Origin of the sequence: Streptomyces sp. NPDC005181 (genome assembly GCF_040608395.1) — a bacterium.
Classification (GTDB): domain Bacteria; phylum Actinomycetota; class Actinomycetes; order Streptomycetales; family Streptomycetaceae; genus Streptomyces.
Genome location: NZ_JBEXID010000056.1, coordinates 1 through 44,685, shown reverse-complemented (window position 1 = coordinate 44,685; position 44,685 = coordinate 1). Strand labels below are relative to the sequence as shown.

Below are 44,685 nucleotides of genomic sequence, written 5' to 3'. Positions count from 1 at the left end.
ATCGGCCGTGCCGCGCTCGCCGCACGCGCCGCCGAAGGGGCCGAGGCACGCCCCCGCGTCGCGCTCGCCGCAGCGGCGGGGCCGGTGCCGCGCCGGGTCGCGGCACTGCTCGGCCGGGCGACCCCCCGACCACGCGTCGGCCGGGCAGCCACCGTTGCGCTGCTGGCCTGCCTGGCCCTGTCCGGAGCGGCCGCGCTCGACGCGACCCACGATCTGCACAGCAGCATCGAGGTGGCGCAGGGCGAGAACCCGCAGCGCTGACACTCCACGGCGCGGGCACCTTTGCGGCGAGCGCCGACCGCGCGTGGCCGGGGCAACTCCTCGCCGGCAACCGGTGGTCCGGGACCCGGCCTGCCGTTGCGCTACACCGTCAGCGGACCGCGGCGTGGTTAGACTGGGCGCCATGGGTTCGTACTACTTCTTCCGCTGATCTCGGGCACGGACGCCGCCGCGCGACGCTGAGCGTCGCCGTGTGACCCGTACGGTCACCACTGCGTGCTGCGCATCCCTTCCTTCCGCCCGTCGGACGCCCCCCGCCCCGCAGCGCCCTTCCGTGCGCCGTCGAGGGCACGTCACCTCAGGGAAGCCCACCCATGTCTGTCCAGCACGATCGCGCCCAACTGACCATGAAAGACGTCTCCAAGGCGTACGGAGACCGAACCGTCCTCGACCAGGTGTCGCTCACCGTCCGCCCCGGCGACCGCGTCGGCGTGATCGGTGAGAACGGCTCCGGGAAGTCCACACTGCTCCGGCTGATGGCCGGGGCCGAGACGCCGGACACCGGCGAGGTCACCGTCCGGTTCCACGCAGGCATCGGCCACCTCTCCCAGACCCTCGCGCTCGGCGCCGCCCACTCCGTGCAGGACGCCGTCGACACGGCCCTCGCCGAACTGCGTGAACTGGAACGGCGGATCCGCACCGCGGAAGCCGCGCTGGCCGCATCCGGGACTCCTGCCGAGTCCGAACTCTCCGCATACGGCGATCTGTTGACGGCGTATGAGGAACGCGACGGCTACCGGTCCGATGCCCGGGTCGACGCCGCGCTGCACGGGCTCGGGATCGGCCACCTCACCCGTGACCGCCCCCTCGGCACGCTGTCGGGCGGCGAACAGTCCAGGCTGGCACTCGCCTGCGTGCTGGCCTCCGCCCCGGAACTGCTGCTGCTCGACGAGCCCACCAACCACCTCGACCTCCATGCCACCGACTGGCTGGAGGACCACCTGCGCGCCCACCGCGGAACCCTCGTCGTCATCACCCACGACCGGGCTTTCCTGGAGCGCACCACCACCGTGATCCTGGAGGTCGACCGGGATCTGCGCAGCGTCGCCCGCTACGGGGACGGCTGGGACGGCTACCGCACCGCGAAGGCCGCCGCCCGCCGCCGCTGGGCCCAGGACCACCAGGCATGGCTGGACGAGCTGACCCGTACCGAGGAACTCGTCGACGCGGCGGGCCGACGGCTGGCCGGCACCGGAAAGGACCCCCACGAGGGCTGGGGCAAGCACCGCCGCTCCCACGAGGCCAAGCTGTCCGGACAGGTCAGAGCGGCCAGAACCCGACTGGACGAGCTGCGGCGGTCACCCGTGCCCGCCCCGCCCCAACCGCTGCGCTTCATCGCCGAACTGGCCGTGGCGGCGGACGGCGAACCGGACCAGGAACCGCTCGCCGAACTCGACTCCATCGTCGTCGGTGACCGGCTCGACCTGCCTGCCTGGCAGGTGGCTCCAGGACAGCGACTGCTGGTCACCGGCCCCAACGGCGCCGGGAAGACCACGCTGCTGCGGGTCCTGGCCGGAGACCTCCGCCCCGACCGCGGCACGGTCCGCCGCCGGGCCAGGATCGGCTACCTCCCGCAGGAACTTCCCGCCAGGCCGACCCGCCGCACGCTCCTCGCGACCTTCGCCGCCGGGCGTCCCGGCCACCCCGACACCTGGGCGGAACACCTCCTCGCCCTGGGCCTGTTCCGGCAGGAGGACCTGACGGTGCCCGTCGCCGCCCTCTCCGTCGGGCAGCAACGACGGCTCGCCATCGCCCGGCTGGTCACCCGCCCGGCCGATCTGCTGGTGCTGGACGAGCCGACGAACCACATCGCGCTCGGCCTGGTGGAGGAGCTGGAGGCTGCACTGGCGCAGTACAGGGGAGCGGTGGTCGTGGTCTCGCACGACCGCAGCTTCCGCAGCCGGTTCACCGGCGACAGACTCGAGCTCCGCGCCGGTCGACCGGTCGCCGGGACCCGCACGTAGAGTTCGAGCCGCACGACCGATGCGGGACGAGCCACCCGGAGCAGCTGCTGTGAGAGTGATCATTTTTGGCGCCACCGGGATGGTGGGCCAAGGCGTACTGAGGGCCTGCCTGCTCGACGACCGGGTCGAGAGCGTCCTGATCGTCGGCCGGACGACGGCCGGCGTGCGGCACCCCAAGGTCCGTGAGGTCGTCCACCGCGACTTCACGGACTTCTCGGCGATCGACGCCGAACTCACCGGCCTCGACGCGTGCTTCTTCTGCCTCGGCGTCACCTCGGCCGGTCTGAGCGAGGAGGAGTACTTCCGTATCACGTACACGTACACCCTGGCCGCGGCCCGGGCGGTCGCCGCCCACAACCCGGGACTGACTTTCACATACGTCTCCGGGGAGGGCACGGACAGCACCGAGAAGGGCCGCACCGCGTGGGCGCGGGTCAAGGGGCGCACCGAGAACGACCTCCTGGCGCTGGACTTCCACGCGTACATGTTCCGGCCGGGCTACATCCAGCCGCTGCACGGCGCGACGTCGAAGACCTCCTGGTACCGCTGGATGTACCGGGGTGTCTCCTGGCTCTATCCGGTGCTCCGGCGGATCATGCCGAACCATGTGACGACCACCGACGCCATGGGGCGCGCCATGATCGCCGTCGTCGGCCGGCAGGGCTCCGGCGAACACATCCTGCACAGCCAGGAGATCAACCGCGCGGCCGGCGCATAGCCTCTCTTCGTTCGTCCCGGACGTGTTCCGCCAGCCGTTCGACGAAGACCCGCTGGCCCGCGACGAGGCGCTCCGCCGCCTCATCCGGCGTGCACCAGGCGAACCGGTCGATCTCCGGGAACTCCTTCTGCACGCCGGACCCCCGGGGCCACTCCATGGTGAACGTCCCGGGCTCGGCACACGCCGGATCGACATCGGCCTCCATCGCCCACACGACCACCGACTTGCCACCGGTCTGACGGGACTCACCGAGCGGCACCCACACACCGTCAGGTGCCGGATGGCCGAACTCCTCCTCGAACTCCCGGCGGGCAGCGGCCTCGGGTTCCTCATCGGGGCCGTACTCGCCCTTGGGGACCGACCAGGCCGCCGCCTCGCGCCTCGCCCAGAACGGGCCGCCCATGTGCCCGATGAACACCTCGAACCCGGCGCCCCCGTCCGTGGACCGGAACAGCAGAAGACCCGCACTGCGCTTCTGAGACGACATACCGTCAAGTCTCCCCAATGATCACGCGTGTCATCGAGTCGCCGCACCCTGTTTCCCCTGAGGTTCCCGAGGCCCCCTGGTGCGTGGCAGTACGTGCGGCCATGCTGGCCGCCGACAGCGCTTACTGCCCGCCCAACCATCGCCATTCCAGGAGGATCTGTGGGACCTGGCATAGTCGGCAGAGCAACGCGACCCCTCGTTCTGCTTGCGACGGTGTCTGCGATGACGGTGGGAGCCATCGCCCCCGCCGTCGCCGATTCGACCCCCGACCCCCGTCCCCGTAACTCCGCCGAGGTCCTCAGACCGGTCGCACCGCCGGCCGCGAGCAATGCCGCCGGAGCGCCCCGATCCGTCGTGGACGGCGACGGCATCGAGACCGCCCGTACATCCCGCCCGATCGCACCCGGCATCCGCCTCAGCTCCTACGACCGGCTCGAGTCGGACAAGTGGCTGCGGGTCGACTCCCTCTCCGTCGATCTCGACGGCAGCGGCGCACAGGCCGACTACCTCTCCACCGGCAAGGTGTCCGACCGGCGTACGGTCTCCGAGCTGGCCGCCGGACACGATGCCGGTCCCGGCCGCCGGACCGTCGCCGCGATCAACGCCGACTTCTTCGACATCAACCAGACCGGTGCGCCCGAGGGCGTCGGCATCAAGGACGGCGCGACCGTCCAGTCCCCGGCCCCGGGAGTCAACCGGGCGGTCGGCATCGGCCCCGACAGTGCGGGCCGCATCCTGAACCTGTACTTCGAGGGCACGCTCACCCTGCCGTCCGGGCAGCAGCCGCTCGCCGCGTACAACGCCGCCAATGTGCCGGCCGGGGGAGTGGGCGCGTACACCTCGGCCTGGGGTACCGCCGACCGCGCACTGACGGTGGACAACGCAACTCCCGTCGCCGAAGCGGTCGTACGGGACGGGAAGGTCGTATCCGTGTCCTCCGTCCCCGGCTCGGGCGCCGTCCCCGACGACACCACGCTCCTCGTCGGCCGCGAGGCCGGAGCCACCGCGATCAAAGCACTCCAGTCCGGCGCCCCCGTATCGCTGACCTACCGGGCACGCACCGACGGCGGCCCCGTACCGCGCACCGCGGTCGGCGGCCGGGAACTCCTCGTCGTCGACGGCGTCGCCCAGAACCACGACGGCGAGGGCAACAACACCGCCGCGCCCCGCACCGCCGTCGGCTTCTCCCAGGACGGCCGCACGATGCAGATCCTCACCATCGACGGCCGCCAGGCCGACAGCGGTGGCGTCACCCTCACCGAACTCGGCCTGATGATGCGGCGCGCCGGCTCGTACAGCGCACTGAACCTGGACGGCGGCGGCTCCTCCACCCTCGTCGCCCGCCGGCCCGGCAGCGACGCGCTCCAGGTGGAGAACAGCCCCTCCGACGGCACCGAACGCACCGTACCCAACGGTCTCGCACTCACCGCCCCCGACGGCAGCGGCCGCCTCGACGGGTTCTGGGTAGACACCCGCACACCGGCCGGCTCCGCACCGGGCGTCGACCCGGTCAAGGGCGGCCACCCCGAGCGGGTCTTCCCCGGGCTCACCCGGCGCCTGACCGCGACCGGATACGACGAGACATACGGCCCCGCCACCGGCACCCCGCGCTGGCGCACCATCCGTGGCGACACCGGAACGGTCGACGGCAACGGCCTCTTCACCGCGCGCCGCAGCGGCACCACGGACGTCCGCGCCGAACAAGGAACCGCCCACGGCAGTACCACACTGACCGTTCTCGACAAGCTGGCCCGGATCGAACCGACCACCCGGCGGGTGGGCCTCGCGGACGCCGAAGCCATCGGTACCTTCGGCATCGTCGGACTCGACGCGCACGGCACCAGCGCCCCCGTCGAACCGCGCGACGTCACCCTCGACTACGATCACGCCGTCTTCGACGTACGCGACGACAGCCAGGGCAACTTCACCGTCACCTCACGCACCGGCAGCGGCGCCGGACAGATCAAGGCGACCGTCGCGGGCACCACCACCGCCCTCGCGGTCAGCGTCGGCCTCACCGAGCAGGCCGTCTCCGACTTCGACGACGCCGGATCCTGGAAGTTCAGCCAGGCCCGGGCGAGCGGTTCGCTCTCCGCCACCCCCGACGGCCACTCCGGCACCGGCCTGAAGCTCAGCTACGACTTCACCCAGTCGACCGCGACGCGTGCCGCCTACGCCGCGCCGCCCCAGCCGGTCGCCGTGCCCGGCCAGCCCCAGTCGTTCAAGCTCTGGATCAAGGGCGACGGCAAGGGAGCCTGGCCCACACTGCACCTCAAGGACGCTGCGGGCTCCGACCAGTTGCTCCGCGGACCGTACGTCACCTGGACCGGCTGGCGACAGGTCACCTTCGCCGTGCCGACGGGCGCGGCCATGCCGCTCAGCGTGTACCGCTTCTACCTCGCTGAGACGGCGGCCGCCCAGCAGTACACCGGTGAGATCGTCATCGACGATCTCACCGCCCAGGTGCCGCCCACCGTCGACCTGCCCGAACAAGCGGCCCCCGTCGACCCGTTGATCGATCCGGCAGCGGTCACCGAACACCGGGACTGGCAGTTCGCGGTGATGTCCGACGCCCAGTTCGTCGCCCGCGACCCGGACAGCGCGATCGTCACCCAGGCCCGGCGCACCCTGCGCGAGATCAAGGCAGCGCACCCCGGCTTCCTGGTCATCAACGGTGACCTCGTCGACGAGGGATCACCCGCGGACCTCGCCTTCGCCCGCCGGATCCTGACCGAAGAACTCGGCGACTCGCTGCCCTGGTACTACGTGCCCGGCAACCATGAGGTGATGGGTGGGAAGATCGACAACTTCATCACCGAATTCGGGCCCGCCCAGCGGACGTTCGACCACAAGGGCACCCGCGTCATCACGCTCGACACCTCCGGCCTCACCCTGCGCGGCGGCGGCTTCTCCCAGATCAAGGAGGTGCGCGCCCAGCTCGACGCGGCAGCCGAGGACCGCGACGTCGACTCGGTGATGCTGATCGAGCACGTGCCGCCGCGCGACCCGACCGTACAGAAGGGCAGTCAGCTCGGGGACCGCAAGGAGGCGGCTCTGGTCGAACAATGGCTCGCCGACTTCCGCCGTACGACGGGCAAGGGAGCCGCGTTCATCGGCAGCCATGTCGGGGTCTTCCACGCCTCGCACGTCGACGGGGTGCCCTATTTGATCAACGGCAATTCCGGCAAGGCACCGGCCGGCCCGGCGAACGAGGGCGGTTTCACCGGCTGGTCCCTCGTCGGCGCGGACCACGTCTCGCGCGGCGAACAGGCCGCCGCCCGGCAGAATCCGTGGCAGGGCGCGCCCGACTGGGTCTCCGTACAGACCAGGGCGCATGTCGACGCGCTGGCCCTCGACGCCCCGTCCGTCCTCGCTGCCGGAAACACCGCGAAGGTCGCGGCGACCGTCACCCAGGGCGCCCGCAGCGTTCCGGTCGCGTTCCCGCTGGCTGCCGACTGGACCGGGTCCCCGAACGTCCGGATCGGCGACCGGGACGGGGCCCGCCACCGGCACGTGGCGGTCTTCGACCCGGTCACCGGCACACTCACGGCGCTCCGGCCGGGCACGGTCACGCTCGCGGTGACGGTCAACGGGACGACGCAGCGGACGCAGATCCAGATCGCCGCAGCAGGCTCCGCTTCGGCAGCCTGACCAACGGCGTCGGTCCGCAACCCACGTGTGGACACAGCGGTCCCGCACCCGGCCCTCCGCAGAGAGCCGGATGCGGGACAGCTGCTTGCACCATGCTTTTATACCTTGCGGTAGGAGTACGCCTCCGACGCCGCGGCCTCCACCGCAGCCAGATCGCCGCCCGCCGACGCGGTGACCAGTGCGGCCACCGCGCCCTCGATGAACGGCGCGTCCACCAGGCGTGCCCCGTCCGGCAGTTCGTCGCCCTCGGCCAGCATCGACTTGACCGTGAGCACCGCACTGCCGAGATCGACCAGCACCGCGATCCCCACGCCGCCGTCGACGGAACGGGCGGCTTCGGCAATCAGCTCCGCACTGGTGCCGAGCCCACCCGTCTGCGTGCCACCGGCCGCGGCCACCGGCGCCGTCGCACCACCGGCCGCCAGCCCCCTGGCCAGCTCGGCGACCGCCTCGGCGACCGGCCCGCTGTGCGAGACCAGCACGATCCCGACCTGCTTCTCCCCGCTCATGCGTCGTCCCCGTTCCCGCCGCTTGCGCCGCTCGTCCCGGCAAGTGCGGCGATCAGCAGTGCCGAGGACGTCGCCCCTGGATCCTGGTGCCCGATGCTGCGCTCACCGAGATAGCTCGCCCTGCCCTTGCGGGCCTGCATCGGTACAGTGGCGGCGGCGCCCGCCTCCGCTGCGTCCCGGGCCGCTCCGGGCGACGTCCCGAGCGCCGCGACGCCCGGCAGCAGCGCGTCGAGCATGGTCTTGTCCCCGGCCTGCGCCCCGCCCAGCTGGGCGACGGCTGCGACACCCACGGCGAACGCCTCGGCCAGCTGTTCCTCCGTCACGGCGGGCGCATCGCCCAGCGCCTTCCCCGTCCGCCGCAGCAGCGTCCCGTACAACGGCCCCGAAGCACCGCCGACCGTCGAGATCAACTGCCGTCCCGCAAGTATCAGTACGGCCCCCGGCGTCTGCGGGGACTCCTTCTCCAGCACTGCGGTCACTGCGGTGAATCCGCGCTGCAGATTGCTGCCGTGATCGGCGTCCCCGATCGCCGAGTCGAGTTCGGTGAGGTGATGCGCCTCGCGATCCACCGCGGCGGCGGCTGCGGCCATCCAACGGCGGAAGAAGTCGGCGTCCAGCACAAGATCTCCTTGTCCCTGAAGCATCGTCATGGATGTACGGGCGACGTTCTCAGCGGCCCCAGCGGAGGGCGGGTGTCTCCACCGGCGCGTCCCAGAGCCGCAGCAGCTCCTCGTCGAGCTGGCACAGCGTCACCGAACATCCCGCCATGTCGAGCGAGGTCACATAGTTCCCCACGAGCGTACGAGCCACGGAGACATGCCGCTCGGACAGCACCCGCTGCACCTCGGCATTGAACCCGTACAGCTCCAGCAGGGGCGTCGCCCCCATCCCGTTGACCAGCACGAGCACCGGACTGGTCGGCTGCAGATCGTCCAGCACCGCGTGCACCACGAAGTCGGCGATCTCCCGCGACGTCATCATCGGACGTCGTTCCCGCCCCGGCTCACCGTGGATCCCGATCCCCAGCTCCAGCTCGCCGGGCGGCAGATCGAAGGTGGGGGAGCCCTTGGCGGGCGTGGTGACGGAACTGAGCGCCACCCCGAAGCTCCGCGACGCCTCGTTCACCTGCCGGGCGATGGCCTCCACCCGCTCCAGCGGTGCACCCTCGTCGGCGGCCGCCCCCGCGATCTTCTCGACGAACAGTGTGGCCCCCGTCCCGCGCCGCCCGGCCGTGAACAGACTGTCCGTCACCGCCACGTCGTCATTGACGAGCACCTTTGCGACCTGCACGCCTTCGTCCTCGGCGAGTTCGGCGGCCATCTCGAAGTTCAGCACATCACCGGTGTAGTTCTTGACGACGAACAGCACCCCGGCGCCACTGTCGACCGCGGCGGCGGCGCGCACCATCTGGTCAGGGACCGGCGAGGTGAACACTTCACCGGGACAGGCGGCGGACAGCATCCCCGGCCCGACGAACCCGGCGTGCAACGGCTCATGCCCCGACCCACCCCCGGAGACGAGCGCCACCTTTCCGGCCACGGGAGCATCGCGCCGCATGACGACACGGTTGTCGACATCCACGGTCAGTTCGGGGTGAGCGGCGGCCATACCGCGCAATGCGTCCGCAACGATGGTCTCCGGGACGTTGATCAGCATCTTCAACGGTATCTCCTACGAGGCGTAGCAGCCAGGTCCCTGAGCAGGATTCGACCTGGTCAGCGGGGATGTTCGGGGTTGTGACCCTGGGTGGTCGGTGGCGGTGTCGGGCGGGACTGATGCTGACTCAGTGCCGACCTTCGTGGCTAGCCATCAGGAGCACTCCGATCATGTCGTTGCTGACGTGATGAGGACACCAGTATTAATAGGGCATGCGTGATCAGGGAAGCGACGCGTCGATTGGGACGCGCGGATCCGTCGGCGCTCCGCTTCACCTCGTTGTCAGGAGGGCCTCGGTGCGCGGTCCCGCGTGAATGTCCGGCAACAGTTCAGCGCCCGACGGGGTCGGGGCATCCGTGCGGGCCGGTCGGGGATCTCCGTCGTGCTGTCTGTCAGGGTGTACCGCAGCGTGCCCGAGGGAGGCATCATCGGCGCGCGGCTTCGGCCGCCGAGCGGCAGCGGTTGCCCGGTCGCGGGGAGACGTGAGCATCCGCAACACCGAATCGGCTATGTGGCACGCGCGGAGCGGCCACGGGCGGTCAGGCCGCCGGTAACGGCGCGGATCTGGCGCAGCTCGACGACCACGTCCGCGAGGGACGCGGAGGCCGGAGCGGCGACGAGCGCGGGGCATCCGCCGACCGGTGGATGGCCGTCCAGCGTGTCCGCCAGTATGTCCAGGGCGCGGACGACCTCGACACCCTCCTCGGAGGAGGGGCGCTCGGCGCCGTACTCGATAGTGACGGCGCAGGCGGTGACGGCGTCCACGATCCGCTCGGAGGAGACGGCGACAGGGAACCAGCCGGCATGCCGTCCCCGCCGTGAGGGCAGCTCGGCGGCCACGATCTCTGCGGCGGCGCGGGCCTCGGCCAGGGCGCTGTAGGCGGCCCGGCGCAGTACCCAGCGGTCCTCAGGACGCTCCCCGGCCGGGACGGTCAGGACGTGCTCCAGGTACTCCCGGGTGCGGCGCAGCGCCTCGGCCATCAAGTGGCCGACCCGGGCGGTCGGGTCGGTGAGGGCAGGCAGGTGCCCGATGACGAGGACGATGCCGCAGGCGATCGTCGTGTCCAGCAGGCGAACAGGCGCCGCCTGGGTGTCGCCGCCGGCCCACACGAACGCCAGCACAGTCAGGGTGACGACACCGGTCTGCAGGGCGAAGTGGCGGCTCGCCACCGGCACGAGCGCGCCCGCGACCCCCGCGCAGACCACCGTCCACCAGACGCCGTCGCTCAGCGCCGCCGCGGGCACCGCGAAGACCAGGACGGCGAGCACCGTGCCGACGAAGCGGCTGACGATCCGCGAGAACAGCGGCCCGATGTCCGGCTTCACCGCGAACGCGGCCGTGACCGGCAGCCAGTACCAGTGGTCCGCGTGCAGGGCGAGCGCCAGGGCGGCACTGGCCGTGACGCACATCGCCACCCGCAGCCCGTACTCACGTCCGGCCGGTCCCAGCACCCGGCGGCGCAGCATCAGCGCGGTCCCGGCCGCGGGGAGCGGCGCGGCGTCCTCCGCCCGCGCCACGCCCGGGACCGTCCGAGCGAAGACCACGGTGGCCCGCAGCAATGCCCGGTCGAAGGCGGCACCGGCCGCAGTGCTCGTCCCAGGGGCGGGCAGCGCCCCGGGCGGCAGGCCCGTGCGCACTGCCGCGGCGAGTCGCCGCGGCCCCTCCCCGACCCGGGGCGCCAGGGGCTGCCCCTCCCAGAGCAGGGCGAACCCGGCGTCGCACAGTGCTGTGGCCACCGCGAAGCGTTCGGCGAGCAGTAGTTCCGCCGGGCGAACGGGTCGTCGCAGAAGCCGCAGGAACAGGCGACGCAGCCGCAGGGCCTCGTCGCCACGGTCCAGGGCCGCGGTCAGCCGACGCCGGGCGGCCTCCGCGCCGGGACTGCCGACGGCGTCCAGCGCGTCGGCCAGCGCCTCGAAGATCCGCGCCAGCGCCGCCAGCTCGCCGTGCAGGGCGCCGCCCACCGCGGGCGGCGGGCGGAGCACGAGCCTGAGCAGGAGCAGCCAGCCCGCCCCAGCGAGAAAGCAGAGCGTCTTGAACCAGGCCGCCCCCGGCAGGGGGAGCCCAACCCCGATGATCGACATGACCAGTGCCTGCATACCGGCCCGAGAGCACACCGGGCCCGCCACGCTCACCGCGCCCGACGCCGCGCCGATCGCGAACAGCACCGGCAGCACCCACCAGGTGGAGGGCACCGCAGCTGTCGCCGCCCCTGAGAGCACTCCGAGCGCCCCAGCCACGGCGGCCAGTCCGATGTGCACGACGCCTGTGCTCCGTGTTCCCGGCAAGTCGTTCAAGCTCGCGAACAGCGCTCCGAACCCGGCCAGCACGCCGATCTCGATCCGCCCCAGCGCCAGCCCGGCCGCCAGCATCGGCCCCGCTGCCAGGGCTCCCCGCAGGACGGCCGGCCATGGTACGGGCCCGCGCTGCCACTGCAGTGTGTGGGCCAGCCACGACGGCAGGACGGGACGGCGGCCGGAGCCACGGAGCGGCACGGGCGTACCTCACTCGCAGGAAGGGCGGCAGGAAACGGGAACGCAGACCCGGGCATTTCCGGCCGACGACTCGCCCTCGGCCTAACTGCCTGCGATGCCGCCCCGGCTGTCTGATCATCGCGGTGGCATGTCCCGATATCTCGTACCGACCGCGCTCCCGGCACGGGGTCGGCAACGACGATTGCCCCAGTCAGGGAGAGCTGTCCGGACTGCCGCTGGGGGTCAGCTCGCGGGACTCTGCGGTTCTTCCTCGTTGCGGATGGTCAGCTCGCCGTCGGCGACGTCGATCCGGAGGCGGCTGTGGGGCTGCAGGTTGCCGTCGAGCAGCATGCGGGAGAGCCGGTTGTCGACCTCGCGCTGGATCGTACGGCGCAGCGGGCGGGCGCCGTATTCGGGCTGGTAGCCGCGTTGGGCGAGCCATTCGACTGCGGCCAGGGTTACCTCGACGGTGACGTCCTGAGCGCGGAGCCGGCGCCGGGAGTCGTCCAGCAGCATGTTGGTGATCTGCCGTAGCTGCTGGTCGGCGAGCTGGCGGAAGATCACGATCTCGTCGATGCGGTTGAGGAACTCCGGCCGGAAGTGTTCACGCAGTGGGCGCAGCACCCGCTCGCGGCGGGCCTGCTCGTCGGCGTCCGCGTCCCCGGTACTGAAGCCCATCGCGCCGCCGCGACCGGTGATGGCCTGCGAACCGAGGTTGCTGGTCATGACGATGACGGTGTTCTTGAAATCGATGGTGCGGCCCTGGGAGTCGGTGAGCCGCCCGTCGTCGAGTACCTGCAGCAGGATGTTGAAGACGTCCGGGTGTGCCTTCTCGATCTCGTCCAGGAGCACCAGCGAGTAGGGGTTCCTGCGCACTGCTTCGGTGAACTGTCCGGCTTCCTCGTGGCCGACATAGCCGGGGGGAGCGCCGACCAGGCGGCTGACGGTGTGCCGTTCCTGGTACTCGCTCATGTCGAGGCGGATCATCCGGTCCTCGCTCCCGAAGAGCGCCTCCGCGAGCGCGCGGGCGAGTTCGGTCTTGCCGACGCCGGTGGGGCCGAGGAAGAGGAAGCTCCCGATCGGGCGGCCGGGGTCGGCCAGACCCGCCCGCGAGCGCAGGACGGCGTCGGCGACGGCGGTCACCGCTTCGTCCTGGCCGATGACGCGCTTGTGCAGATGTTCCTCCAGGCTCAGCAGCCGGTCCCGCTCCTCCTGGGTCAGGCTGCTGACGGGAATCCCGGTCTGGCGGGACACGATGCCGGCGATGTCCTCGACGGTGACCTCGACAACGTGGTTGCGCGGCTGCTGCGCGTGGCTTCCCTCGCCGATCCGCCGGTCGAGGTCGGCGAGTCGGTCGCGCAGCTCGGTCGCCCGCTCGTACTGCTCGGCGGCGACGGCCTGGTCCTTGTCCCGCGTGAGTTGCTCCACTTCGCGTTCCAGAGCACGGATGTCGGTGCCGCGGGTGGAGGAGCGCAGCCGGACCCGTGCGCCGGCCTGGTCCATGAGGTCGATCGCCTTGTCGGGCAGGAAGCGGTCGGTGAGATAGCGGTCGGACAGCTCGACGGCGGCGAGCAGAGCCTCGTCGGTGTAGCGGACCTGGTGATGGGCTTCGTAGCGGTCCTGGAGACCACGCAGGATCTCGACGGCGTCCGCCGGGCTGGGCTCGGGGACCAGAACCGGCTGGAACCGGCGGGCGAGTGCGGCGTCCTTCTCGATGTAGCGGCGGTACTCCTCGAGCGTGCTCGCCCCCACGACATGGAGTTCACCGCGGGCGAGGGCGGGCTTGAGCATATTGCTCGCATCCATTGGGCCGCCCTCGGAGCCGCCGCCCGCCCCGACGACGGTATGCACTTCGTCGATGAAGACGATCAGCTCGCCCGAGTGGGCGCGGATTTCGTCGATGAGGCCGGTGAGCCGTTCCTCGAAGTCCCCACGGAAGCGGGTACCGGCAACGACTCCTGAGAGGTCGAGCTGGACGACACGCCGACCGAGCAGGATGTCCGGCACGTCGCCGTCCGCGATGCGCTGGGCCAGTCCCTCGACGATGGCGGTCTTTCCCACTCCGGCTTCGCCGATCATGACGGGATTGTTCTTGCTTCGGCGGGCGAGGACCTCAATGGTCTGTTCGATCTCCTGGTCACGGCCGATGACCGGGTCAATGCGGCCCTCCCCGGCCAGGTCGGTGAGGTCGCGGCCGAACTTGTCCAGGTTGGGTGTGTTTCGTTCGCCGGCGCCGGGACGCTGGCCGGCGCTGCCGGGCATGGGTGCGAGACCGTCCCGGGCGCCGGCGGGCGGCGAGAAGTGCGCGTCGTACAGCATCTGCCCTGCTGCGGAGTCGCGGTTGGCGGCGAGTGCCACCAGCACGTGTTCCGGGCCGATATAGGAGGCGCCGGTGGAGCGTGCGATCTCATGGGCGTCGAGCAGAGCGCGCTTGACCGCCGGCGTGACGGCGATGTAGTTGCGTGGCGGCCCTTCCCCGGCCTGCCGGTCGATCTCGGCGGCGAGCGCGTCGGGATCGGCACCCGCCCGCGCGATCATGCGACGAGTCGGCTCGGTGGAGAGTGCGGCCCGCAGGAGGTGTTCCGTGTCGAGGTCCGTGCTCCCGTGCCGGGCGGCGTAGGACGCTGCGACGGTGACGAGCTGCCGCGCGGGGCCGCTCAACAGGCGGCTGAAGTCGATGCGCCGCGAGTCGGGTGGCTCCCCACCCTGTCCGCTGCCGAGAAAGTGCGAGAGGAAGTCTCCGAGGGGGTCCGGACCGTGGTCCTCTGGACCCTTCTGTCCGTCGGTCATGGGTATCCGTCCCCGTGGTCCGGGCGGACCGGGCCACGCTGTCTCAGTGCACGTGCAGCCGTGTTGGACGCGGTCCCGCAAGTCCGGCGTGACCACAGATCGCCGCAACCCCACTTGGCCTAATTTAGACGATATGTGCGCTATGTGTCGGTCAATCGAGCGGGGAGCGAAGGGACCCGCAGGGCTGCCTAATAGCGCACATGTTCGAATGCGAGGTACGCTCGATCCATGGCATCGATCCAGCTCCAGGGGTCCCTGTTCGACCAGGGCGACGAGGTGTGTCTGCGTCCACTGGACGGGCTCCGTAGAACCGGGCTCGGCGACGGCGCCTGGATCGACTTCCTGCCGGGCTGGCTGAGTGGCGCCGACGCGCTGTTCGAACAGCTGGCCACGGACGTTCCCTGGATGGCCGAGCGACGGCAGATGTACGAGCGGATCGTGGACGTCCCGCGCCTGCTCGCCTTCTACCGCGCCGGCGAACCGCTGCCGCACCCCGTCCTCGACGAGGCGCGGCATGCACTCTCCACGCACTATGCAGCCGAGCTCGGTGAACCCTTCACGACAGCCGGCCTGTGCCACTATCGCGACGGGCGCGACAGCGTGGCCTGGCACGGCGACCGCATCGGCCGGGGCGCCCGCGAGGACACGATGGTCGCCATCCTGTCCGTGGGAGCGTCCCGCGACCTGCTGCTGCGCCCTCGATCCGGCGGTGATGTCGTCAGGCGACCGCTCGGGCACGGCGACCTGATCGTGATGGGCGGTTCCTGCCAGCGGACCTGGGAGCACGCCATCCCCAAGACCGCGAGAGCCGCGGGAGGACGCATCAGCATCCAGTTCCGGCCGCACGGGGTGCAGTGACTCGTGCCGATGGCACGCAGGGGTCGGTGCCGGCGCGCGCGGCCGCCTGCTCTGCCGCTCGCCCAGCAGGCACCTGCCGGCAAGAAGCCAGACTTCCGCCCCCTCGGCCACGGGGCGCGCGACCCGCTACGTCACACTGGTGGTCCCGTCACCGAACGAGCGAGGCGACCGATGGCTCTGCAGTTCAGCGCCACCAACCCCGAACACCCCGCGTTCCTTCTCGCACTGCCCTGGCACCTGCCGCTCGAAGAATGGCCGGAGAAGCATCTGGTGACGCTGCCGCGCGGCATTTCCCGTCACGTCGTGCGCTATGCACGAGCGGGGGCCGACGTGGTGGCCGTCAAGGAGCTCGCCGAACGGCCGGCGGTACGAGAGTACGAGCTGTTGCGCACGCTGGCCCGGCTCGGGATACCCGCGGTGGACCCTCTCGCGGTGGTTACCGGGCGCACCGGCACCGACGGGGGACCGCTGGAGCCCGTGCTGATCACCCGTCATCTCAACGGGTCCCTGCCCTACCGCTCGATGTTCGAGACCACCATGCGCCCGACCACGGTGCACCGGCTCATGGACGCACTCGCCGTACTGCTGGTCCGGCTGCACCTGGCGGGGTTCGCGTGGGGCGACTGCTCTCTGTCCAACACACTCTTCCGCCGGGACGCCGGCGCCTATGCCGCCTACCTTGTAGATGCGGAAACCGGCGAGGTGCACAACCAACTCAGCACAGGGCAGCGTGATTACGACATCGATCTGGCCCGGGTGAACATCAGCGGAGAGATGCTGGACCTGGAGGCCGCGGGTGCGCTCCATCCCTCGGTGGATCCGATCGCCTTCGGCGCTGAGATCTGTCAACGGTACGAGGAGCTGTGGAGTGAACTGACTCGTACGTCGGTCTATCCGGCCGGCAAATATCACTACATCGAACGTCGTGTGCGTCGGCTCAATGATCTCGGCTTCGACGTCGCCGAGATGCAGATCGTCAACTCTTCGAGCGGCGACACGATCACGTTCGTCCCCAAGGTTGTCGACGCAGGACATCATCAACGCCAGCTGCTGCGCCTCACCGGCCTCGACGCCGAGGAGAACCAGGCCCGACGACTCCTCAACGACCTCGAGAGCTGGATGGCGACGCAGGAGGACTACGCACCTGGCGACGCGCTCGGCGCCCGTGCGGAGGTGCTCGCCCACCGCTGGGTCCGCGAGGTGTTCAGGCCTACGGTACGTGCCGTTCCGCAAGAACCCCGGAGTTCCATGGACGCGGCCGAGCTCTATCACGAGCTGCTGGAACACCGGTGGTACATGTCCGAGCGCGCACAGCTGGACATCGGTCTGGAGGCAGCAGTGGCGGACTACATCACCAGTGTTCTTCGTCGCCCCGAGACCGAAGTGCCGTCGGCGAGCGATTCGCCGTAGTCCGCGTGCCCCCGACGGCCGGGCGAGCGGTGCATGTCTTCCGCCTTGATGCAGGTGATTGCTTCAGGTCACACCACCATCGGCGCCCACTGACAGTCCTGCTCTGTCTGCTGGGCTCGGCTGCGTACGGCCATCTTGCCTGCAACCATCCGGCCCCTGACGTCAACTGTGGTGTGGGTCACGGGATTTGAGGTGCCGCAATGGAAAGGTGCCGACCTGACGTGCGTCGAGGTTGCGTCCGAGGCGGGATGCGAACCGGTGCAGGCGGGGGAGGCCACAGTCGACTGCAGGTGCTCTTGTTCCTGCCGTCCTCGGCGTCGGCAGCCGCGCCCCGCGCGTGAGCTGCTGCGAGCGCGTTCCCTCGTGGGATGAGGGAAGCTGGCTGGTGTGAAAGGTGAGCGGTTGCGATTCGACGGCTGGATCGCCGGCGTGGGGACGTCCTCCGGAACCCGGCTGGTGGTGGGTCACTGGCCCCGTTCACCCTTCGGGCCGTTCAGTGATGTGATGATTCAGTACCCGGACGGCGAGCGGTTGCTGATGGCACCGTCCCGTGCCATCGCTGACTTCGTCGCCGCCACCTACCGCTTCGAGCGCATCGAGGTCGTTCCCGTCACGGTCCGGCCGGGCGGCTCCGAGTGGAGCATTCAGGCCGGTCCGCTGAGTCTGCACCTGAGCATCGGGTACCGGTCCCCGCTGGGATGGGTGCTGCGTGCCGTGCCCGCCCCGCTGGCCAGGAGTCGGCGCTGGGCGGCACTCTGCGACCTCGCTGCCCGGCTCATGCCGGGCGTCCGCACTCTGGGCAGTGCCGGCTCGGGGCGTCGGGAGTGGTACGGAGCCCACGACGTGCGGCCCATTCTCGGTGCGGAAGCCGTGCTCGGCGGAGCCGGACTCGGGGCGCTGGCACCGCTCGATCCACCCGTGGAATTCGGGTTCGGTTCCGCACCCCGCCGGCCGGCTCTCGTACGTGTCACGACAACGGTGGAGCTGGCAGCGGCACCGTCGTGAGCGGTCTCCGCCCACACTCCGGCACCCGCGGGCGATGGTCGGTGACTGCCGGAGCGTGTCCCTCGCACAGTTGCCGTCGTGACGACGCACTCGTCGTCACGACGGAGCGGACAGGGGCGCTTCCCGCCCAGCGGGGTCCCGCGTCGCTCACCTTCGGATGCGCTCGCCCTGATCACGTGCGCCGGTCGGCACACGCCCGTCGGGCCGGGCCACCGAGGGCAACTGGATACGCGGAGGGGGCGATCAGAAGCCGAAGACCGATCCTTCGGTCAGACTCGCCTGCATCTCACAGTCGTTACCGAAGGTGGCCGACCAGGAGACGCTCCTGCCCTGCCACACACCGGTCGCGTTGACGACGACGGGGTCCCACTGACGCGTGCAGCTTCGCTGCGGCGGCATGGTCAGCTGGGTGAACTCGCCGTCGACCGCGAGCAGGTCCGCACACGCTGCAGCGGGCGAGGGGTGAGTGCCGGTGGGGCGCGGGGCGCAGCTCAGGGTGACGGCTCGCTGGACGGTGACCGAGGTGCCGCTGCTCTTGCCGACCGATAACACGAGGGCCGACGGGGCGTAGAGGCTGGTCGGCTGAGCGGGCTGGGCCTGCGCGATACCCATGGCGCCCATGCCCGTCATGGTCAGTGCAGATGCTGTGGCGATTGCGCCGACTCTGCCGAGGCTGTACCGCATGTGTGAATCTCCTTCGCTAGGGAGTGCGATTGCGGTCGGGAGTCTTGTGCATGCAGACAGTGAGTGCACATCGATCGGCTCTTTCCGGCCCGGCTCGCCGGGGACGTATCGACCGAATGGTCGTTCGGCCAGCTCGGAAGTGGTGTGTGGGCCCCGCGAGGGGTGTCCGGCATGTGGACAGAATTCGGTGGTACAACCGCGAACTACTGTCTGACCTGCAACTTTGCCGAGGTGGTTCTTGCGCGAAACTTCACGCTTCGGCCGGAAAGCAGCGCCTGAAGCCGCTCCACCGCCGTCGGTCGTCGCGGGGATGCTCGGCTATGCACCGTCCACACCGAGGCTGTCGCGGTCTGCGCTGGAGGAGCTGGAAGGAGTACACCCCGGCTACCGCAGCCAGTGATCAAACAGCCTGTCAGTGCCAGGGTCGGGTGTCCGGTGTGGGCAACGGGCGCAATGTGGACCAGCGTTCCAGCAGGCGTGCGGCCATTGCCTCGCTGAGGTCACCGAGTGCATGCAAATTGTCGTGGCCGCGGGTTAGGCCGGCGACTGCGCCAAGTCGGTGGACCAGGCGTTCCCGAGCGGAAACGTAGCCCCACTCGAAGTCCTCCGCCGGCACCCGTGCGAGGTGGTCGACCGACTCGCGGTGGGCGCGTTCGACGAGCGAGTCCCCTCGGATCAGCCAACCGGCGCAGGCGTCGGCGAGGTCACCGGGGACGTCCGCGCCGGTGAGGTTACGCCAGGTGGCACGGTAGATGTCCTCGACTTCCGCAAGCGGCGTGGCGGTGACCGACATGGCGCACCAGCAGGTCGGGAAACCGATGCGGAAGTAGGCGAGTTCGACGAGGCCGTTGCCCAGCGACGCCTGTTCGAAGTCGACGAAGCGGACGCCGGTGGCGGTGCGCAGATCGTTGCCGGGGCAGGGGTCTCCGTGGAGCAGGGCATGGTGAGGCGTGGGGTCCAGCCGGTCGCTCAGTGCAGCGAGTTCGTTCGGCACTGCCGGTGGGACGGGGACGCCAAGCGCCTGGGCGAGAGCGATGAAGGACTCGACGTCGGCGGCGGTCGGTCCGGACCAGGTGGGGAGCGTGCCTGTATCAGCCGGCCCGGTGAGTGAATGAAGCCGGGCGAGGGCCTCGGCATAGCCCGGCAGCCAGTCGTCAGCCGCTCCGAGATTGTCCAGGTACTCCAGGACCATCACTCGGGAGGCCGGGTCTGTTGCGAGTAGCGCCGGGGCGACGGTCGGTCGGGTGGCCCGTGCGGCTAGCCGCAGCGCGGCAACCTCCCGCGCGTAGCGTGCTTCCCCGTCGGGCCCGGTGCCCCCTCCGTCGGCGATCTGTTTGACGATCACCCGGCTACCACCGCGCAATTCGACCCGCCATACCCGGGAGCGCGGACTGCTGTCCAGGAGGGTGGCCTGCGTGGGGGAGCCCACTGCGGAGCGCAGCTCGTCGCTGATCGGTACCTGGGTCGGCATGATGGTCAGCGTAGGGCGTTCCGCCGCACAGAGTACAACTATGTTCAAGGGCGCCATTGTTGTGCCGTTGACGACGGAAGCCAGTAGCCGGCCCTCGCTCGGCGACGTTCCTGCTTGCCCAGGACGTTCTGAGCCGGCTGTCCTCTTGTGTGGTCAGCGATCACCTCATGGCTGGACCCGGCGGGCCTGCGGGAGCGGGTCAGCCGGTCATGGACCGCTGAGCACCGTCCATCACCGCAGGGACCCGCCGGGTCCCGGCTCTCGGCCAGCCGTTGACGCAGGCGTTACCCGCCGCCGGGTTGAGTACTCCGATGACGTTCACGGCGATGCCGCAAGCGTTGACCGGGATGCTCACCGGTACCTGCACGACATTGCCGGACAGCAGCCCGCCCGAGCCCGTCGCGGTGCCGACGGCCCCCGCGGATGCTTCTTTCTCGACGGTCAGGGTCGCGGAGTCCGGGGGGTTCAGGCCAACCGTGGTGATCCCTTCAGGACGGTTGACGTAGGTTCCCGCCTTGTCAGCGGTGACGTTCACCGTGACCGTACAGAACTTCTCGCCGGCGGCCAGGTCGCCGCCTGCCAGAGCAACGGATGAGCCCCCTGCGGCCGCGGAGGCAGTGCCGTCGCCGCAGGTCGTCGACACATTCGCGTCGGAGGCCACGCTCAGTCCGTCGGGCAGGCTGTCGGTGAAGCCGAAGTCGTTCTTCGCAGCCAGTTCACTGGTGTTCGTCACTGAGCCTTTTCCGACCTGACGGTACTGGCCGCGTGTTGGACGGATCTGCGGAACGATGATGCTCCTGGTAGACGGGTTCTCGATCAAGATCGCCCGCAGCTACCAGGAGCTTCGCGTGCTTGTCTACCCATCGTCGATCGACCTGTCCAGTCGCACTCTGCGGTGCCTGACCGGACGACTCGCCGCCCGGCGAGGGGAGATCGGGACCCGATGGCGGCGCCTCACCGCCGGTCGTCAGGCTCTCCTCGCCCTGGCCCATCTGCGATGCGGCGACACGTACGCCCGGCTCGCCGCCGGGTTCGGTATCGGCATCGCGACTGTATTCCACTACATACGCGAGGCCGTCGAGGTGCTGGCCAACCTCGCACCCACCCTGGCCGAGGTGATGCACATCGCACGGACCAAGGCGTTCGTGATCCTGGACGGCACCCTGCTACCGATCGACCGGATCGCCGCCGACACCCCTTACTACTCAGGCAAACACAAACGCCACGGCATGAACATCCAAGTCCTCACCGATCCCTTCGGGCGGCTGCTGTGGGCCTCGCCCGCACTACCCGGCTCCACCCACGACCTGACCGCCGCCCGCACCCACGGAATCGTCGAGGCACTCACCGAGGCCGGCCTCAAGTGCTGGACCGACAAGGCATATCAAGGCGCCGGCGGCTCCATCCGGGTGCCCTTCCGCGGCCGTCATCTCAAGCGGTGGAAGCGTCGGCACAACATCACGCATGCCAAGATCCGCTGCCTCGGCGAGCAGGCCATGGCCACTCTGAAGGGCTGGCGCCTCCTGCGGAAGCTCCGCTGCAGCACCAACCGCATCACCGCGATCGTCCAGGCCGTTCTCGCCCTTCATCACGCGTCAGCGTGAGGTTGGAAAAGGCTCTGTGTACCCGGGCGAGCCCGGCTACGAGTCGCACCGAGACGGCGACGGCGTCGGCCAGGAATTGGGCTGACATCGCGCCCACCCGCCCTTCGAACGGGCGGGCGCCCGCGAGGGCGTCGACGCCTCTGTGGGCTCCGCCCACCCCGCGGCTCGCTGCTGTCCCCTGCCCGATGCAGGCCGGGCGCCGACTGATGCTGGTTCGGCCGGTGGGGAGAAGCTTCGCGCCGATATTCTGCACAACATGATCAACTCATACGCGGGCCTTGACGATGTTGGGGTTGCGATAGCTGCGGCACGTGCCGGCGCGGACGTGGTGCGCAATCTGTACGGCCAGGGGCTCACCCGCATCGACAAGGGCGCCGGGGACTTCGCCACCGCCGCCGATGTGGAGGCCGAGAAGGCGATTCTCGGCGTCATCCGTACCGCCCGGCCCGATGATGCGGTGCTCGGCGAGGAGGGCGGGCAGCAGGGCGCTGCCGACGCGGTGCGCCAGTGGTTGGTGGATCCCTTGTGCGGCACTCTGAACTATGCCGTCGGCAACATGCTGGTTGCCGTCAACGTGGGGCTGCGCGACGGGGCGGCGGCGGTGGCCGACCCGTTCAGCGGCGAGGTCTTCTTCACCGACGGTGAGACCGCCCGGGTGCGGCAGAACGGGGCCGATACGCAGCTGGCGCCCACGCCTGCCACCCAACTGGTGGACGTCAACCTGGATCCGCCATTTCCGAGTGCGCCCGGGCTCCGGGCCGTGGACTTGCTGGCCCACCCCGGGTTCGTCGAGCGGTTCCGGCCGCGAGTAGTGTCCACGACGCTGGCGTTGGCCTGGGTCGCCGCCGGCAAGCGCGCCGCGTATGTCACCGATGGCGGCGACCTGTCCGGGAGCGTGCATTTCGCCGCGGGCATCGCTGTGTGCCGGGCCGCCGGCTGCGTAGTAACCGGGATCGACGGCGCCCCGATCGGGCAGGCAGGCCGCGGGCTTGTCGTGGCCGCCGACGCCGAGACCCACGGGCTGCTGATGTCGATGATCCGTAGCCGTAGCTAGAACTGCACCTGAAGCTCGCTCCATGTGTTGCTCATCGATCCCCCGGCGCCTGCCGAATAGGTAGGGAAACGAAAGCTGAACTGCCGTTTTGCCTTTGGCAGTTCGGCTGTACAGGTTCTCGACGGCGCATTACGTGGAGCGCGTGGCGGACCTGCCGCCGCAGCTCGGTGACGAGTTCCGCGTGAGTCCGCGGCGGACCGACGGGTGAGCCGTCGTGCTCCGGCAGGGCACCGCCGTCGAGCGTCGCGTCGAGGTTTCGAGCAGCTCGGTCAAGGTGCACGAGCCGCTGCGGTGTGCGCTTCACCGGCGGGCTGCTGTCGCACTGCTCCTCTGCGTCGGGGCTGGAGCGCGCGAGGCGCTCCAGCCCCTCCGGATCGTCCGGGTCAGGAAGTGGGCAGTTCGCCGCAGACCGTGCGGGCCGCGGCGACCAGGTTCTCCAGCGAGGCGCGAGTCTCGGGCCAGCCGCGGGTCTTCAGGCCGCAGTCGGGATTGACCCACAGCCGTTCGGCGGGGATCGCCTTCAGGCCGGTACGCAGCAGATCAGCCGCCTCCTCGGCGCTCGGCACGCGCGGGGAGTGGATGTCGTACACGCCGGGTCCGGCCTCGCGCGGGTAGCCGTGGTCGGCGAGTTCGCGGGCGACCTGCATGTGGGAGCGGGCGGCCTCCAGACTGATGACGTCGGCGTCGAGGTCATCGATGGCCTGGACGATGTCCCCGAACTCCGCGTAGCACATGCGCCCGTGAGTTCGCCTGCAGGTCCTCTCGACCGAAGCGGCCGTGGACATGGCGGAGGCTGAACTCCCGCAAGCACGTTCGCGCATACGATGCGGGGCGCGAGGAGAGCTCACTCCGACCGTCCCGCGCCCCGCTCTCCACAGCAGCTGCGGAGCACCACGCCCACGACTGCGGATCCCGGCCCCCTCAGCCCTGGTCGTAGGTGTGGAACCCGTGGCTGCTCTTGCAGCCCTGCCTGCACCATCCGCTGGAGCAGTGGCGGCGGGGCGTAGAGAGGTTCCTTGAACTCGTCGTACAGCGACTGGGCGATGGCGGCCACGGTGTCGAGGCCGATCAGGTGCGCCAGCAGTGGTCCCATGGGATGCGCGCAGCCCAGCTCCATGCCCGCGTCGATGTCGGCGGCCGTGGCGAATCCCGACTCAGCCATTCGGGCCGCCGACAGCAGACAGGGCACGAGCAGGGCGTTGACGACGAAGCCGGCCCGGTCCTGGGAGCGGACCACCGTCTGCCCAGCGCCGTCCCTACGCCGAGACCCAAGCCCTGCGGAAGAGAGTTGACGGCCGTTCGCGATTGGCGAGTGTTCCCCCCAGCGAATGATTCAGGGGTCAGCCCCCGCCAGGGGGCTGACCCTGGGCTGGATGCCAGTGTTTCGCCGACACCACCAGCCGGATGGACGCCCTGCGCGCGGACGGTCGGCTGATCAGCCGCCTGCCGACCGAGTCGCAGTGGTCACCGTTGGCCGACGCCCCGGCGGCGCGCACCTTCACCGCACATGCCGGATGGGTGGTCGCAGCCGCGGGGTCTGAGGACCGCTGCGCCGGCGCCCGGTCCGGCCGCGGGCCGGGAACTGACGGCCGGGCCCGGCCTGGAGCCGACCTGCGGGCCCGGTCGGCCGTGCAGCCGGGCCCGGGCGGCGGCCGACGCCGTCGGCCGGCCCCCGGTCAGTCCGTGCACTGCTGCGGTTCGGACTGCCCGGTGCCGCTCTCGGTGAGAGCCGTGCGCGCGGCCTGCAGCAGTTCTTCGGAGAGCGGGTTGCCCCGGGTGGCGCGGGCGAGGACGAGGGCCCCGACCATGGTGCAGAACTGGGCCATGCCGTCGTCGTCGCCGGTGGCCAGCCGAGCGGCGAGATTCCGTACCCCGTTGTTGTAGACGTGGCGGGCGCGGGCGGCCTGGCCGGGCTCGCGTCCCAGGTCAGCGGCGAATCCGGAGACGGGGCAGCCGTCCCCGGCGTGATCGCGGTGCCAGACCGAGAGGTAGTGCTCGATCAGCGTCCGGCGGGCGGCCTCGTGCTCCTCGAGCGCCGCCGCCGAGTGTGCCGCCGGATCGTCGAAGGCGTGGGCGACGGCCTCGTCGACCAGGTCCTCCTTGGAGGCGAACTGCTTGTAGAACCCGCCATGGGTGAGCCCGGCGGCCTTCATCAGGTCGGCGACGCTGACCGCGGTGCCTTTCTCGCGGAACATCCGGGAGGCGGTGGCTACGACGCGCTGTCGGTTCTCCTGTGCTTGTGCCTGGGACACGCGGCCCACGGAATCACTCTCCTCAGATGGATGTCGCTTGTCATCTATCCTAACCTCCGTTTAGATTTCTAAAGACATCTATTTGATGTCGATGAGATCACCCGGCAGGTCAAGCAGGGCCCTGCGCTGCCTCCCCCACCGTCTGAGGCCGACGGCCTCCGCCCCCGACAGCACTGGAGACCGCTGTGGCATCGCCACCCGCCCCCACCGAGTCCTCGACGCCAGCGGCGTCCACGCCATCCGTGCCGTCCGGACCGTCCGCCCGCCGGGCGGTGCCGGTACGGGCCTGGCTGCAACCAGCGATCGTCGGACTGATCGTGGTCTCGGCCTTCGTCGCCTGTTATGTGGGCCTCCAGCGCAACCCCCAGCCGCACGGCGTGCCGCTGGCCGTGACCGGGCAGCAGCTCGCCACCGAGGTCCGGCACACACTCGGCGACCGCGTCGACGTGCACCAGGCAGCCGAAGCCGCCTCGGCGCGCCGCGCGGTGCTCCACCGTGACGCCGTTGCAGCCCTCGGCCCCAACGGTGACGGCGGACTGCGGCTGGACGTGGCCGGAGCCAACGGCCTGTCCACCACCAACGCCGTCACCGGCCTCGCCGCCACCTATGCGAACCAGGCGGGGCAGCACCTGGAGACCGCGGACATCGTCCCGCTGGCCAAGTTCGACAGTCGTGGACTGAGTACTTTCTATGTGGCTTTCGGTGTGACCCTCGCCGGGTTCGTCCTCGCCCAGAACACCCTGGGCCTCGGCCACGTGCTGGCCCTGCGCCACCGGTTCCGGCTGATCTGGGGCTTCTCGGCGGCCTGCGGCACCATCGCGGCCGCCATCGCCGGACCCGTCATGGGAGCCCTACCGGCACCGTTCCTGCCCCTGGCGGGCGCGCTCGCGCTGCTGGCAGCCGCGGCAGCGTTCACCACCAAGCTGCTCGGCACCTGGCTGGGCCCGCTCGGCGTCCCGGTGGCCACCCTGCTGCTGCTCACCGTCGGCAACTCGACCAGCGGCGCAACCATCGGCGTCGTCCTGCTGCCCGGTCCGGCCCGCATCGTCTCGGGGCTGCTCCCGCCCGGCGCCGCCATACGGGCCGTCGCCGACCTCAGCTACTTCGGCGGTGCCCACGTCGCCGGCCCGCTGATCACCCTCGCGCTGTGGGCCGTGCTCGCGGCGCTTCTGGTGGGCCTGCGGTCCCGGCAGGTCGCCGCCCGGGGCTGAGGGCCCGCTGCCCGGGACGCGCGGGGCCGGCCCCGTGTGCCGACTTGCTGCTCGCCCTGTGGAAGCGGCGACCCGCGAGCCCGCAGTGGATCAGCGGTGACATCGCCGCGGCCAACGCCTCGCTGACAGCTCCGCTGACGCTCTGATCACACCTCAACTCAGATTTTCCATTACTCCGAAGGAGATCGACTGATGGTTACCAGCAACCTTGTTCTTATCCCCGGTGCCGGCGGCGTGGGCCGTACGGTCTTCGAGCAATTGCGCGCTCAGGATGTGCCGGTGCGTTTCATGGTCCGTCGCGAGGACGAGCGTGCGGCTGAGCTGCGGGCGCTCGGCGCGGAGGTCGTCATCGGTGACCTGACCCGGCCCGAGAAGGTAGCGGCCGCGCTGCAGGGCGTGGCGCGGATGTACTTCGCGATGCGCGTGTCGCCGGACCACCTGCTGGCGGCGACCGTGGTGGCCTCCGTTGCGAGGGAGTACGGGAAGCTGGAGGCCCTGGTCGACCTGTCGCAGATGACGGTGTCGCAGATGACCGCCACCAGCACCGAGGAGTCGCACCAGCAGCGGCTGCACTGGCTGGCGGAGCAGGTACTGAACTGGTCCGGCCTGCCCGTGGTGCACATCCGGCCGACGGCGTTCCTGGACACTCCGCTGTTCACCACGCTGGCCGCGCGGTCGATCCAGGAGAACGGCACGATCGCGCTGCCGTTCGGCACCGGACGCACCTCGCCGGTCGCCGTGGACGACGTCGCCCGGGTCGTCGCCACCGTGCTCCGCGACCCGGCTCCGCACATCGGGCAGGTCTACGAGCTGACCGGGCCGCGCTCGGTCGACATGACGGAGCGGGCCGCGGAATTCTCTCGGGCGCTGGGACGACCGGTGACCTACGTGGAAATGCCCCCGGAGAGGTGGGAGGCCCAGCTCCCGAAGCTGGAGATGCCACCGCACCTTGAACAGCACGTCGCCACCATGGCCCAGCTGCACCGGGACAACCGTTACGACCGCACGACCGACGGCGTCGAGCGCGTGACGGGCATCCCCCCGCAGTCGATCGAGGCGTTCGTGGCCGCCCGCAGGGACTTGTACCTGGGCTGAGCCGCCCCGGCCGGCGCCGAGATCCGCAGCATCCTCACCCTCCGCGACAGCGGCGAAGCCCCCTGCGGTCACGTCACCGACCTCATCAACCAGTCGACGCTGACCCGGGCCGGCTGAGCAACCTCCTCGCGGCGGCCCGGGACCCCGGCATGGGGCGCCGGCCCGGCAGCCGGTCGCGCTCGGCTTTGGAGGATGGGAGAAGAGCGAGTGGGGGTGCCCGTGCCGGCCGGCACGGACACCCCCACTCGGGGTCCCGTACGTCAGGCGGCGAGGGATTCCGTGATGGCGTCTGTGCCCTTGGTCAGGGCTTCTGTGACCTGCTCGGGGTTCAGGCCGTTGACCGAGATGATCTCCACATCGGTGATGCCGACGAAGCCCAGCGCACCGCGAATGTAGGGGGCGTGGAAGTCCATCGGCGCGAAGGCGGGGTGCTCCAGGTCGCTGCCGGAGGATCGCAGCACGACCGCCTTCTTCCCGGTGAGAAGTCCGTGCGGCCCGTCGGCGCTGTAGGCGAAGGTCCGGCCGGCCATGAACACCTGGTCGATCCATGCCTTGAAGACGGCGGGGACGTTGAAGTTGTACACCGGGACCCCGAGTACGAGGGTGTCGGCGGCCTCGACCTCACGGATGAGAACGTCGGCGGCCGCGACCGCGGCCTTGGCCTCTTCGGTGTGGTGCTCGGGCGGGGCGAACACGCCGGTGATCCAGTCCGCGCTGACCGGGACGGGGGTCTCGACGGCGAGGTCTCGGTAGGCGACGGTGCCCTGCGGGTTGCGGGCCTGCCAGGCGGCGACGTACTGGGCGGAGAGTCGGCGGGTCAGGGAGTCGCTGGTGCGGGCGCTGGAATCGATGTGGAGCAGGTGAGCCATGGGTGTTCCCATCAAAGGATCATGACTGCCGACGCGAGAGAGCGAGGCAATCGGTGGGGGGTGGGAACCTTCGCGCGGTCGGCCGGCCGCGGTGGGTCGGCCTCGGATGCTTCAGGAAGGTTCGCGACTGCGAGCGTAGTAGTTCTGGATTGAACAATCAAGAATAATCTCGAGATCGTTCTGGATGGCAAGCGGTTGTTCGTGGATGCCGCTCCGGGCGGGGCGCGAGGTCCAGGCGAGAGGCTGTGGGCGCGTGACGACGGCAACCTTGCCCTTGACGTGGAGGTCCACGCTTTGCCTCTTTCTGGATTGATTGATACAGAATTAGGGTGCGTTAATGAGTGCGGGCAGGTCGCGCTGCGGGAGGGGATTCTCGCTCAAGCCGGTCAAGCCCGAACTGGTCTAGTCCAGGGTGCGCATGGCGGCGGCGACAGCCGATTCGACGAACTCCCGCCCTGCCCGGGCCTGGCCCATCACGCGTAGACCCTGCATGAAGGTGGTGAGCAGGCGTGCCAGCTCGGCTGGGTTCTTGTCCGCCGTGAGCTCGCCGCGGGCCTTGGCTCGCTCCAGCGCCCCGGCGATGGTCGACTCGACCAGTCGCAGGGTGGCGGAGACCTGTGCGGCCGTGGCGGGGTCGGAGGCGCGCTCGGTGGCGGCGTTGACCATCATGCAGCCCCGGTCGGGGTCGCACAGGTCCGCCTCGGCCATGGCTGTGAGTGCGGCCCGCAGGGCCGGGCGCACCTTGTCGGCCGACTCCAACTGCGCCACCAGCTCGCCGGTGTTGTGCGATGTGTATCGCTCCAGGGCTTGCCCGTACAGCTTCTCCTTGGAGCCGAAGGCGGCGTACAGGCTGCCGCTGCCGATACCGAGGGCCGAAGTGAGGTCCTGCAGTGACGTCGCGGCGTAACCACGACGCCAGAACACGTCCATTGCGCGGTCGAGAGCCTGGTCGATGTCGAACTCTCGTGTGCGTGCCATGGTGAGAGCGTAAGCATTATGGATTGGACAATCAAGTATGGTTCGTCACTCCCGTCTGTGGGAGCCGCTCGGTGCTTCACGCGCGGCGGCTGGGGGCGACGGCGGCCCGGGCGGCACCCGCACCCGTCCGGTGCCGATCCCGCCCGTACGACTGCTGCACCGACAGCAGGTCGGGCGTGTCACGGGGTTGCCGTCGCCGACCCGTGAGGAAGGAAGTAAGCGGTCGGCCCCGTCCATCGGCAGCGTGGCGGCGCTTCGTGGCCGGCCCCAGCGGCGGCGCCCGCGGTCCCGTGATGTCGGGCACTCTCACATCAGAATGTTCAAACGAACATACCTGTGTTAGAAATGAGTCATGGGTGTCGCCAATCGTCTGGACCTGACCCTGCGACTGGTGCAGGGCTCCGACCGGGTTTCCGTGTCGGAGCTCTCCCATCGCCTGGGGGTCTCCGAAATGACCGTGCGCAGAGACCTGGACGCACTTGAGCGCCAGGGGCTGGTGCGCAGAGTGCACGGCGGCGCCGTCGCCACACGGTCCCGTGAAGAGGGGGCGGGATTCTCGGCGCGCGAGTCGTGGCAGGCCGCGACCAAGGACCGGCTCGGTGCGGCCGTGGCCGCGATGGTGGAGCCGGGATCACGCGTGCTGCTGGACGCGGGCACCACCACCGTGCACGTCGCGGAGCACCTTGCTGAACGGGCCCCTCTGACGGTGGCTGTCCTCAGCCTGCAGGCTGCGGTGTGCCTGGCGGACCGGCCCGGGATCGATCTGCTGGTCGTCGGCGGCCGGTCCCGTCCGGGCGAGCGGTCCCTGGTCGGCCCGCTCGCCCTGCGCACCCTTGAAGCCCTGGCCTTCGACTGCTTCGTGCTGTCCATCGGCGGTGTGCACGCCGAGTACGGGTGGTCGGAGTTCTCGCTGGACGACGCGGCCGTCAAACAGGCCGCCCTGGCGGGAGCCACCCGAACCATCGCGGTGGCGGATGCCACCAAGCTCGGGGTGCGCTCGTTCAGCCAAGTCGCCGCCTTGGGGGCGGTGGACGACTTCGTCACCGACGCCGCGGCCGAGGACCCCGTCACACATCCCAACGGCCCCCTGACCCTGACAGCCCTGCGCGATGCGGGTGTCCACACCGTCCTGACCTGAACCGGTCCACCGCGAGGAGCACATGTCATGAACGCTGTCCCACGACCTCTGATGATCCTGGTCGCCGGCCCCTACCGGGCGGGGACCGGGGACGACCCGGCCAAGCTCGACGCCCATGTACGGGCGATGAACCGGACCGCCCTGGCGCTCTTCCGCGCCGGTCACCTGCCGCTCACCGGTGAGGCTCTGGCCCTTCCCCTGGTGGAGGCCGCGGGAAGCGCCGGCCCGGGCGACCCCGTCTTCCAGGAGATCTTCCACCCCATCGCCGAACGGCTGCTGGCACGCTGCGACGCGGTACTGCGCATCGGAGGCCCCTCGGAGGGCGCGGACCGGATGGTAACGATCGCCCGGGCCCTGGGCCTGGACATCTACACCGGCATCGATGACATCCCGGCCGTCCGGTGACCGCCGGTCTGGACACCCCGGACCGGCGCGGACGCACCGGTCTGGACCAGCACGGCCGGGACCTGACCGGCAACCCGCGCGTGCGCGTCAAGGAGGTGAAGGTGCTCTCCTGCGACTGGTACGTCCTGCGCAGGACGACCTTTGACTACCAGCACAGTGACGGCCATTGGAGCCGGGAACAGCGCGAGACCTACGACCGGGGCGACGGCGCCACGATCCTCCTCTACAACACCGATCGCCGCACCGTGCTGCTGACCCGCCAGTTCCGCCTGCCCGCCTACGTCAACGGGCATCGCGACGGGATGCTGATCGAGACCGCCGCCGGGCTCCTCGACGGGGACGCCCCGGAGGAGGCCATCCGAAGGGAGGCGGCCGAGGAGACCGGACACACCATCGGCACCCCCCAGCCCGTCTTCGACGTCTACATGAGCCCAGGGTCCGTCACCGAACGCCTGCACTTCTTCGCCGCTCCCTACGAACCGGTGACCCCAGAGGCCGACGGGTACGGGATCGCCGCCGAGGGCGAGGACATCGCGACCGTGGAACTCGCCTTCGACGCGGCCCTCGCGATGGTCCGCAGAGGGGACATCGCCGACGCCAAAACCATCATGCTGCTCCAGTGGGCGGCCCTGGACGGGCCGTACCGGCACCCCGGTCCGCCCTCTCCGCCCGCCCACAGCGAGGCTCGGTGACGGGTCCGCGCAGACGGTTGCTCTCATGGTTTCCTGTACGGCCCTGGCCCGGAACGGCTCACATCGCCTCCTCCAGTGCGCGATTGAACTCCTCCGCCGAGGGGGTGACGCTCTCGCGCGGGTCCTCGACCGCCAGGATGTCGTCGATCAGTGCGGCCAGTCGGACCGGGAGCGAGGCATTCCTGTTCCGGATCGGCACCGCGGGTTCACGCAGGACCACACGAAGGGGATCGGTGCCGTCCGGGAAGTCCCGGGGGGTGCTTCGGGTGAGGGCCCAGTACAGGCATGCCGCCGAGGCCCATACGTCCACGGCGGGCTTGGCGTACTTGTAGTTCACGATCTGGGCCCGTGCCATGAAGGCCACGCTGCCGCCCAGGGCCCCGGTGCGGGTGTAGTCCGACAGCCCGGCGTGTTCGAAGGCCTTGGCGAGCCCGAAGTCCGCGATCTTCACCACGGGTGCGGGCCCGGTACCGGACAGCAGGATGTTCTGCGGCTTGACGTCCCGGTGCACGAGGCCGGACGCGGGGGCCGTGGTGCCGTCACCGAGGCGCACCGCGGGCAGAAGAGCGCTGTGGGCGTACGCGAGGCCGTCGAGGACCTGACGGGTGAGGGCGACGGCGTCGTCGGGGCACAGGGGCCCGTCCTGTTCGATCACCCGTTGGGCGAGGTTTCCCCCTTCGCAGTACTCACAGGCGAAGAAGAGGAGCATTCCGGTGGAGCCGGCGTTACGGAATCGCACAAGGTTCGGATGCCGGAGCGCCTCGGTGTTCCTGATTTCGCGCAGGAAGCCGTTCACCGCGCCCGGGTGGATGCCGGTTTCGGGCTGGAACACCTTCAAGGCGAGCGACTCGCCGGAGTCCTGCTGCCGCACGAGGTAGACGATTCCCTGGGCGCCGCGGCCGAGTTCGCGCACGATGGCGTAGCGGTCGATCTGTTCGGCGGCGTCGCCTTCGGTGTCGCCGCCGGTCGGTGCGGGGAGGCCCTCCGCGGTTGAGGACACGCGCAGCAGCAAGGTGCCGACACGAACTTCGTCCCCGTCGGCGAGTTGGTGTGCGTGAGAGCTGGGGCCGTCGATCCTGACACCGTTGACGTAGGTGCCGTTCCGGCTCCCGAGATCGCGTACCCGCAATGCGGGCGGATCGATGTCGAACGCGCAGTGGCGGCGCGACACTTGTCGTTCGCCCGCAGGAACCTCTATGCCGCAGTCGGAGGCGCGGCCGACGACAACGGTGCCCGGCTCGCCGAACGAGAATGTCTTTGACTGCGTGCCCGCGACGGTCACGTGCAGCTGTACCTCCGCCGCCATCGCTGGTCTCAGTCGACGAGGGCGACGTACAGAGGCGAACCCAGCAGCACAATGGAGTCGTCGTCCGGTTCCCGACTCGGCCCGTGCAGAAGGCGTTTGGCGACGAATTCCATCCTCTGCCTCGGTCCCTGCAATGCCTCCGCGGTCCGGCGCACCGCACTGAGCACCGCCGCATCGGGAGCATCGGGATGCCCGGAGGCGTCGCCGTCGAGGAGCGAGCGGATCCCCAGGTTTGCGCTGAGCCCGCTCAGCAACGAGGGCAGCAGGGACCGGGCGAGAGCCGGGGCGCCCTCGGCGCCGGCGGACGCCCCCAGGACGTGGTTCCTCGAACCGCCCAAACCGACGACGACGCGGCCGACGGCCGGAATTCGTCCGGGCAAGGACGTACCGGTCATGCCGTCGGACCTCGCCGACCTGCTGGAACGGTGTCTGCACCAAGATCCCGAGCTCAGGCCGCGATCGATGTCCGAGGTCGCCGCAGAGATGGCCGGGATCTATGGGCGGGCGTTGTGGCATCCCCATCGCCGCCGAGTGCCCAAGGCCTCCGATCTGCTGGCGGACGAGTACAACAACAGAGCGGTGTCCCTGCTCGACCTCGGCCGGACCGCGGAGGCCGAGGAAGCGTTCACCGCGGCACTGTCGACAGACCCCCGTCACGTGCAAGCGACGTACAACTCGGGGCTGTTGCGCTGGCGGCGCGGCGACACCACGGACGAGGAGTTCGTCACCGTACTCGACACCGTGCGCAACGACACCGGTGATCCATGGCAGGCCAGGCTGTCGCTTGCACAGGTCCACCTGGAGCGCGGTGACGTGCCGGTGGCCCGTGAGCTGCTGGACAGCGTTGCGCGCGAGCAGCCCCGGGAACCGGAGATCCGGGCTGCGCTGGAGGCCGTCGCGTCCGGACAGTTGGTCCATGCGGGCTGCGTCACGGCGGAGGCGGTCCCCTGGTACGTCTATGAGCAACGGATGGCGCGGAGTTCCCCGGGCGGCGCGCTGAAACCCGCCGGCCCTCCGGAACTCCGGATCCGCCTGACCGCCGACGCCCGTCAGGCGCTGGTGGCCTGCGACGGTGCGGTGCGGCTCTGGGACACCCGCGACGGAACGTGCTTGCTGACCCTCGACAGGGACAGGGCGGCGCACGCCATGGACATCAGTGCCGACGGACGGTACGCCGTCGCCGCGGGCACCGACGAGATCGTTCGGCTCTGGGATCTGGCGGACGGCCGCTGCGTGCGGACCTTCACCCCGCAGTATCTGAAGGGCACCACCGCCATTGCGGACACCCGCCTGGCGGTGCGTGCGGGCCGGGTCGCCGCCGCGACCGACGACGGACAGGTTCTGGTGTGGGACACCGGGAGCGGACGGGTCGTACGAACCGTCGAAGAGGTCAAGGGCGGCGCCCCGGCGTTCGAGTTGACGGCCGACGGGCGCCGTCTGCTGACCAGCGGTCACGAGGACGGAAGCGTACGTCTCTGGGACGTGGCCACGGGAGACGTCCGGCAGATCCTGCCCGGGTACGACGGCTGGCGCCCCATCAATTGCATGCGGGTGAGCGCCGACGGGCGCCATGCGGCGATCGTCGGCTACAACCACGGGATCGCGCTGTGGGATCTGGACACCGGCCGCTGCGTCAGCACACTCGCCCAGCACACAACGGGTGCCAAGTCGATGGCGCTGAGCCCCGATGGCTGGTGGGTGTTGTGCGATGCGCGAGACGACCGTCTGGAACTGTGGGACCTCGAACGCGGGCGGTGTCTGCGGACGTTTCACGGTCATGCCGGTGACGTGGTCGGTGTGCAGATCACCGACGGTGGCCGGATCGGTGTGTCTGCGGGCAAGGACGAGTCGACGAGGCGGTGGCGGCTGCCCGGCGCCTACGAGGCGCCGCCCCAGCTGAGCCGGCCGCGACCCGCCTCGGAGAGGTCAGACTGTGGGAACTCGACTGGGATCTGGCCGTTCGCGACCCGGCGGACTGGGACGCCGGCGCCGAGCCGTACCTTCGCCGGTTCCTGGACCGGCACGGCGCGCGGTGGTCCGCCGCCGACGTGGACGACTTGCTGTGTCGTCTGCAGGACGCCGGGTACGGCTGGCTGCGGCCGGACGGAGTGCGCGCACAGCTCAATCGCATGGCCGGGGGCCGGAGCTGACGGCTTGGAGAGAAGCTGCGATCAACGGGAGGCAACCATGAGCAGCCGGCGGACACCGTCAGCGGCCGAAGGAGAACTGGATCCGCTGCTGCGAAGGGTGATCGACCTGACCGGGGACCCGAAGATCGACACACGGGAGGTCCAGTACCGGCGCGCCGCCGAAGCCGGGAACGTCGACGACATGGTGCGGCTGGGCGCCCGTCTGCTCGACAAGGAGCAGTCCCCCGAAGCAGCGCAGTGGTTCCGCCGCGCGGGCGAGCGGGGCAATGCCCTGGGAATGCACAACTTGGGTCTGGTACTGAGCAAAGAAGGCCATGAGGACGAGGCTGCGCAGTGGTACCGGCGCGCCGCAGAAAAAGGCGACGTTCCGTCCATGGTCGCCCTGGGAGGTCTGCTGCTCAGCGGGAACGCTCCGTGGCATGAAGCCGAGCACTGGTTCCGCCGCGCAGCCGACGCCGGCGACGTGAAGGCCACATTCTTCCTCGGTGACTTCGCGATGGAGGACGGCCGTATCCAAGAGGCCGAGCCGTTGCTTCGCGCCGCCGCTGACCAGGATCGCGCAGACGCGATGTACTTGCTGGCTCACATCATGGCGAGCACCGGCCGCACCCCGGAGGCCGAACGCTGGTATCACCGCGCGGCGGACAAGGGTGTGCCGAAAGCGATGAACAATCTCGGCAGCATTCTCATGAGGAGCGGTCGCCTGCAGGACGCGGAGAAGTGGTTCCGCCGGTCCGTCGAGCACGGAACAGTCGAGGCGATCTACAACCTCGGCGACCTTCTGGAGCAGACCGGCCGCGCGCACGAGGCCGTGTCGTGGTTCCGCCGCGCCGCGGCCCAGGGATACAGCGACGCGAGAGCCCGCCTTGCCCGTCTGGAAGGGCGAGGCAACCGCTGAAGTAGATTCCAGGCTCTGGTGAAGGCCTGTCGGCAGGAGCGGTCTCGCCTTCTTGCGTGGACGGAGGGCGGCTTCTGTACCCTGCGGCCAGGACTCCCGCTTTCGCCGTTTCCTGGAAGATGCCGGCTTCTCTATGCCGTGCCGTCCCGAAGCGCCGGCAGGTCCACGGCCCGCACAACGACGCGGGTCACCATGCCCGGCGATACACCCGGCTTCGCCGAAACCGTGTCAGCGGCCCCGCTGGGTCAGCGCCAGTCAGGAGCGCCCGGGGCGGGTGACGCGAGAGTTTCGATCTTCGTCCGAATCTCCCGCATGACGGAGACGATGCGGGCCTCTCGTTCCTCGGTGAGCCGGGCCACTGGGATCGAGCAGCTGATGGCGTCGATGGCGGGTGTGTCGTACCGGAGGGTGAAGCCGAAGCCCGCGATGCCGGTCACCGTCTCCTCGCGGTCGATGGAGTAGCCGCGCTCGCGCACGCCTGCGAGGTCGGCGAGCAGCGTGTCGCGGCCGGTATGTGTGTTCTCCGTGAACGCAGTCAACGGCCCCTCAGGGAGCGGGAGTTCGTCGTCGGAGCGCTCGGCGAGAAGCGCCTTTCCGAGGGCGCCCGCATGGGCCGGGATCCGGCGGCCGACCCGGCTGATGCTGCGCAGGTACTCGTGGGACTCGCGGGTGGCGAGGTAGATGACGTCCGGGCCGTCGAGCCGCGCCAGGTGAATTGTCTCGCCGAGCGCGTCCGAGGCCTCGTCGAGATACGGGCGGGCTGCGCGTACCTGCGGGTCGCCGTCGAGGTAGCTGGTGCCCGTGAGCAGCGCGCGGATCCCGATCCCGTAGAGGGAACCGGTGGAATCGGTACGCACCCAGCCGCAGTCGACGAGGGTCTGCAGCAGCTGGTGCATGCTGCTGCGCGGCACATTCAGCTCCTCGGCGAGTTCGTCGAGACGCGACGGCCGGTCGCCCCGTCCGGCGAGCAGTTCCAGCAGTGCGACGGTGCGGACCGCCGACTTCACCCCGCGGACACCTCTCTTCTCCAGCATGCGCACATCGTAAATCCGCGTCGGCTCGCCCATTGACCCGTCACGTTCACGCCCTTAGCCTCTGGTCTCATACATGGACGTCATCTGCATATGAGGATCGAATTCATGACACGGATCAGCGCGACGTCCGAAGGGATGGCCCGGCGACTGCGGTACGGCATGCCGGCAGGAGTGCTGTCCTTCCCGCTCACGAGCTTCCGGGACGACGGCAGCCTCGACCTGGAGTCGTACCTGGCATACCTGGCAGATCAGTTGGCCACCGCACCCGGCGCGGCGTTCCCCGCCTGCGCCGCACGACGACCGGCCTGACGCGGAGCCGGGACGCCGCCGTACCCGCGTGCGCCACCTCGTACCCCTGTCATGCCCGCACCTCCGGCCGTCGGCGAGTCCACGGCCGTCCGACAGTCCGCCGGAGCCTCCGGCTCCGGCTGCTTGATCCACAGTTCAAAGGGGAACTCACATGCCTCTCCTCGTAGTCGGAAGCAGCGTTCTGATTCTGCTTCTCCTCATGACCAAGCTGAGGCTCAACGGCTTCGCCGCCCTTCTGCTGGTGGCGGTCGGCGTCGGCGTTGTCCAGGGGATTCCGCTGGAGAAGATCCCGGACGTCCTCTCGGAAGGTATCGGGGGCCAGATCGGGGACACGATGCTCACGATCGGGCTCGGTGCCATGGTCGGCCGGGTCATGGGGGATTCGGGCGCCGCTCAGCGAATAGCCGGCAAGCTCCTCGACGCCTTCGGACCGCGGTGGGTCCAGGTGGCCATGGTCGTGACGTCCATGCTCATCGGCGTGACCATGTTCTACGAGGTTGCTTTCATCATCATCGTGCCCATCGCGTTCACGCTCGTCAGGGTCACACGGGGGCGAAGCTGCTGTGGGTGGGACTGCCGATGTCGATCGCCCTGTCCACCATGCACAGCTTTCTCCCTCCCCACCCCGGCCCCACTGCCGTCGCCGCGACCTTCCACGCCTCCATCGGCCTGACGTTGTTCTACGGCCTGTTCATCGCCGTTCCGGTCGGTGCGTTCATCTCTCTGGTGTGGCCTCGTCTCCCGTTCATCAGGGCGATGAACCCCTCCATACCCAAGGGCCTGGTCAGCGAAGGGGAGTTCACCGACGAAGAGATGCCCGGCCTTGGCTGGTCGCTGTTCGTGGCCCTTTTCCCCGTAGTGCTGATCGCCGGCGCCTCGGTGACCGACATGGCCACCTCCAGTGACACCCCGTTCCTGCACTTCATCGCATTCATCGGCTCGGCGCCCATTGCGCTTCTGCTGACGCTGGTCCTGGCGCTCTGGGCGTTCGGGCCCCGGATCGGCCGGAGCCTGGCGGACGTCAGCGCCTCCTGTACCTCGGCGGCCCAGGCGATGGCGATGATCCTCCTCGTGATCGGCGCCGGCGGTGCCTTCAAGAACGTCCTCGTCGAAGGCGGGATCTCCGACTGCATCAAGGACGCCACGGACAGCTGGCCCATCTCGCCGATCATCCTCGCCTGGTTCATCGCGGTCATCCTCCGCGTGGCTCTCGGGTCGGCGACGGTCGCCGTCGTCACCGCCTCCGGCGTGGTGCTGCCGCTCCTGGCGGGCAGCGGGGCCCACCCCGAGATGATGGTGCTTGCGGTCTCCTGTGGCTCGATTGCCTTCTCCCACGTCAACGACCCGGGGTTCTGGCTGTTCAAGGAGTACTTCAATCTCTCGGTCATCGACGCCATCAAAGTGCGCACCACCTATACGACCGTGCTCGCCGTCCTCGGTCTGGGGGGCGTCCTGGCGGCCGAGTGGGCCCTGGACGTCCTCAGCCTCTGAGCACCAGCCCCGATCACCCTCGAACACAAGGACTTCGACGAACATGAGCAAGAGCCAACCGACCATCACGGTGTTCTCCGTCTACCCCGTCGCGGGCCGGGACTGCATGGAACTGAACCTCTCCGGCGCCCACGGTCCCTACTTCACCCGCAACGTCATCGTCCTCAAGGACTCCGAGGGACGCACGGGACTGGGGGAGGTGCCCGGTGGTGAGAAGATCACCCAGACTCTGCGCGATGCCGCCTCCCTGGTCGTGGGCGCCAAGGTGGGGAACTACAAGCGCGTCCTGCGCGAGATCGGGGCACGGTTCGCCGAGCGGGACTCCGGTGGGCGGGGCGATCAGACCTTCGACCTGCGGACCACCGTCCACGCCGTCACCGCTGTCGAATCGGCACTGCTCGACCTCCTGGGGCAACACCTCGACGTGCCCGTCGCGGCACTCCTGGGCGACGGCCAACAGCGTGACTCCGTGCGGGTCCTGGGCTATCTCTTCTACGTCGGCGACCCCGACCTCACCGACCTGGACTACTGCCGCGAACCCGACTCGGCCGTCGACTGGTACCGAATCCGGCACGAGGAGGCCCTGTCGCCCGAGGCGATCGTCCGTCAGGCCGAGGCGGCGTACGACCTGTACGGATTCCAGGACTTCAAGCTGAAGGGCGGTGTCCTGGAGGGCGCCGAGGAGGTCAAGGCCGTACGGGCACTCAAGGACCGCTTCCCCCAGGCCCGGATCACCCTCGACCCGAACGGTGCGTGGTCACTGCGCGAGGCCGTCGAACTGTGCCGGCCCTTGGTCGGCACACTCGCCTACACCGAGGACCCCTGCGGAGCCGAGGGCGGCTACTCCGGACGCGAGATCCTGGCCGAGTTCCGCCGCGCCACGGGGCTGCCCACCGCGACCAACATGATCGCCACCGATTGGCGGCAGTTGACCCACGCCCTGGCCCTGCAGTCGGTCTCCATCCCGCTTGCCGACCCACACTTCTGGACCATGCAGGGCTCGGTGCGCGTGGCCCAGCTGTGCAACGCTATGGGTCTGACCTGGGGCTGCCACTCCAACAATCACTTCGACATCTCCCTCGCCATGGTGACCCACTGCGGAGCCGCGGCCCCGGGCGAGTACAACGCCTTGGACACACACTGGATCTGGCAGGAAGGTCTGGAGCAGCTCACCACCGCCTCACCGCGTATCGTCGACGGCGAAATCGCCGTTCCCGATGCTCCCGGCCTGGGCGTCCAGCTCGACATGGACCGCCTCCTCGCGGCCCACGAGCTCCACCAGGAGAAGGCACTAGGGGCACGTGACGACGCGATCGGGATGCGGTACCTGCTTCCCGACTGGGAGTTCGACGGCAAACGCCCCTGCCTTGTGCGCTAGGGCGGCAGCGGGGCTTTCGCTGTGACCAGGCAACAAACGTCGGCCAGACCGCCCGTGTCTGTCGTGCGAAGGTGTCGTTGGATGTAGGGGGCGCGGGCATTCACCATCTCACAGGATGCACGCGCCAGGGCCCTGGTCCGGTAGGACCAGGGCCCCTCGTGTGTCCCGCCCGCGCTGCCCCGGCACGCCTCGGCTCCCGACGAGTCCGGCGACCGTGCAAGCTGTGTACCGCCGCCCCGGGGGCGGTGGGTGGCGGCACACAGCAGCTCAGAGAGGGGCCCGCGGCCAGTGGCGGGTGGGGGTCAGGTCAGCGGCGGTGTCCGCGGTCGTAGCCGTTGCGGTGGTCGCGGTCACGGCCCCAGGACTCGGTGTCGACGGTCCAGCCGCGGTCGTTGCGCAGCGTGGCCCTGTCGGAGTAGTTGCTCCAGATGTAGTCGCGGCTGTCCTGGTAGACGTCGGTGCGGGTGTCACGGCCGTAACCGGTGTGGACACGGACCGTGGCCCGGCCGGCCAGACGCAGGTCTTCGAAGCGGTAACGGTTGCCGCTCCGGTCCGAGAGCGTCCACCCGTCCAGGTTCACCGCCCGGCGACCGGTGTTGGTGACCTCGACCCACTCCCCGTTCAGCGAACGGTTGGAGTAGTCGTCACGGCCCGGGCTGTTGTACTGGATGTCGCCGAGCACCACCTTGGAGTACGCCTGGTGGTGATGGCCACGGTTGTGCCCGTCGTCGGCGGAGGCCGGCATCGCCACCACGGCGACGACGGAACCGGCCGCCAGACCGGTAGCGACAAAACGACGGACGATACGAGAAGCAGACACGTGATGTCCCCTCAAGTAGAGGCGCCCAGGCCCAGGTCAGAGCCATGCTGCGCAGTGCGGGTCCCGGCCCAACAAGCCGAGGACCCAAACCTTGAGGCATTTGCCCGGATGTCGGCGGAGGCTTCAGCCCGCGTTACACAATGCGGACATTTCCGTAACTGACAACTGCAACGGTCACGCACTCCGGGCGAGCGTGGCCCTGACATTCGCTGCGAGTGGCACCCATCCCGGCCGCGTCCGGCGGCAAGCCCTTTCCGACCCCTCGCCGCACCCCGCCGCACCACTCCGTGCCCCGTCATCGGCATCACGCAAATCGGGTAACAGGCACAATTAATCACAGTTCGGGCAGGGGCGCGATGATCACACGTCTGCGCGAGCGGATCGCCCTGGCCTCATGACTCTCGCCAGGCCGGACGACTCCCGCCTGCCCACGGACAACGGTGACTGATTCCCGATGATGGTTGTCGAGCAGTCGGCGTGGGGTGAGGGAGCCATCGGGAATCTGGGTGCTGTTCCCGTCGTGCACTTCGACCACGTAGGGGTCGTCGGCGATGAACTCCGACGATGGCCGCCAGGACCTGCCGATCCCCAAACCGGAGCGCCGGAACCACCCGCTGGAACGACTCCCACAACCCATCCGGCACCAGACGCTCCACCATCGCCATCACGGCCGCCGGCCCAGTGATCAATCCAGTTGAGGCGATCTCTTGCGGCAGGCGCCGGCTTTGAGCTGTTTCGGCGGGCAGCCCGTAGGGAGGGCGGGACGGGCGACAGGGGCAGCGGCGGACAGGCGGACACCACGGAGGCGGCCGGCACGGTTGAGGGTCACGCGGAGCGAAGCAATGGCGGGCATACGGTCCTCACGGTAGGGATAGGTGGCTGTCCACGTCTCCTCCGGCTCATCTTCCGACCGGTCCACCAGTGCGCGCGCCGTCACCGCGGCAGGGTAGTGGGCGGCCACGTACCGGCCCGCGATGCGTCGAGCGACGGAGGGGTCGTGGACCGGTCCGGCGGCACCCGGTATGGGGTATCCGGCCGGCGGATGCTCGGACGTCGTATGCACTTGCACATCGATGTCTATCCTGTCCCGGTCCGGCCAGGACATCTGGGCCATGCCCTCCGGTTCCAGTTCTGCCCACACACTCTGCTCCATGCCATCCAAGCCGTGCGGAGTGAAGTCCGATGCATGTTTGACGCGGAAGTTGCTCCCCATTGCCTGCCGGACCACTTCGGCGATGGCTGCCTGCTGCTCGGCAGATGCGGTCCTGGTTCCCTCGGCGTGGTCTACGACCCGGACCCCGGCAGTGGTGACCAAGATGCATGCGACCGCCGAGAATCCCGCACCGGTCATGGCCAGCAACGAGCGGTGGCGCAAGCCCCAGGGTGGCAGTCGCCTGCCCGCGAAGCGGACGGAGAGCACCCCGCCGCCGACTCCCGTGACTGCACCCGCGACATTGGTGAGCAAGTCGCTGGTGTCGCAGTATCGGCCGATGGCGGGAACTGCCGCTTGGACGCCACACGTCCTTGTTGACTGTGCACATTCCCGAGCTGCCGCCGCTCGATCCCGCAGGCGAGCACGACGGAAAGCAGCAGCGGAGGGACCGGGCGCCGGGCAGCGCGCAGGCCGAAGAGGCCGATCGGAACGAACAGGGCGAAGTTCATCTCCCTTCCGTCGTCGCAGGTGACGGACGCGGACCTGCGGAGCATCGCCTGTGCAGGCCCCTGGCCGCGCCTCTGCGCGTATTCGAGCAGGGCCACGGTGAGCAGGCGGTGAGCGCTACGCGTCACGCCCGCTTCACATCGCAGTCGCATACCGAAGGGTCTGGGAACCGGATCGACGGCAGTCCCCTGGTTTCGTAGAGGCCTTTCTTCACAGGTCGTCTCGTGTGGTGCTGAAGCGCCTGGAGCGATGCTTGATCTGGATCATCCAGGAGTTCAGGAGCGGGGAGTGTTGTTGAGCAGCGATCTCGGGCGGTTCAGCCGCCAGACCACGTCGGTCCCGCAGTCCGACGGAGCCGCGGGCGGTGTTACCTGTTCGCGCCGGACCTCGGTGAAACCCAGGCGCCTGGGAATGGCACCGCTGGCCGCGTTGGCCAGGTGGTGCACGATTTCCAGGTACGCCACGTCCGGTAGCGCGAACGCCTCGGTGACCACGGCCGCTGAGGCCCGGGTCGCGATGCCCCGCCCGATGGCGGCGGGGTGCAGCCAGTACCCAATGAGGAGGCTCTGTGGCTCACTGGCACGGTAGAGGGAGCAACTGCCGACGAGTGCGCCATTCACCGTGATCGCGTAGTTGTACGCGTCACCGCTCTGCCACTTCGGATCGCAACGGGCGAGGAACTCGCGGGTGCGCTGTTGGCTGTGGCGGGCCACCCACGGCATCCACGGCCTCAGGTGGTCGAGCGATTCTTCGATCATCCGGAACAGGGCGTCGGAATCGCTCTCTGCCCGCCAGCGCCGCAGGGCGAAGTCCTGACAGTCAATGGTCTCATTCGGCTGCTTCATCGCGGCATGGTTGCTCCCGAGAGGGGATCACCGCAATCAGATAGAGGTGACGGTCAACCTTCCTGCCTGGCAAGGCAGCGATAGCAGATCGGGGCGGCCCAGTTGGGCTCCGACAAACTCGGTTTCCACTCCGCGGACGTGATCACCTCTGCACTGGCACGGCCCGCTGGGGGAGCGGCGCGCGGATGGAGCTCTGGCCGGCCTGTGACGCGCACAGGCCCCGCCTTCCGAGCATTAATGCGCCGGCACCGCGATGTCGACGGCGATCCCGAAGCTGTTCGCGCGACGACCTGTCTACGCGCTTGTCGGCGCCGCCTGCTGCACGACCTCGAACGACCACAGGGTGGACCCGCTTGCCGCCGGCTTGGGAGGTTCGCCGCTCTCCGCGTTACTGCCCTGGTGGGCGGCCTTCATGGGGCCCTCCATCCAGGATTGGAAGGAGTCCTCGTCACGCCACCGTGTGTAGACGAGATAGTTGTCGGTGCCGTCGACGGGGCGGAGAAGTTCGAACCACTCGAACCCGTCGGAGCTCTCCACGGCATGGGCGCGGGAGGCGAAGCGCTTCTCCAGCGTGTCCCGCTGCTCGGCGGGGACGGTCAGTACGTTGATCTTGACTACGCTCATGACCCCATCCTGCCGCACGGCGGCCGGCAGACGAGGAGCGGCTCGTGCATGGCGCGGTTTCGCGGGTCGCCGCCCGGTTCGGGACCGGCACCGGGGGACGGCGTGGTCGGCCGCGTGTCCTGGGGAGAGCGCAAGGAGCTAACGCTCCACCTGGATCTCGTCCACATGATCGCCGCGACTGAGTGGCATGCCGGGCACGCCGACATCGTCCGGGAACTCATCGACGGTGCCGTGGGACTGCGGAATGGGAGCGACAACGTGCCGCCCGGTGACTCGGCGTGGTGGGAGACTTGTGCATCCGGCTGGAGCGTATAGCTCAGTAAGCTTCAGGGATTGCCTCGTGGCTGACCGCCCGGACGTGGTGTCAGTTCGAGACGGCTGATCCGGACCAGGCCAACGACCCGAGATCGATCGAGGAGATCGTGAATCCGCAGACGTTCAAGGGCTACAAGGCCAAGGTCACAGTGTACGCAGACCGACTTGAGATCAAGCGGGGGCTGAGTGCCAGGATCAGTGGCCCCAAGGACGCTGTCGTCCTCTTCGCAGACCTCGTCAGGCCGTTGTCCAAGCCCGCGACCCCCTGGATCAACGGTTACGTCTACCTAGCTACGGACTCAGATCCGGCTCATCTGAGCTACTGGGAGGACCCTCCGAAGACGAAAATCGGCGGAAATCCTCAGGCCACCTTGTTCACGTGGTTCCAGCGCGCTGCTCAGGCCGACTTCATGTCAGCCCTTGACGTGGCCTGGCGCGCGGCGAATCCGGACACGTGCGGTCGAGTGCCCTTAGCTTGATCTTTAAGGCTGCTGCTCGGCCCGGCCGTGTCTAGGCATATCCGTTTTGCGCTGTTTCTTGCCGACTGGGTGGCGGGGTGCGGGTGTGGAGGTGCGGCCCTTGGGGCGGCCTGGGCCGGGGTGG

At 69.5% G+C, this 44,685-nt stretch carries 37 protein-coding genes and 5 pseudogenes; 20 read left to right on the top strand and 22 right to left on the bottom strand.

Annotated features, from left to right (window positions below; all coding sequences use genetic code 11):
• The 3 genes and pseudogenes from ABZV38_RS28155 to ABZV38_RS28145 form a co-directional block, all read left to right on the top strand.
• Positions 1 to 261: pseudogene (locus ABZV38_RS28155) on the top strand (M56 family peptidase); the annotation flags it as partial.
• A gap of 332 nt (positions 262 to 593) precedes the next feature.
• On the top strand, positions 594 to 2,243 hold the full coding sequence (gene abc-f, locus ABZV38_RS28150) for a ribosomal protection-like ABC-F family protein (protein ID WP_356331235.1): 1,650 nt from the start codon (positions 594 to 596) through the stop codon (positions 2,241 to 2,243).
• A gap of 55 nt (positions 2,244 to 2,298) precedes the next feature.
• The gene (locus tag ABZV38_RS28145) at positions 2,299 to 2,961 is read left to right on the top strand and encodes an NAD-dependent epimerase/dehydratase family protein (RefSeq protein WP_356331234.1); all 663 of its coding nucleotides are present in this window, start codon (positions 2,299 to 2,301) and stop codon (positions 2,959 to 2,961) included.
• On the opposite strand, the gene ABZV38_RS28140 is transcribed toward ABZV38_RS28145, so the two are convergent.
• Complete coding sequence (locus ABZV38_RS28140) at positions 2,939 to 3,448, bottom strand: NUDIX domain-containing protein (RefSeq protein WP_356331233.1); 510 nt, start codon at positions 3,446 to 3,448, stop codon at positions 2,939 to 2,941. The genes ABZV38_RS28145 and ABZV38_RS28140 overlap by 23 nt on opposite strands.
• A gap of 222 nt (positions 3,449 to 3,670) precedes the next feature.
• On the opposite strand from ABZV38_RS28140, the gene ABZV38_RS28135 reads away from it, so the two are divergent.
• On the top strand, positions 3,671 to 7,099 hold the full coding sequence (locus ABZV38_RS28135) for a phosphodiester glycosidase family protein (RefSeq protein ID WP_356331232.1): 3,429 nt from the start codon (positions 3,671 to 3,673) through the stop codon (positions 7,097 to 7,099).
• A gap of 98 nt (positions 7,100 to 7,197) precedes the next feature.
• Here the strand turns inward: ABZV38_RS28135 and ABZV38_RS28130 are convergent, their stop codons facing one another.
• From ABZV38_RS28130 to ABZV38_RS28110, 5 genes are all read right to left on the bottom strand, one after another.
• Complete coding sequence (locus ABZV38_RS28130; protein WP_267006919.1) at positions 7,198 to 7,608, bottom strand: PTS fructose transporter subunit IIA; 411 nt, start codon at positions 7,606 to 7,608, stop codon at positions 7,198 to 7,200.
• Positions 7,605 to 8,228 carry a dihydroxyacetone kinase subunit DhaL gene (dhaL, locus tag ABZV38_RS28125; RefSeq protein WP_356331238.1) on the bottom strand — a complete coding sequence of 208 codons (624 nt, stop codon included), beginning with the start codon at positions 8,226 to 8,228 and terminating at the stop codon, positions 7,605 to 7,607. Before dhaL ends, ABZV38_RS28130 begins: the two co-directional genes overlap by 4 nt.
• 49 nt (positions 8,229 to 8,277) lie before the next feature.
• On the bottom strand, positions 8,278 to 9,270 hold the full coding sequence (gene dhaK / locus ABZV38_RS28120) for a dihydroxyacetone kinase subunit DhaK (protein ID WP_356331231.1): 993 nt from the start codon (positions 9,268 to 9,270) through the stop codon (positions 8,278 to 8,280).
• Between the two features lie 501 nt (positions 9,271 to 9,771).
• Positions 9,772 to 11,634: an FUSC family protein gene (locus ABZV38_RS28115; RefSeq protein WP_356331230.1), complete on the bottom strand. Its 1,863-nt coding sequence runs from the start codon at positions 11,632 to 11,634 to the stop codon at positions 9,772 to 9,774.
• A 345-nt stretch (positions 11,635 to 11,979) separates the two neighbouring features.
• Complete coding sequence (locus ABZV38_RS28110; RefSeq protein WP_356331229.1) at positions 11,980 to 14,526, bottom strand: ATP-dependent Clp protease ATP-binding subunit; 2,547 nt, start codon at positions 14,524 to 14,526, stop codon at positions 11,980 to 11,982.
• 228 nt (positions 14,527 to 14,754) lie between these two features.
• Between ABZV38_RS28110 and ABZV38_RS28105 the strand changes: the two genes are divergently transcribed.
• From ABZV38_RS28105 to ABZV38_RS28095, 3 genes are all read left to right on the top strand, one after another.
• The gene (locus ABZV38_RS28105) at positions 14,755 to 15,384 is read left to right on the top strand and encodes an alpha-ketoglutarate-dependent dioxygenase AlkB (RefSeq protein WP_356331228.1); all 630 of its coding nucleotides are present in this window, start codon (positions 14,755 to 14,757) and stop codon (positions 15,382 to 15,384) included.
• Between the two features lie 171 nt (positions 15,385 to 15,555).
• Positions 15,556 to 16,794 (top strand): DUF4032 domain-containing protein, encoded by a 1,239-nt coding sequence (locus tag ABZV38_RS28100; protein ID WP_356331227.1) that lies wholly within the window; start codon positions 15,556 to 15,558, stop codon positions 16,792 to 16,794.
• Between the two features lie 387 nt (positions 16,795 to 17,181).
• Positions 17,182 to 17,799 carry a hypothetical protein gene (locus tag ABZV38_RS28095; protein WP_356331225.1) on the top strand — a complete coding sequence of 206 codons (618 nt, stop codon included), beginning with the start codon at positions 17,182 to 17,184 and terminating at the stop codon, positions 17,797 to 17,799.
• Between the two features lie 243 nt (positions 17,800 to 18,042).
• Here the strand turns inward: ABZV38_RS28095 and ABZV38_RS28090 are convergent, their stop codons facing one another.
• From ABZV38_RS28090 to ABZV38_RS28080, 3 genes are all read right to left on the bottom strand, one after another.
• Positions 18,043 to 18,483 (bottom strand): SSI family serine proteinase inhibitor, encoded by a 441-nt coding sequence (locus ABZV38_RS28090; protein WP_356331224.1) that lies wholly within the window; start codon positions 18,481 to 18,483, stop codon positions 18,043 to 18,045.
• Between the two features lie 412 nt (positions 18,484 to 18,895).
• Entirely contained in the window at positions 18,896 to 19,954 is a 1,059-nt protein-coding gene (locus ABZV38_RS28085) for a phosphotransferase (protein WP_356331223.1), read from the bottom strand.
• Between the two features lie 199 nt (positions 19,955 to 20,153).
• Entirely contained in the window at positions 20,154 to 20,687 is a 534-nt protein-coding gene (locus tag ABZV38_RS28080; RefSeq protein ID WP_356331222.1) for a chaplin, read from the bottom strand.
• 115 nt (positions 20,688 to 20,802) lie between these two features.
• On the opposite strand from ABZV38_RS28080, the gene ABZV38_RS28075 reads away from it, so the two are divergent.
• Positions 20,803 to 21,558 carry a transposase family protein gene (locus ABZV38_RS28075; RefSeq protein ID WP_356331237.1) on the top strand — a complete coding sequence of 252 codons (756 nt, stop codon included), beginning with the start codon at positions 20,803 to 20,805 and terminating at the stop codon, positions 21,556 to 21,558.
• Between the two features lie 256 nt (positions 21,559 to 21,814).
• Complete coding sequence (locus ABZV38_RS28070; RefSeq protein WP_356331221.1) at positions 21,815 to 22,612, top strand: inositol monophosphatase family protein; 798 nt, start codon at positions 21,815 to 21,817, stop codon at positions 22,610 to 22,612.
• 383 nt (positions 22,613 to 22,995) lie between these two features.
• On the opposite strand, the pseudogene ABZV38_RS28065 reads toward ABZV38_RS28070, so the two are convergent.
• From ABZV38_RS28065 to ABZV38_RS28055, 3 genes and pseudogenes are all read right to left on the bottom strand, one after another.
• Positions 22,996 to 23,346 (bottom strand): annotated as a pseudogene (locus ABZV38_RS28065) (5-methyltetrahydropteroyltriglutamate--homocysteine S-methyltransferase); the annotation flags it as partial.
• A 187-nt stretch (positions 23,347 to 23,533) separates the two neighbouring features.
• Positions 23,534 to 23,858, bottom strand: a pseudogene (locus ABZV38_RS28060) (3-hydroxyacyl-CoA dehydrogenase family protein); the annotation flags it as partial.
• Between the two features lie 430 nt (positions 23,859 to 24,288).
• Positions 24,289 to 24,873, bottom strand: a complete 585-nt coding sequence (locus ABZV38_RS28055; RefSeq protein ID WP_356331220.1) for a TetR family transcriptional regulator — start codon at positions 24,871 to 24,873, stop codon at positions 24,289 to 24,291.
• Between the two features lie 176 nt (positions 24,874 to 25,049).
• Between ABZV38_RS28055 and ABZV38_RS28050 the strand changes: the two genes are divergently transcribed.
• Entirely contained in the window at positions 25,050 to 26,075 is a 1,026-nt protein-coding gene (locus ABZV38_RS28050) for a hypothetical protein (protein WP_356331219.1), read from the top strand.
• Between the two features lie 192 nt (positions 26,076 to 26,267).
• Entirely contained in the window at positions 26,268 to 27,170 is a 903-nt protein-coding gene (locus tag ABZV38_RS28045) for an NAD(P)H-binding protein (RefSeq protein ID WP_356331218.1), read from the top strand.
• A gap of 260 nt (positions 27,171 to 27,430) precedes the next feature.
• Here ABZV38_RS28045 and ABZV38_RS28040 read toward each other — a convergent pair whose 3' ends face one another.
• From ABZV38_RS28040 to ABZV38_RS28030, 3 genes are all read right to left on the bottom strand, one after another.
• Positions 27,431 to 28,051 carry an NAD(P)H-dependent oxidoreductase gene (locus tag ABZV38_RS28040; RefSeq protein ID WP_356331217.1) on the bottom strand — a complete coding sequence of 207 codons (621 nt, stop codon included), beginning with the start codon at positions 28,049 to 28,051 and terminating at the stop codon, positions 27,431 to 27,433.
• 99 nt (positions 28,052 to 28,150) lie between these two features.
• Positions 28,151 to 28,330, bottom strand: coding sequence for a hypothetical protein (locus ABZV38_RS28035; protein ID WP_356331216.1), 180 nt, complete (start codon positions 28,328 to 28,330; stop codon positions 28,151 to 28,153).
• A 111-nt stretch (positions 28,331 to 28,441) separates the two neighbouring features.
• The gene (locus ABZV38_RS28030; RefSeq protein ID WP_356331215.1) at positions 28,442 to 29,017 is read right to left on the bottom strand and encodes a TetR/AcrR family transcriptional regulator; all 576 of its coding nucleotides are present in this window, start codon (positions 29,015 to 29,017) and stop codon (positions 28,442 to 28,444) included.
• Between the two features lie 352 nt (positions 29,018 to 29,369).
• On the opposite strand from ABZV38_RS28030, the gene ABZV38_RS28025 reads away from it, so the two are divergent.
• The 3 genes from ABZV38_RS28025 to ABZV38_RS28015 are packed head-to-tail and all read left to right on the top strand — an operon-like array spanning position 29,370 to position 31,252.
• Positions 29,370 to 30,155 (top strand): DeoR/GlpR family DNA-binding transcription regulator, encoded by a 786-nt coding sequence (locus ABZV38_RS28025; RefSeq protein ID WP_356331214.1) that lies wholly within the window; start codon positions 29,370 to 29,372, stop codon positions 30,153 to 30,155.
• Positions 30,156 to 30,182: 27 nt separating this feature from the next.
• On the top strand, positions 30,183 to 30,560 hold the full coding sequence (locus ABZV38_RS28020; protein ID WP_356331213.1) for a DUF4406 domain-containing protein: 378 nt from the start codon (positions 30,183 to 30,185) through the stop codon (positions 30,558 to 30,560).
• Positions 30,557 to 31,252 (top strand): NUDIX domain-containing protein, encoded by a 696-nt coding sequence (locus ABZV38_RS28015; RefSeq protein ID WP_356331212.1) that lies wholly within the window; start codon positions 30,557 to 30,559, stop codon positions 31,250 to 31,252. The genes ABZV38_RS28020 and ABZV38_RS28015 overlap by 4 nt, the downstream gene beginning before the upstream one ends.
• A 58-nt stretch (positions 31,253 to 31,310) precedes the next feature.
• On the opposite strand, the gene ABZV38_RS28010 is transcribed toward ABZV38_RS28015, so the two are convergent.
• Positions 31,311 to 32,558, bottom strand: a complete 1,248-nt coding sequence (locus tag ABZV38_RS28010; RefSeq protein WP_356331211.1) for an FHA domain-containing serine/threonine-protein kinase — start codon at positions 32,556 to 32,558, stop codon at positions 31,311 to 31,313.
• Positions 32,559 to 32,566: 8 nt separating this feature from the next.
• Complete coding sequence (locus ABZV38_RS28005) at positions 32,567 to 32,953, bottom strand: SAVMC3_10250 family protein (protein WP_356331210.1); 387 nt, start codon at positions 32,951 to 32,953, stop codon at positions 32,567 to 32,569.
• Here ABZV38_RS28005 and ABZV38_RS28000 point away from each other — a divergent pair.
• Positions 32,952 to 35,606, top strand: coding sequence for a tetratricopeptide repeat protein (locus tag ABZV38_RS28000; RefSeq protein ID WP_356331209.1), 2,655 nt, complete (start codon positions 32,952 to 32,954; stop codon positions 35,604 to 35,606). The genes ABZV38_RS28005 and ABZV38_RS28000 overlap by 2 nt on opposite strands.
• A gap of 245 nt (positions 35,607 to 35,851) precedes the next feature.
• Here the strand turns inward: ABZV38_RS28000 and ABZV38_RS27995 are convergent, their stop codons facing one another.
• On the bottom strand, positions 35,852 to 36,640 hold the full coding sequence (locus ABZV38_RS27995; protein WP_356331208.1) for an IclR family transcriptional regulator: 789 nt from the start codon (positions 36,638 to 36,640) through the stop codon (positions 35,852 to 35,854).
• A gap of 105 nt (positions 36,641 to 36,745) precedes the next feature.
• Between ABZV38_RS27995 and ABZV38_RS27990 the strand changes: the two genes are divergently transcribed.
• The 3 genes and pseudogenes from ABZV38_RS27990 (at position 36,746) to ABZV38_RS27980 (ending at position 39,818) form a co-directional block, all read left to right on the top strand.
• The gene (locus ABZV38_RS27990; protein WP_356331206.1) at positions 36,746 to 36,949 is read left to right on the top strand and encodes a hypothetical protein; all 204 of its coding nucleotides are present in this window, start codon (positions 36,746 to 36,748) and stop codon (positions 36,947 to 36,949) included.
• Positions 36,950 to 37,100: 151 nt separating this feature from the next.
• Positions 37,101 to 38,440, top strand: a pseudogene (locus tag ABZV38_RS27985) (gluconate:H+ symporter).
• A gap of 43 nt (positions 38,441 to 38,483) precedes the next feature.
• On the top strand, positions 38,484 to 39,818 hold the full coding sequence (locus ABZV38_RS27980; protein ID WP_356331205.1) for an enolase C-terminal domain-like protein: 1,335 nt from the start codon (positions 38,484 to 38,486) through the stop codon (positions 39,816 to 39,818).
• A gap of 307 nt (positions 39,819 to 40,125) precedes the next feature.
• On the opposite strand, the gene ABZV38_RS27975 is transcribed toward ABZV38_RS27980, so the two are convergent.
• From ABZV38_RS27975 to ABZV38_RS27960, 4 genes are all read right to left on the bottom strand, one after another.
• Complete coding sequence (locus tag ABZV38_RS27975; RefSeq protein WP_356331236.1) at positions 40,126 to 40,563, bottom strand: lamin tail domain-containing protein; 438 nt, start codon at positions 40,561 to 40,563, stop codon at positions 40,126 to 40,128.
• A gap of 760 nt (positions 40,564 to 41,323) precedes the next feature.
• A complete protein-coding gene (locus tag ABZV38_RS27970) occupies positions 41,324 to 42,103 on the bottom strand; it encodes a hypothetical protein (RefSeq protein WP_356331204.1) in 780 nt (259 codons plus the stop codon).
• Positions 42,104 to 42,573: 470 nt separating this feature from the next.
• Positions 42,574 to 43,143, bottom strand: a complete 570-nt coding sequence (locus tag ABZV38_RS27965) for a GNAT family N-acetyltransferase (RefSeq protein WP_356331203.1) — start codon at positions 43,141 to 43,143, stop codon at positions 42,574 to 42,576.
• Between the two features lie 294 nt (positions 43,144 to 43,437).
• On the bottom strand, positions 43,438 to 43,767 hold the full coding sequence (locus ABZV38_RS27960) for an antibiotic biosynthesis monooxygenase (RefSeq protein WP_356331202.1): 330 nt from the start codon (positions 43,765 to 43,767) through the stop codon (positions 43,438 to 43,440).
• A 105-nt stretch (positions 43,768 to 43,872) separates the two neighbouring features.
• Here ABZV38_RS27960 and ABZV38_RS27955 point away from each other — a divergent pair.
• Both ABZV38_RS27955 and ABZV38_RS27950 read left to right on the top strand, forming a co-directional pair.
• A pseudogene (locus ABZV38_RS27955) lies at positions 43,873 to 44,090 on the top strand (DUF664 domain-containing protein); the annotation flags it as partial.
• Positions 44,091 to 44,189: 99 nt separating this feature from the next.
• Positions 44,190 to 44,561: a hypothetical protein gene (locus ABZV38_RS27950; RefSeq protein WP_356331201.1), complete on the top strand. Its 372-nt coding sequence runs from the start codon at positions 44,190 to 44,192 to the stop codon at positions 44,559 to 44,561.
• Positions 44,562 to 44,685: the final 124 nt, after the last annotated feature.

What these genes read in the sequence shown, in the direction of transcription:
- ABZV38_RS28010 (WP_356331211.1), bottom strand. Translation starts at nt 32,558, where the DNA reads ATGGCGGCGGAGGTACAGCTGCACGTGACCGTCGCGGGCACGCAGTCA.
- ABZV38_RS27975 (WP_356331236.1), bottom strand. Translation starts at nt 40,563, where the DNA reads ATGCCGGCCTCCGCCGACGACGGGCACAACCGTGGCCATCACCACCAG.
- ABZV38_RS28140 (WP_356331233.1), bottom strand. Translation starts at nt 3,448, where the DNA reads ATGTCGTCTCAGAAGCGCAGTGCGGGTCTTCTGCTGTTCCGGTCCACG.
- ABZV38_RS28105 (WP_356331228.1), top strand. Translation starts at nt 14,755, where the DNA reads ATGGCATCGATCCAGCTCCAGGGGTCCCTGTTCGACCAGGGCGACGAG.
- ABZV38_RS28085 (WP_356331223.1), bottom strand. Translation starts at nt 19,954, where the DNA reads ATGCCGACCCAGGTACCGATCAGCGACGAGCTGCGCTCCGCAGTGGGC.
- ABZV38_RS27960 (WP_356331202.1), bottom strand. Translation starts at nt 43,767, where the DNA reads ATGAGCGTAGTCAAGATCAACGTACTGACCGTCCCCGCCGAGCAGCGG.
- ABZV38_RS27995 (WP_356331208.1), bottom strand. Translation starts at nt 36,640, where the DNA reads ATGCTGGAGAAGAGAGGTGTCCGCGGGGTGAAGTCGGCGGTCCGCACC.
- ABZV38_RS28130 (WP_267006919.1), bottom strand. Translation starts at nt 7,608, where the DNA reads ATGAGCGGGGAGAAGCAGGTCGGGATCGTGCTGGTCTCGCACAGCGGG.
- ABZV38_RS28135 (WP_356331232.1), top strand. Translation starts at nt 3,671, where the DNA reads ATGACGGTGGGAGCCATCGCCCCCGCCGTCGCCGATTCGACCCCCGAC.
- ABZV38_RS28005 (WP_356331210.1), bottom strand. Translation starts at nt 32,953, where the DNA reads ATGACCGGTACGTCCTTGCCCGGACGAATTCCGGCCGTCGGCCGCGTC.
- ABZV38_RS28110 (WP_356331229.1), bottom strand. Translation starts at nt 14,526, where the DNA reads ATGACCGACGGACAGAAGGGTCCAGAGGACCACGGTCCGGACCCCCTC.
- ABZV38_RS28070 (WP_356331221.1), top strand. Translation starts at nt 21,815, where the DNA reads ATGATCAACTCATACGCGGGCCTTGACGATGTTGGGGTTGCGATAGCT.
- ABZV38_RS28030 (WP_356331215.1), bottom strand. Translation starts at nt 29,017, where the DNA reads ATGGCACGCACACGAGAGTTCGACATCGACCAGGCTCTCGACCGCGCA.
- ABZV38_RS28100 (WP_356331227.1), top strand. Translation starts at nt 15,556, where the DNA reads ATGGCTCTGCAGTTCAGCGCCACCAACCCCGAACACCCCGCGTTCCTT.
- ABZV38_RS28090 (WP_356331224.1), bottom strand. Translation starts at nt 18,483, where the DNA reads ATGCGGTACAGCCTCGGCAGAGTCGGCGCAATCGCCACAGCATCTGCA.
- ABZV38_RS28020 (WP_356331213.1), top strand. Translation starts at nt 30,183, where the DNA reads ATGAACGCTGTCCCACGACCTCTGATGATCCTGGTCGCCGGCCCCTAC.
- ABZV38_RS28025 (WP_356331214.1), top strand. Translation starts at nt 29,370, where the DNA reads ATGGGTGTCGCCAATCGTCTGGACCTGACCCTGCGACTGGTGCAGGGC.
- ABZV38_RS27980 (WP_356331205.1), top strand. Translation starts at nt 38,484, where the DNA reads ATGAGCAAGAGCCAACCGACCATCACGGTGTTCTCCGTCTACCCCGTC.
- ABZV38_RS27990 (WP_356331206.1), top strand. Translation starts at nt 36,746, where the DNA reads ATGACACGGATCAGCGCGACGTCCGAAGGGATGGCCCGGCGACTGCGG.
- ABZV38_RS27965 (WP_356331203.1), bottom strand. Translation starts at nt 43,143, where the DNA reads ATGAAGCAGCCGAATGAGACCATTGACTGTCAGGACTTCGCCCTGCGG.
- ABZV38_RS28115 (WP_356331230.1), bottom strand. Translation starts at nt 11,634, where the DNA reads ATGCTGGCGGCCGGGCTGGCGCTGGGGCGGATCGAGATCGGCGTGCTG.
- ABZV38_RS28045 (WP_356331218.1), top strand. Translation starts at nt 26,268, where the DNA reads ATGGTTACCAGCAACCTTGTTCTTATCCCCGGTGCCGGCGGCGTGGGC.
- abc-f (WP_356331235.1), top strand. Translation starts at nt 594, where the DNA reads ATGTCTGTCCAGCACGATCGCGCCCAACTGACCATGAAAGACGTCTCC.
- ABZV38_RS28040 (WP_356331217.1), bottom strand. Translation starts at nt 28,051, where the DNA reads ATGGGAACACCCATGGCTCACCTGCTCCACATCGATTCCAGCGCCCGC.
- ABZV38_RS28000 (WP_356331209.1), top strand. Translation starts at nt 32,952, where the DNA reads ATGCCGTCGGACCTCGCCGACCTGCTGGAACGGTGTCTGCACCAAGAT.